51 protein-coding genes (2 of these 51 cut by a window edge) are annotated in these 56,306 nt (G+C 69.2%); 27 read left to right on the top strand and 24 right to left on the bottom strand.

The window, feature by feature from the left end; all coding sequences use genetic code 11:
• The 5 genes from AC1DXX_RS07410 to AC1DXX_RS07430 all read left to right on the top strand — a co-directional run.
• Positions 1-396 carry the end of an ABC transporter permease gene (locus AC1DXX_RS07410; RefSeq protein WP_478133528.1) on the top strand. Its footprint begins 447 nt before the window's first position, so 396 of the gene's 843 nt are visible here — the last part of the coding sequence; its start codon lies beyond the left edge, outside the window; the stop codon is at positions 394-396.
• A 324-nt stretch (positions 397-720) separates the two neighbouring features.
• Entirely contained in the window at positions 721-1,176 is a 456-nt protein-coding gene (locus AC1DXX_RS07415) for a MarR family winged helix-turn-helix transcriptional regulator (protein WP_478133529.1), read from the top strand.
• An 83-nt stretch (positions 1,177-1,259) separates the two neighbouring features.
• Positions 1,260-1,685 carry an organic hydroperoxide resistance protein gene (locus AC1DXX_RS07420; protein ID WP_478133530.1) on the top strand — a complete coding sequence of 142 codons (426 nt, stop codon included), beginning with the start codon at positions 1,260-1,262 and terminating at the stop codon, positions 1,683-1,685.
• Between the two features lie 173 nt (positions 1,686-1,858).
• Positions 1,859-2,977: a DUF2855 family protein gene (locus tag AC1DXX_RS07425; protein WP_478133531.1), complete on the top strand. Its 1,119-nt coding sequence runs from the start codon at positions 1,859-1,861 to the stop codon at positions 2,975-2,977.
• Positions 2,978-3,011: 34 nt separating this feature from the next.
• The gene (locus AC1DXX_RS07430) at positions 3,012-4,055 is read left to right on the top strand and encodes a serine/threonine protein kinase (protein WP_478133532.1); all 1,044 of its coding nucleotides are present in this window, start codon (positions 3,012-3,014) and stop codon (positions 4,053-4,055) included.
• Here AC1DXX_RS07430 and AC1DXX_RS07435 read toward each other — a convergent pair.
• Positions 4,046-4,948: a LysR family transcriptional regulator gene (locus AC1DXX_RS07435; RefSeq protein WP_478133533.1), complete on the bottom strand. Its 903-nt coding sequence runs from the start codon at positions 4,946-4,948 to the stop codon at positions 4,046-4,048. The genes AC1DXX_RS07430 and AC1DXX_RS07435 overlap by 10 nt on opposite strands.
• A gap of 90 nt (positions 4,949-5,038) precedes the next feature.
• Here AC1DXX_RS07435 and AC1DXX_RS07440 point away from each other — a divergent pair, with 90 nt between their 5' ends.
• Genes AC1DXX_RS07440 through AC1DXX_RS07450 form a run of 3 tightly spaced genes read left to right on the top strand, consistent with a single transcriptional unit; the run spans position 5,039 to position 8,940 of the window.
• The gene (locus AC1DXX_RS07440; protein ID WP_478133534.1) at positions 5,039-6,769 is read left to right on the top strand and encodes an acyl-CoA dehydrogenase family protein; all 1,731 of its coding nucleotides are present in this window, start codon (positions 5,039-5,041) and stop codon (positions 6,767-6,769) included.
• A gap of 25 nt (positions 6,770-6,794) precedes the next feature.
• Positions 6,795-7,778, top strand: a complete 984-nt coding sequence (locus AC1DXX_RS07445) for a Bug family tripartite tricarboxylate transporter substrate binding protein (RefSeq protein WP_478133535.1) — start codon at positions 6,795-6,797, stop codon at positions 7,776-7,778.
• A gap of 22 nt (positions 7,779-7,800) precedes the next feature.
• Positions 7,801-8,940, top strand: coding sequence for a CaiB/BaiF CoA transferase family protein (locus AC1DXX_RS07450; RefSeq protein WP_478133536.1), 1,140 nt, complete (start codon positions 7,801-7,803; stop codon positions 8,938-8,940).
• On the opposite strand, the gene AC1DXX_RS07455 is transcribed toward AC1DXX_RS07450, so the two are convergent.
• Positions 8,926-10,263, bottom strand: a complete 1,338-nt coding sequence (locus AC1DXX_RS07455; protein WP_478133537.1) for a UDP-glucose dehydrogenase family protein — start codon at positions 10,261-10,263, stop codon at positions 8,926-8,928. The genes AC1DXX_RS07450 and AC1DXX_RS07455 overlap by 15 nt on opposite strands.
• 96 nt (positions 10,264-10,359) lie before the next feature.
• On the opposite strand from AC1DXX_RS07455, the gene AC1DXX_RS07460 reads away from it, so the two are divergent.
• Genes AC1DXX_RS07460 through AC1DXX_RS07475 form a run of 4 tightly spaced genes read left to right on the top strand, consistent with a single transcriptional unit; the run spans position 10,360 to position 14,330 of the window.
• Positions 10,360-11,385, top strand: a complete 1,026-nt coding sequence (locus AC1DXX_RS07460) for a glycosyltransferase family 2 protein (RefSeq protein ID WP_478133538.1) — start codon at positions 10,360-10,362, stop codon at positions 11,383-11,385.
• A 33-nt stretch (positions 11,386-11,418) separates the two neighbouring features.
• Positions 11,419-12,423, top strand: a complete 1,005-nt coding sequence (locus AC1DXX_RS07465; protein ID WP_478133539.1) for a hypothetical protein — start codon at positions 11,419-11,421, stop codon at positions 12,421-12,423.
• A complete protein-coding gene (locus AC1DXX_RS07470) occupies positions 12,413-13,186 on the top strand; it encodes a hypothetical protein (RefSeq protein ID WP_478133540.1) in 774 nt (257 codons plus the stop codon). Before AC1DXX_RS07465 ends, AC1DXX_RS07470 begins: the two co-directional genes overlap by 11 nt.
• Positions 13,187-13,190: 4 nt before the next feature.
• The gene (locus AC1DXX_RS07475; protein ID WP_478133541.1) at positions 13,191-14,330 is read left to right on the top strand and encodes a glycosyltransferase family protein; all 1,140 of its coding nucleotides are present in this window, start codon (positions 13,191-13,193) and stop codon (positions 14,328-14,330) included.
• On the opposite strand, the gene AC1DXX_RS07480 is transcribed toward AC1DXX_RS07475, so the two are convergent.
• The 9 genes from AC1DXX_RS07480 to htpG form a co-directional block, all read right to left on the bottom strand.
• Positions 14,320-15,981: a hypothetical protein gene (locus AC1DXX_RS07480; RefSeq protein WP_478133542.1), complete on the bottom strand. Its 1,662-nt coding sequence runs from the start codon at positions 15,979-15,981 to the stop codon at positions 14,320-14,322. The genes AC1DXX_RS07475 and AC1DXX_RS07480 overlap by 11 nt on opposite strands.
• Before the next feature lie 169 nt (positions 15,982-16,150).
• Positions 16,151-17,128, bottom strand: a complete 978-nt coding sequence (locus tag AC1DXX_RS07485) for a Bug family tripartite tricarboxylate transporter substrate binding protein (RefSeq protein ID WP_478133543.1) — start codon at positions 17,126-17,128, stop codon at positions 16,151-16,153.
• 4 nt (positions 17,129-17,132) lie between these two features.
• Positions 17,133-18,347 carry a VWA domain-containing protein gene (locus AC1DXX_RS07490; RefSeq protein ID WP_478133544.1) on the bottom strand — a complete coding sequence of 405 codons (1,215 nt, stop codon included), beginning with the start codon at positions 18,345-18,347 and terminating at the stop codon, positions 17,133-17,135.
• On the bottom strand, positions 18,344-20,692 hold the full coding sequence (locus tag AC1DXX_RS07495; RefSeq protein ID WP_478133545.1) for a DUF5682 family protein: 2,349 nt from the start codon (positions 20,690-20,692) through the stop codon (positions 18,344-18,346). The genes AC1DXX_RS07490 and AC1DXX_RS07495 overlap by 4 nt, the downstream gene beginning before the upstream one ends.
• A 403-nt stretch (positions 20,693-21,095) precedes the next feature.
• Positions 21,096-22,175, bottom strand: a complete 1,080-nt coding sequence (locus tag AC1DXX_RS07500; protein ID WP_055802383.1) for an ATP-binding protein — start codon at positions 22,173-22,175, stop codon at positions 21,096-21,098.
• Positions 22,172-23,716, bottom strand: coding sequence for a DUF5691 domain-containing protein (locus AC1DXX_RS07505; RefSeq protein WP_478133546.1), 1,545 nt, complete (start codon positions 23,714-23,716; stop codon positions 22,172-22,174). Before AC1DXX_RS07505 ends, AC1DXX_RS07500 begins: the two co-directional genes overlap by 4 nt.
• Positions 23,717-23,771: 55 nt before the next feature.
• The gene (locus AC1DXX_RS07510; protein WP_478133547.1) at positions 23,772-25,124 is read right to left on the bottom strand and encodes an SWIM zinc finger family protein; all 1,353 of its coding nucleotides are present in this window, start codon (positions 25,122-25,124) and stop codon (positions 23,772-23,774) included.
• Between the two features lie 52 nt (positions 25,125-25,176).
• Complete coding sequence (locus AC1DXX_RS07515) at positions 25,177-25,788, bottom strand: hypothetical protein (protein WP_478133548.1); 612 nt, start codon at positions 25,786-25,788, stop codon at positions 25,177-25,179.
• Entirely contained in the window at positions 25,785-27,821 is a 2,037-nt protein-coding gene (htpG, locus tag AC1DXX_RS07520) for a molecular chaperone HtpG (protein ID WP_478133549.1), read from the bottom strand. Before htpG ends, AC1DXX_RS07515 begins: the two co-directional genes overlap by 4 nt.
• A 279-nt stretch (positions 27,822-28,100) precedes the next feature.
• Here htpG and AC1DXX_RS07525 point away from each other — a divergent pair, with 279 nt between their 5' ends.
• From AC1DXX_RS07525 to AC1DXX_RS07550, 6 genes are all read left to right on the top strand, one after another.
• The gene (locus tag AC1DXX_RS07525) at positions 28,101-30,404 is read left to right on the top strand and encodes an SdrD B-like domain-containing protein (protein ID WP_478133550.1); all 2,304 of its coding nucleotides are present in this window, start codon (positions 28,101-28,103) and stop codon (positions 30,402-30,404) included.
• A gap of 91 nt (positions 30,405-30,495) precedes the next feature.
• Entirely contained in the window at positions 30,496-31,095 is a 600-nt protein-coding gene (locus tag AC1DXX_RS07530; protein ID WP_478133551.1) for a hypothetical protein, read from the top strand.
• Positions 31,088-31,720, top strand: coding sequence for a hypothetical protein (locus AC1DXX_RS07535; protein WP_478133552.1), 633 nt, complete (start codon positions 31,088-31,090; stop codon positions 31,718-31,720). The genes AC1DXX_RS07530 and AC1DXX_RS07535 overlap by 8 nt, the downstream gene beginning before the upstream one ends.
• Entirely contained in the window at positions 31,720-32,244 is a 525-nt protein-coding gene (locus AC1DXX_RS07540) for a hypothetical protein (protein WP_478133553.1), read from the top strand. Before AC1DXX_RS07535 ends, AC1DXX_RS07540 begins: the two co-directional genes overlap by 1 nt.
• A complete protein-coding gene (locus AC1DXX_RS07545) occupies positions 32,241-33,071 on the top strand; it encodes a COG1470 family protein (RefSeq protein WP_478133554.1) in 831 nt (276 codons plus the stop codon). The genes AC1DXX_RS07540 and AC1DXX_RS07545 overlap by 4 nt, the downstream gene beginning before the upstream one ends.
• Positions 33,071-33,721 carry a hypothetical protein gene (locus AC1DXX_RS07550; protein WP_478133555.1) on the top strand — a complete coding sequence of 217 codons (651 nt, stop codon included), beginning with the start codon at positions 33,071-33,073 and terminating at the stop codon, positions 33,719-33,721. Before AC1DXX_RS07545 ends, AC1DXX_RS07550 begins: the two co-directional genes overlap by 1 nt.
• Before the next feature lie 14 nt (positions 33,722-33,735).
• Here the strand turns inward: AC1DXX_RS07550 and AC1DXX_RS07555 are convergent, their stop codons facing one another.
• Positions 33,736-34,785, bottom strand: coding sequence for an ABC transporter substrate-binding protein (locus tag AC1DXX_RS07555; RefSeq protein WP_478133556.1), 1,050 nt, complete (start codon positions 34,783-34,785; stop codon positions 33,736-33,738).
• A gap of 65 nt (positions 34,786-34,850) precedes the next feature.
• Positions 34,851-35,762 carry a LysR substrate-binding domain-containing protein gene (locus AC1DXX_RS07560; RefSeq protein WP_478133557.1) on the bottom strand — a complete coding sequence of 304 codons (912 nt, stop codon included), beginning with the start codon at positions 35,760-35,762 and terminating at the stop codon, positions 34,851-34,853.
• A gap of 100 nt (positions 35,763-35,862) precedes the next feature.
• Here AC1DXX_RS07560 and AC1DXX_RS07565 point away from each other — a divergent pair, with 100 nt between their 5' ends.
• Both AC1DXX_RS07565 and aqpZ read left to right on the top strand, forming a co-directional pair.
• Positions 35,863-36,873 carry a zinc-dependent alcohol dehydrogenase family protein gene (locus tag AC1DXX_RS07565; protein ID WP_478133558.1) on the top strand — a complete coding sequence of 337 codons (1,011 nt, stop codon included), beginning with the start codon at positions 35,863-35,865 and terminating at the stop codon, positions 36,871-36,873.
• A gap of 486 nt (positions 36,874-37,359) precedes the next feature.
• A complete protein-coding gene (gene aqpZ, locus AC1DXX_RS07570; protein WP_478133559.1) occupies positions 37,360-38,067 on the top strand; it encodes an aquaporin Z in 708 nt (235 codons plus the stop codon).
• A 28-nt stretch (positions 38,068-38,095) separates the two neighbouring features.
• On the opposite strand, the gene AC1DXX_RS07575 is transcribed toward aqpZ, so the two are convergent.
• From AC1DXX_RS07575 to AC1DXX_RS07595, 5 genes are all read right to left on the bottom strand, one after another.
• On the bottom strand, positions 38,096-38,434 hold the full coding sequence (locus AC1DXX_RS07575) for a hypothetical protein (protein WP_478133560.1): 339 nt from the start codon (positions 38,432-38,434) through the stop codon (positions 38,096-38,098).
• Positions 38,435-38,548: 114 nt separating this feature from the next.
• On the bottom strand, positions 38,549-39,925 hold the full coding sequence (locus tag AC1DXX_RS07580; RefSeq protein ID WP_478133561.1) for a sensor histidine kinase: 1,377 nt from the start codon (positions 39,923-39,925) through the stop codon (positions 38,549-38,551).
• Positions 39,922-40,578, bottom strand: coding sequence for a response regulator (locus AC1DXX_RS07585; protein WP_478133562.1), 657 nt, complete (start codon positions 40,576-40,578; stop codon positions 39,922-39,924). Before AC1DXX_RS07585 ends, AC1DXX_RS07580 begins: the two co-directional genes overlap by 4 nt.
• Positions 40,579-40,700: 122 nt before the next feature.
• Positions 40,701-41,804 (bottom strand): winged helix DNA-binding domain-containing protein, encoded by a 1,104-nt coding sequence (locus tag AC1DXX_RS07590; protein WP_478133563.1) that lies wholly within the window; start codon positions 41,802-41,804, stop codon positions 40,701-40,703.
• A gap of 13 nt (positions 41,805-41,817) precedes the next feature.
• Complete coding sequence (locus tag AC1DXX_RS07595) at positions 41,818-42,651, bottom strand: pseudouridine synthase (RefSeq protein ID WP_478133564.1); 834 nt, start codon at positions 42,649-42,651, stop codon at positions 41,818-41,820.
• An 81-nt stretch (positions 42,652-42,732) separates the two neighbouring features.
• On the opposite strand from AC1DXX_RS07595, the gene AC1DXX_RS07600 reads away from it, so the two are divergent.
• The 7 genes from AC1DXX_RS07600 (at position 42,733) to AC1DXX_RS07630 (ending at position 49,887) form a co-directional block, all read left to right on the top strand.
• Positions 42,733-43,803 (top strand): bifunctional nicotinamide-nucleotide adenylyltransferase/Nudix hydroxylase, encoded by a 1,071-nt coding sequence (locus AC1DXX_RS07600; RefSeq protein WP_478133565.1) that lies wholly within the window; start codon positions 42,733-42,735, stop codon positions 43,801-43,803.
• Positions 43,804-43,868: 65 nt separating this feature from the next.
• Positions 43,869-45,314, top strand: a complete 1,446-nt coding sequence (locus tag AC1DXX_RS07605; protein ID WP_478133566.1) for a nicotinate phosphoribosyltransferase — start codon at positions 43,869-43,871, stop codon at positions 45,312-45,314.
• Between the two features lie 336 nt (positions 45,315-45,650).
• Complete coding sequence (locus AC1DXX_RS07610) at positions 45,651-46,796, top strand: MGDG synthase family glycosyltransferase (RefSeq protein ID WP_478133567.1); 1,146 nt, start codon at positions 45,651-45,653, stop codon at positions 46,794-46,796.
• Positions 46,793-47,284 carry a hypothetical protein gene (locus AC1DXX_RS07615; protein WP_478133568.1) on the top strand — a complete coding sequence of 164 codons (492 nt, stop codon included), beginning with the start codon at positions 46,793-46,795 and terminating at the stop codon, positions 47,282-47,284. Before AC1DXX_RS07610 ends, AC1DXX_RS07615 begins: the two co-directional genes overlap by 4 nt.
• Positions 47,281-47,823 carry a tyrosine-protein phosphatase gene (locus tag AC1DXX_RS07620; RefSeq protein ID WP_478133569.1) on the top strand — a complete coding sequence of 181 codons (543 nt, stop codon included), beginning with the start codon at positions 47,281-47,283 and terminating at the stop codon, positions 47,821-47,823. Before AC1DXX_RS07615 ends, AC1DXX_RS07620 begins: the two co-directional genes overlap by 4 nt.
• Before the next feature lie 89 nt (positions 47,824-47,912).
• On the top strand, positions 47,913-49,043 hold the full coding sequence (locus AC1DXX_RS07625) for a zinc-binding dehydrogenase (protein WP_478133570.1): 1,131 nt from the start codon (positions 47,913-47,915) through the stop codon (positions 49,041-49,043).
• 403 nt (positions 49,044-49,446) lie between these two features.
• Positions 49,447-49,887 carry a hypothetical protein gene (locus AC1DXX_RS07630; RefSeq protein ID WP_478133571.1) on the top strand — a complete coding sequence of 147 codons (441 nt, stop codon included), beginning with the start codon at positions 49,447-49,449 and terminating at the stop codon, positions 49,885-49,887.
• A gap of 51 nt (positions 49,888-49,938) precedes the next feature.
• Here the strand turns inward: AC1DXX_RS07630 and kdpE are convergent, their stop codons facing one another.
• The 6 genes in view from kdpE to kdpB are tightly spaced (at most 17 nt apart) and all read right to left on the bottom strand, a layout consistent with a single transcriptional unit that may run on beyond the window.
• On the bottom strand, positions 49,939-50,637 hold the full coding sequence (gene kdpE / locus AC1DXX_RS07635) for a two-component system response regulator KdpE (RefSeq protein WP_478133572.1): 699 nt from the start codon (positions 50,635-50,637) through the stop codon (positions 49,939-49,941).
• Between the two features lie 4 nt (positions 50,638-50,641).
• A complete protein-coding gene (locus AC1DXX_RS07640) occupies positions 50,642-53,392 on the bottom strand; it encodes a DUF4118 domain-containing protein (RefSeq protein WP_478133573.1) in 2,751 nt (916 codons plus the stop codon).
• A gap of 17 nt (positions 53,393-53,409) precedes the next feature.
• Positions 53,410-53,541, bottom strand: a complete 132-nt coding sequence (locus AC1DXX_RS07645; RefSeq protein ID WP_478133574.1) for a hypothetical protein — start codon at positions 53,539-53,541, stop codon at positions 53,410-53,412.
• Positions 53,531-53,935, bottom strand: a complete 405-nt coding sequence (locus tag AC1DXX_RS07650) for a hypothetical protein (RefSeq protein ID WP_478133575.1) — start codon at positions 53,933-53,935, stop codon at positions 53,531-53,533. The genes AC1DXX_RS07645 and AC1DXX_RS07650 overlap by 11 nt, the downstream gene beginning before the upstream one ends.
• Before the next feature lie 13 nt (positions 53,936-53,948).
• Positions 53,949-54,545 (bottom strand): potassium-transporting ATPase subunit KdpC, encoded by a 597-nt coding sequence (kdpC, locus tag AC1DXX_RS07655; RefSeq protein WP_478133576.1) that lies wholly within the window; start codon positions 54,543-54,545, stop codon positions 53,949-53,951.
• 12 nt (positions 54,546-54,557) lie between these two features.
• Positions 54,558-56,306, bottom strand: partial view of a potassium-transporting ATPase subunit KdpB gene (kdpB, locus tag AC1DXX_RS07660; RefSeq protein WP_478133577.1) — the 3' portion only. Its footprint extends 351 nt past the window's final position; 1,749 of the gene's 2,100 nt are visible here — the last part of the coding sequence; the start codon falls outside the window, past its right edge — the gene reads right to left on this strand; its stop codon occupies positions 54,558-54,560.

Consider the following 56,306-nt stretch of genomic DNA (forward strand, 5'->3'; position numbering starts at 1 on the left):
ATCCTGTTCGTGATGCTCGGCCTGGGCATCAGCCACAGCCCGAAGCTGGTGGTCGCGTGGATGGTGCTCATCGGGGCCGGCATCACCTTCTCGTCGATCGCGCTGATCTTCAATGCGCTGGCGAAGGGCTACGACTTCTTCACCTACTACTTCACGCTGTTCATGACGCCGATGATGTTCCTGAGCGGCGTGTTCTTTCCGCTCGAGCAGCTGCCTTCGGCGGTGAGGGCCGTGGCGGCGTGGCTGCCTCTGACCAATGCGGTGGCGCTGGTGCGGCCGCTCTTCATGGACCAGTGGCCGGCCGACTGGTGGCTGCATGCGGCCGTGCTGGCCGTGTATGCGGTCGCAGCGTTCTGGATTGCGCTGGCACTGACCCGCAAGCGGTTTCGAGGCTGAAGCCTTGAGGAATGCGGGTCGCCGGAGCGGCGATCGCGTCGACGGTGTGATCGCTCAGAGCACTTGTTGATCGGCCGCAAACCAGCAGCGTGCCCTCGTGCGCAGGGCACCGGGTGCTCCCCGCAGCGAAATAAAGGAGGAGCGAAGCGGGGGACATTCGCGGAGGGGAGTACCCGGTGTCCTGTGCACGCACCCCGAACAACAACCCCAGCCTTCGTTCCAGTCTCATGCGATGCGGGTCAAGCGCCAGCGCGGTGGGAAACCAAAAATGGATGTTTTCAAATTACATTGCACGCAATTTAATTGTTCGCTACAATTCAGTCCATGCGCTCCCACACCGTATCCACCGACGACATGCTCAAGCTGGACAACCAGCTCTGCTTCGCGGTCTATTCCGCCTCGTTGGCCATGACCCGCCTCTACAAGCCGGTGCTGGAAAAGCTGCAGCTCACCTACCCCCAATACCTCGTGATGCTCGCCCTCTGGGAGCAGGACGGCCCCATGGTCTCCGAGCTCGGCGAACGCCTCTCGCTCGACTCCGGCACGCTCACCCCGTTGCTCAAGCGGCTCGAAGCCAACGGCTACGTCGCCAGAGTGCGTGACGTCGCCGACGAGCGCCGCGTGCACATCACCCTCACCGCCGCCGGCCGCAAGCTCAAGGCTCGTGCCGCCAACGTGCCCGAGTGCCTGATGGCCGCCGCCCAGTGCTCGGTGCCCGAACTGATTTCGCTCACCCAGCAGATCCAGGCCCTGCGCGACCGCATCAAGAAAGCGGCCTGACAGGCACCCCAGGTTTTCTCCCCGCTTCGATCGAAAAAGAGAGAAGCATTTCCAACCCTCCCTCCATCATCAAAGGAATCACCATGACCACCAAGCTCGACAAAGTGCTCTACACCGCAGAAGCCCACACCGTCGGCGGCCGTGACGGCGCCGGCAAGTCCAGCGACGGCGCCATCGACGTCAAGCTGAGCTCGCCCGGCTCGGGCAAGCCCGGCACCAACCCCGAGCAACTGTTCGCGGTCGGCTACGCCGCCTGCTTCATCGGTGCGATGAAGGCCGTCGGCCCGAAGATCGGCGTCAAGGTGCCCGAAGACGTGGCGATCGACTCGAAGGTTTCCCTCGGCCCGACGAACGGCGGCGCCGCCTACGGCATCTCGGTCCAGCTGGCGATCACGCTGCCCGGCCTCGACGCGGACCAGAAGCAGAAGCTGGTCGACGCGGCTCACCAGGTCTGCCCCTACTCGAACGCAACCCGCGGCAACATCGACGTCGAACTCACGATCGTCTGATTCCGCGCCCAGCGCAGCAAGGAGCGCCCCGGCCACAAGCCGGGGCGCTTTTTTCATGGCCGCCGTTGTCTCACGAGTGACGCGAAAAGGAACAACGCGATAGCGCCTTTCATCAAGCTTGGCTAATGTGCCGCAAGCCCCCCGAAACTCACACCACCGTGGAGATCGACACCATGAGCACCACCACCAGCTTCCTCATCCGCAAGGACCAGCTCCCCACCACGCGCCTGAGCACCACCACCGACCAGCCATTGACGGATGGCCAGGTGCGCGTGCGCATCGACAGCTTTGCGCTCACCTCCAACAACATCACCTACGCCGCCTTCGGCGATGCGATGAGCTACTGGCAGTTCTTCCCCTCCGGCGAGGAGGGCTGGGGCAGCATCCCGGTATGGGGCTTCGCGAGCGTGGTGCAGTCGCTGCACCCCGGCGTGGCGGTGGGCGAACGGCTCTACGGCTACTGGCCGATGTCGTCGAGCGCGGTGCTGAGCCCCGACCGCCTCTCGCCCGCGCGCTTCACCGACGCCGCCCCGCACCGCGCCGAACTGCCCGCGGTCTACAACCAGTACTTCCGCTGCAATGCCGATCCGCTCTACACCGCGGACACCGAAGACCTGCAGGCATTGCTGCGCCCGCTGTTCATCACCTCGTGGCTGATCGACGACTTCATGGCCGACAACGATTTCTTCGGCGCCAACACCCTGCTGCTGTCGAGCGCATCGAGCAAGACGGCCTACGGCACGGCGTTCCAGCTGCACCAGCGAAAAGGCATCGAAGTGATCGGCCTGACCTCGCCCGCCAATGTGGCCTTCTGCGAGAGCCTGGGCTGCTACGACCGCGTGGTGACCTACGACGCGCTCGGCACCATCGCGGCCGACACGCCCTGCGTCTACGTCGACTTCGCCGGCAACGGCGAGCTGCGCAATGCCATCCACGGGCGCTTCGCGAACCTCAAGTACAGCTGCTCGATCGGCGGCACGCACGTCGAGCAGCTCGCGTCCAAGGGCGCGGGCAAGGACCTGCCGGGCCCGCGCGCCACGCTGTTCTTTGCGCCGGCGCAGATCAAGAAGCGCACCGCCGAATGGGGCGCCGACGAATTCGGCCGGCGCATGGTGGCCGCCTGGCACGACTTCCTCGCCACGGTGACCGACGCGAAGAACCCCTGGCTGCGTGCCGAGCGCCACCACGGCGGCGAGGCCGTGCAGGCGGCCTACGCGCAGGTGCTGGCCGGCAAGGGCGACCCGCGCATCGGGCATATCCTTTCGCTTTACAAACAACCCGGCGGGCTGTAACAGCGAAAGGGGCGGGGGTAGCGACAATCGCTGCATGACCCTTTCCCCCGCAGCGCCCGCCAACACACATCCTTACGAGAGCCTCACGCCCGACGTGGTGCTCGACGCGCTCACGACGCTCGGCCTGCACGGCGACGGCCGGCTCACCGGCCTGAATTCCTATGAAAACCGGGTCTACCAGGTGTACCTGGAAGACCCGGCCCCGCATCCGGCGGTGGTGGTCAAGTTCTACCGCCCCGGGCGCTGGAGCGAGGCCGAGATCCTCGAAGAGCATGGCTTCTCGCTCGAACTGGCCGCAGCCGAGGTGCCGGCCGTGGCCCCGCTGGCCTTCGACGGCAAGACCCTGCACTACCACGCCGGCTTTGCCTTCAGCGTGAGCCCCTACCGCGGCGGCCGTGCGCCCGAGCTCGACAACTTCGAGGTGCTCGAATGGGTGGGCCGCTTTCTGGCGCGCATCCACACCGTGGGCAGCGCCAAGCCTTTCGAGGCCCGCCCCGCGCTCGATCTGCAGACCTTCGGCCTCGATTCGCGCGACTGGCTGCTGGAGAACGACAAGATCCCGCTCGACATGCAGCGCGACTGGGAAAAGATCTGCAACCAGGCGCTGGACATGGTCCGCGCGACCGCCCTCGCGCTGCAGCCGCCGGCCTCCGACTTCAAGCCGCGCAAGCTGCGCCTGCACGGCGACGTGCACCCCGGCAACATCCTGTGGACGCCCACCGACCGCCCCGGCGGCGGCCCGCACTTCGTCGACCTCGACGACGCCCGCACCGGCTTTGCGGTGCAAGACCTCTGGATGCTGCTGTCGGGCGACCGTGCGCAGCGCACCTCGCAGCTGTCGGGCCTGCTCGACGGCTACGAGCAGTTCCGCGAATTCGACCGGCGCGAATTGGCACTGATCGAGCCGCTGCGTACGCTGCGGCTCATCCACTACAGCGCGTGGCTGGCGCGCCGCTGGGAAGACCCCATCTTCCCGATCAACTTCCCGTGGTTCGGGTCGAGCGACTACTGGAAGGGGCAGATTCTCGTGCTGGAAGACCAGTGCGAGCAGATGGCGGAGGAGCCCCTCTACGCCTGAGGCTCGGCGGCAGCCGCGAGGCTCTCCGCCACGCCCTGCAGCAGCCGTTCGACCAGCACGTTCGGCGGCCCGGTGCGCCACACACCGTAGGCCTCCGACTGCACCACCGCCCGGTCGAGCGGCCGGAACACCGCTCCACGCAAGGCCGAATGCCGCATCGCCTGCGGCACGAGCGCCACGCCCATGCCCTGCGACACCAGCGAGACCACGGCCAGCCAGTGGCGCACCTCGTGCCGCACCTCGGGCAGGAAGCCCGCGTCGGCGCAGATCGACAGGATGCGCTCGTGGTAATCAGGCGAGGCTTCGCGCGAGAACAGCACGAAAGGCTGGTCGCGCAGGTCGGCCGGGGCCAGCACACGCTTGCGCGCCAGTGCGTGGCCCGCGGGCAGGCAGCAGACGAAGGGCTCCGACAGCAGCAGCCGGTGCTGCAATTCGGGCGGCACGCGGTGCGTGTGGGCAAAGCCGAGATCGAGACGGTCGTTCAGCAACTCGGCAATCTGCACGCCGGAGTTGAGCTCGCTCAAGGTGACACGCACCGCCGGGTGCTTCGCCTGAAAGGCGCGCAGCGCCTGCGGCAGCCCCCGGTAAAGCATCGCACCCACGAAGCCGATGCGCAGCCGGCCCGCCGAGCCCGCGGCCACATCGCGCGCCTCCAGCGCGGCCTCTTCCGCCTGCTGCAGCAGCCGCCGCGCCGAGATGCGCAGCGCCTCGCCCGCCTGCGTGAGCCGCACCTCCTTGCTGTTGCGCTCGAACAGCCGCGCGCCCACCGATTCCTCGAGTTGGCGGATGGCCACCGACAAGGGCGGCTGCGAGATCGACAGGCGCCGCGCGGCGCGTCCGAAGTGCAGCTCCTCGGCCAGCACGGAGAAGTAGCGCAGGTGTCGCAATTCCATGAATAGGCAAATCGAATCGAACAAGACCAATTCGATATTAGACACAGATCGTCGTGGCTTCAACAATGCGGCGAACCAGGAGACAAACGCATGGCCCAGAACGACGCCACCGCCGCAACCGCCGCGCCAGAAGCCGCGCACGCCCATCCGATTCCCGACCGCCACGGGCAGAACCTCTTCACGGCCGACCTCGAGCTGCACGCCCTGCTCGCGCTCTACCTGCCCGAAGACCTGCGGCGCCACATGCGGCCGCATTTCGAGCGCCTCGGCGGCCTCGCGGGCGGCCTGCTCGACGAACTGGCCGGCACCGCCGACCGCAACCCGCCCACGCTGAAGCAGCGCACCCGCACCGGGCTCGACGAGCAGAAAGTGATCAAGCACCCGGCCTACGTGGAGATGGAGCGCCTCGCGCTCAGCGAATTCGGCCTGGCCGCGATCTCGCACCGCGACGAGACGCTGGGCTGGAAGGGCAAGATGCCGCCGCTGGTCAAGTACGTGCTGACCTACCTGTTCGTGCAGGCCGAGTTCGGCCTGTGCTGCCCGGTCTCGATGACCGACTCGCTCACGCGCACGCTCAAGAAGTTCGGCAGCCCCGGGCTGGTCGCGCGCTTCCTGCCGCGCCTGACCTCGCTCGACTTCGACGAACTCGCGCAGGGCGCGATGTTCATGACCGAGCAGGCCGCGGGCTCCGACATCGCGGCCACCGCGACGATGGCGCGGCAGGAGGCCGACGGCCGCTGGCGCATCACCGGCGACAAGTGGTTCTGCTCCAACCCCGACGCCGACTTCGCGATGGTGCTCGCGCGCGCCGAGGGCGGCGCGACGGGCATGAAGGGCGTGTCGCTGTTCCTGCTGCCGCGCCGGCTCGAAGACGGCAGCCTCAACCACTACCGCATCATCCGCCTGAAGGACAAGCTGGGCACGCGCTCCATGGCCAGCGGCGAGATCCGGCTCGAAGGCGCGGTCGCCTGGCTCGTCGGCGAGGAAGGCCGCGGCTTCGTGCAGATGGCCGACATGGTGAACAACTCGCGCCTGTCGAACGGCGTGCGCGCCGCCGGCCTGATGCGCCGCGCGGTGGCCGAGGCCGAGTACATCGCCTCCGAGCGCCGCGCCTTCGGCCGCACGCTCGACCAGATGCCGCTGATGCAGCGCCAGCTCGACAAGCTGCGCCTGCCGTCCGAGCAGGCCCGCACCATGGTGTGCCAGACCGCACTGGCGCTGGCCCGCTCCGATGCCAACGAGGCCGACGCCTATGCGCTGCTGCGCATCCTCACGCCGCTCATCAAGTTCCGCGCCTGCCGCGATGCACGCAAGGTGACGGGCGACGCGATGGAAGTGCGCGGCGGCTGTGGCTACATCGAGGAATGGAGCGATCCGCGCCTCGTGCGCGATGCGCACCTGGGCTCGATCTGGGAAGGCACGAGCAACATCGTGGCGCTGGACGTGATCCGCGCCGTGAAGCGCGAGGGCTCGCTGCCGGTGCTGCGCGCGCACTGCGAAAAGCTGCTCGGCGACGCGGCGCTGCCACCCGCCTTCGCCAAGGCGCTGCGCGATGCGCTGGCCCGTGCCGCCGCATTGGCCGAGACCGCAGCACGCGAAGGCGGCGATGTGCTGGCGCGCCAGGCCGCCTCGGCGCTCTACCACTGCACCAGCGCCATCGCGATGGCGTGGGAGGCCGCAGGCACCGGTTCGGCCGCGCGCCTGCGCTGGGCCCAGCTGGTGCTGCTGCACCGCGTTCTGCCGCGCGACCCGCTCGCGCCCGACGCCATGCCCGCGGACTGGAACGACACCGCAACGCACGCCGCCGAAGCCAACGCCTGATTCACAGAACAACGGAGACATCACCTTGCGACACCTCACCCACTTCTTCGCCGCCGTCACGGCCTGCGCCGCGCTCTTGAGCGCACCCATTGCGCAGGCCCAGGCCCCCTTCCCCTCGAAGCCCCTGATGCTGGTCGTGCCCTTCCCGCCCGGCGGCCCGACCGACGCGATGGCGCGCACGCTGGCCGCCGAGATGAAGGACCGCCTCGGCCAGCCCATGATCGTGGAGAACCGCGCGGGCGCCGGCGGCAACATCGGCGCCGAGTACGTGGCGCGCGCCGAAGCCGACGGCCACACGCTGCTGTTCGGCACCTCGGGCCCGCTCGCCATCAACGCAAGCCTCTACCGCAAGGTCAACTACGACCCGGCGAAGAGCTTCGCGCCGGTGATCCAGGTCGGCTACCTGCCGAACATCCTGGTGGTGAACCCGGCGCTGCCGGTGAAAGACGTGCGCGAGCTGGTGGCATACGCCAAGGCCAACCCCGGCAAGCTCAGCTACGCCTCGTCGGGCAACGGCGCCTCGTCGCACCTCGCGGGCGTGCTGTTCAACTCGGTGGCCGGCACCGACCTGCAGCACATTCCCTACAAGGGCACCGGCCCCGCACTCAACGACCTGCTCGGCAACCAGGTCAGCATGACCTTCACCGACATCCTCACCGCCCTGCCCTACGTCAAGGCCGGCAAGCTGCGCGCATTGGGCGTGGCGACGGCCGCCCGCTCGCAGGCGCTGCCCGATGTGCCGACGATCTCGGAGCAGGGCTTCAAGGGCTACGACGTGAGCGTGTTCTTCGGCATCGTGGCACCGGCCGGCACGCCGGCAGACCGTGTGACGAAGCTCAACCATGCATTTGCCGAAGTGCTGAACTCGCCGAAGGTCAAGCAGATGTTCGCGGCACAGGGACTCGAAGCCTCGGCGGACACCTCGCCGCAGAAGCTCGGCCAGTTCATCGCGAGCGAATCGGCCAAGTGGAAGGACGTCGTGAAGAAGTCGGGCGCGCAGCTCGACTGATCGCGAAATACGGAAGATCGACATGACATCTGCCCAAGGCGCCCTCGCGGGCATCCGCGTCCTCGACATCTCGCGCATCCTCGGCGGCCCGTACTGCGGCCAGATCCTCGGCGACCACGGCGCCGACGTGCTCAAGGTGGAGCCGCCGCAGGGCGACGACACGCGCACCTGGGGCCCGCCCTTCAAGGACGGCGTGGCCTCCTACTACCACGGGCTCAACCGCAACAAGCGTGTGCAGCACCTGGATTTCTCCACCGGGGAAGGCCGCGAGGCGCTGCTCGCGCTGGTGGCCGAGGCCGACGTGCTGATCGAGAACTTCAAGACCGGCACGATGGAGCGCTGGGGCATCGGCTACGAGACGCTGTCGCAGCGCTTTCCGCGCCTCGTGTGGTGCCGCGTCTCGGGCTTCGGTGCCGACGGCCCGCTGGGTGCGCTGCCCGGCTACGACGCCGCGGTGCAGGCCATGACCGGCATCATGAGCATCAACGGCGAAGCCGATGGCGGACCGCTGCGCGTGGGCCTGCCGGTGGTCGACATGGTGACCGGGCTCAACGCGGTGATCGGCGTGCTGCTCGCGCTGCAGGAGCGCCAGCGCAGCGGGCGCGGCCAGTTCGTCGAAGCAGCGCTGTACGACAGCGGCCTCTCGCTGCTGCATCCGCATGCGGCCAACTGGTTCATGGATGGCACGGCGCCGCGCCGCACGGGCAACGCGCATCCCAACATCTACCCCTACGACGCGCTGGCCACCGGCACCGACCCGGTGTTCGTGGCGGTGGGCAACGACCGCCAGTTCGCGAGCCTGTGCCGCTGCATCGGCCTGCCCGAGCTGGCCGACGACCCGCTCTACCGCACGGCCGGTGCGCGCTCGGTGCATCGCGACGGACTCAAGCAGCGGCTCGAAGCGGCGATGGCCACCTTCGACGGGCGTGCGCTGGTCGACCAGCTGATGGCAGCCGGCGTGCCCGCCGCACCGGTGCTGCCGGTGGCCGATGCGCTGCAGCACCCGCACACGCTGCACCGCGAGATGGTGGTCGAGATGGAAGGCGGCTACCGCGGCATCGGCGCGCCGGTGAAGCTGAGCCGCACGCCCGCGAGCTACCGGCATGCGCCGCTGACGCCGGGCACGGCGTTCCTGCCCGCGGACGATTCAGCGAAGCACTGAACGGCCGCGGCCGATGCCGTAGTAGGCGATGCCGGCGGCTTCGACCTCGGCGGCGTCATAGATATTGCGGCCGTCGAAGAGCGCCGGCGTTTTCAGGGCGTTTGCGATGCGTGCGAAATCGGGCCGTCGGAACGCAGGCCATTCGGTCACCAGCGCCAGCACGTCGGCGCCTTCCAGCGTTGCCTCGGGCGTGTCGCACCACTGCACGTCGCCACGCCCGCCGACGATGGCGCGCGCATTCGGCATGGCCGCCGGATCGTGGACCCGCACGCGCGCACCGGCGGCCCACAGGCGCTCCAGCAGCACCAGGCTCGGCGCGTCGCGCATGTCGTCGGTGTCGGGCTTGAAGGCCAGGCCCCAGAGGGCGATGGTCTTGTGCGCGATGTTGCCCTCGAAATGGTGCGTCATCAGGTCGAACAGGCGGCCCTTCTGCTCGTGGTTCGTGGCCTCGACGGCCGAGAGGATGCGCAGCGCATGGCCCTCGCGGTCGGCCGCATGCCGCAGTGCCCGCACGTCCTTCGCAAGGCACGATCCGCCGTAGCCTGCGCCCGCCTGCAGAAAGTCGGGGCCGATGCGCCGGTCCGAGCCGATGCCGCGCCGCACCATCTCGATGTCGGCGCCCGCATGCTCGGCCACGCGCGCCATCTCGTTCATGAAGCTGATGCGGGTGGCGAGCATCGCGTTGGCGGCGTACTTGGTGAGTTCGGCGGAGCGGCGGTCCATCGCCAGCAATTGCCTCGGGTCGCGCACGAAGGGTCGGTAGAGCCGGGTCAGCAAGCCGATGGCTTCAGGGTCTGCAGCACCGAGCACGACACGGTCGGGCTGCCGGCAGTCGCGCACGGCCGAGCCTTCGCGCAGGAACTCGGGGTTCACGGCCACCGCGATGCGATGAGCCGCACCGCGTTGCGAGAGCACCTCCTGCAACAGGGCCTCGACCTGTTCCGCGGTGCCGACGGGGGCGGTGGACTTGCAGACGACCAGCCCATCGCGGTCGCGATGCCGCCCGATGCTCCGTGCGACGGCCATCACATGCTGGAGATCGACACGGCCCTCGGCATCGGCCGGCGTATGGACCACGATGAAGAGAACCTCCCCATGCAGGCTCGCGATACGCTCGTCGGCCGTGAACCGCAGCATCCCCGCGGCGAGGCCGGCCGCCACCAGCGCCTCCAGCCCCGGCTCGTGCAGCGGCATCCGGCCCTGCTGCAATCCTTCGATCCGGGTGGCGTCCGCGTCTGCGCAGAGCACCTCGTGCCCCGCCTCGGCCAGGCACGCCGCGAAGGTCAGACCGACATAGCCGGCGCCGAAGATGCTCACTTTCATGCGTGCCCCCGCCGCTCAAGGCACTGGCCGCGGCGGCGGTTGTGAGATAAAAGCAGGATGGAAGCCTTCAAAACAATGTCCGGACAGGAAAATTCGATGATGCCCGATCAAGTTGCCGCACGCACTGCGCTGGTCCTGGAGACCAACAACCTGCGCGGCGGAGCGGATGCCGAGGCCGCCGCCAGCACGAGCCTGCAGCGCCTGGTCGCCCTGCTGGCGAAGCAGCAACTGCCGCTCACGGCGCTGGCGCAGGTGGTCATCACGCACGACGGCCTGAGCGCCGCATCGTGCGAGGCCGTGACGGCGCTGGCGGGCCGCCCCGTCGACTTCGTGCGCATCGATGCCGCCACCGGCTACTACGACGCCAAGAACGTCGGCTTCGCGGCCACCGACGCCGCGCGCTGCGACCACGTGGTGTTCGCCGATGCCGACTGCCTGCCCGCCGACGACTGGCTGCTGCAGATGCTCCTGCCGTTCACGCGCACCGACCCGCCCGCCGTGGTGGCCGGCCGCACCAGCTATGCCGCCAACATCGTCGGCACCGCGCTGACGACCATCGACTTCATGTACTTCCCCAACGCCGGCCATGCGGGCGCCACGAGCAACTTCTACGCGAACAACGTGGCCTTTCGTCGCGATGTGTTCGAGCAGCACAGCTACCAGGCACTGGCCGGCGTGTACCGCGCGCACTGCCAGGTGCTGGGCATGCGGCTGAAGGCGGCGGGCGTTCCGGTCCATTACGCGGCGGCGGCCCACACCGAGCACCGCCTGCCCGACACGCGCGCCGAGGCGCTGAAGCTGCGGTGGATGCGCGGGCAGGACACGTATTCGCTCACGCCGCACCTGCTGCGCAGCTATGTGTCGGCGCGCTGGCAGTGGCTGGCCAAGAGCGGGCCGATCGGTCCGCTGTGCGTGCTGTTCACACGGCTTGGCTTCAGCGTGCGCGCGCTCAATCACCAGGACCTGCCGCCGCTGCGCGGCGTGCGCTGGGTGGCCGGCGTGGCGTTGATCGTGGGCTTTTCGGTCATCGACATGCTGGGTGCGTTCGCGCGCGGCATCGGCTTGCACACGACAGGCCGAGAGAACGCCGATGCACAGGCGCTCTCATACCACCGCCCCTGACAGCACTCGAACAGAACAACAACAAACAAAACCATGCGCATCCATCCATCGCTCTCCCTTCGCAGCATGACCTGGGGTCTTGCGCTCGCCGGCCTGTGCGCCACGGCCGCCGCAGCCGACTTCACCGGCCGCGGCGTCTTCAACTTCAAGTCCGACAGCGGCTGCCCGTTCGGCGCGCTCGCGGCGGCCGACGACTGCAACCGCCTGGCCCTCGACGACGCCGACACGCGCGCTTCGCTCGACAGCGCCGCGCACACCATCCGCTTTGCCAACCCGCGCAGCTACGGCGAGAAGACCATCGTGGGCGATGTGCTGCTGCAAGGCTCCGGCCAGTCGCGCAGCGGGCAGCGCGTGCCGCTGACCTTCCATGCGCTCCTGAGCCGCTCGGGCAACGCGTGGTCGGTGAGCAGCCATGCGCATTCACCCATCGGCGACGAGTTCAGCGACATCCGGATCGATCCGTACCAGGTCGTGGTGATCGAGGGGAGCGCCGAACGCGTGGTCTTCACGCCCGCGCAGATCAGCGAGACGCTCGCCAAGCCTTCGCTCGCCGCGCGGCTTGCGAACGAGTTCGTTCAGGTCCAGGACAACCGCACGGGCGGCGCGAAGGATGCGGACATCACCATCGGGCTCGGCCTGAGCAAGGCCTCGAAGTCGGTGGCGCGCGCGCGCTTCCATGCGCCTTCCGCCAAGGGACTCCAGCTCGCCGAGGCCATGCAGCAGGGCAACTGGACGCTCGAGCTCCAGGCCCTGAGCGGGCAGATCCCTCGCGAGGTGGTGCAGCGCGACCTGTTCCTGTTCGGCCTCGAATCGCAATCGGCGTTGCAGCCGCTCCTGCAGCGCGGCTTCAAGAAGAACGAGAAGCTCGTGCTCGGTGCCACGAACGGCAAGGGCTATGTGCGGTACGACGGACAGCAGCGCGAATTCGCCGGGGCCGATGCATCGGCGCGCGCCTTCCTGCAGGACAGCTTCATCGGCCTCGTGCTGGGCTGGCAGCAACAGCAGCAGCCCGTGAAAGCCAAGGCCGATGGCCGCTGACGCGTCCCTGCCAGCGGCCGGCTTCGAGTGCCTCGCGCCGCCGCAACTGAGCGGCTGGCCGGCGCTGCAGGCCCGGCTGGTGCACCACGTCAAGCGTGCCGCATTGCGCCAGATGCACGCGAGCCGCGCCGGCGAAGTGCTGCTGCTGCGCCTCTACCTGGTCGGCGAGGAATCGTCCGAGCAGGCCCTGCAGCGCGAACTGCGCACCAGCGCGCCCGGCTGGCTCACGCGCCAGCTCGACCAGCACCTGGCCGACGAGCAGCTGCATGCACGCCTCTTCGCCAACGCCATCGTCGAACGCGGCGGCAGCGCGCAGGCGGCCGCATCTCTCGAGGAAGCGCCCGGGGAAGCATCGCAGCCCGACTGGCTGAGCCGGCGCAAGCTCGCGCGCTGGCAGCGCCTGATCCGGCGCCATGCGCCGCACTTCTCGCACGGCGGGCTCGTGCCGGCCTATGCCATCGGCCTCTGTGCCGAGCAGATGGCCTCGCGCATCCTGCAGCGCCATTGCGCACTGATCGGCCCGCAGCACGCGCTGCACCCGCTGCTCACGCGCGTGCTCGCCGACGAAGACCGCCACGTCCGCCTGTGCAGCCACACGCTGCAGCGCTGCGTGGCGCCGCACGAGCAGGCACGGCTGGCGCAGCTGATGCGCGAGGTGCGCGACACCGAGCGCGGCTTCGGCATCACCGGTGCGCTGGGCATGTACGCCGCCGGCCTGGCCCTGCGCCTGCGCCCCGGCAGCGCGCGACCCGTGGCTGCCTGATTCGATGCCGCCGCGCATCGTCTACCTCGCGACCGCGGACGCGCGCGGCCACCTGATGCGCGCGCAGTTGCTCGCGCACGCGCTGCGGGCCGCGGGCGCCGACGTGCAGGTGCTCACCACCTCCGACGAGGGCGCACGCTTCCTCGCCGGCTTCGGCATCGAGGCGCCCGTGCTCTCGCGCCACTACGCGGTGCAGTTCGACAGCCAGCAGAACATGCTGCGCCGCGAGACCGACCGCAACGTCGCGCACTACGTGTTCCGCCCCGGGCGCATGCTGCGCGACATCGTGCGGCTGCGCGCCTGGTTCCGCGAGGCGGACCTGGTGGTGAACGACTCCTTCCACCCCGCACTGCTGTTCATGGGCTGGATGCCGGGCTGGCGGCACAAGGTGGTCCATGTCTACGGCGCCAGCCTGCGGCATGCGCTCGAAGGCAATTTCAGCGGACGGATGCCGGGCTGGATGGCGAACGTGTTCGGCCGCATCGTGGCGTGGCAGATCGACCGCAGCCGCGCGCGCATCGCGCACGACTTCGCCTACGGCGAGCCGCAGCACGACGGCCGCGGCGGACATCGGCTCGCCACGCCGGTGGCGGTGATGGGGGTCGACACGGAAGCGCACGACGACCTGGCGCCCCAGGCCGCGGTCTATCTCAATCCGCATTTCGAGGAGGCCGCGCTGGCCGACGGCCTGGAGCGGGGGCTGGCCGACGCCGGCGTGCCGGCGCACCTTGTCGGCGAAGGCTATGCGCACCGCGCGGGTTGGCACGCGCAGGACGAGCACTGGATCGAGATGGCCGCACGCAGCGCCTTCATCGTCTCGGCCCCGGGCATGGCGGCGCTGTCGATCGCGGCGGTCTACCGCAAGCCGATCCTTCTGCTGCTGACCGACCAGCCCGAGCAGGCGATCAATGCGGGGCGCGCCGCGCAACTGGGGCTGCTCCACCGCACCGTGACATGGCACGGCCGCACCGGGGATTTCGCGCGGGCCGTGACGGCGGCGGCTGGCGAACTGCTCGCGCTCGCCGGCAATGGCGACAGCAAGAGCCATGGCGCCGGTGCGGCGCAGGGGCGCGAGGCCGCCGTTGCCCGCCTGCAGCACTGGACGGCGCTGCTCTCCCGCCTCGCGGCGCCGGCTACCCGGTAACCCCGCGGGCCGAGTCGCGCAGCGCGCGAAACACCCGGGCCAGCGCGCGCACCGGCCGCATCTCCGACCACTGCATGGACGACTTCGGCGGTGGCATCGAGACCACGCCCCGGGCCGTGCGCAGCGACACCTGCAGCTTCCTGATGGTGAAGCCCGGCTTGGCGGCCGCCCTGCGCACGCCGCCGCTGCTCGCATCGGCAACGACGAACTGCAGCACCAGGCATTTCCGCCCTGCCGTGGGCTGCACTTCGAACACCAGGCTGCGCCGCCGGGCGCCGGTGGTGCAGGACTTGGCCAGGACCATGCCGTCGAACATCGCGTGGACGCTCGTGGCCTTGGTGCTGCTGCGGTAGTCGATGCGGACTTCGAGGCGGTGCGGCTGCCGGTGCGACAACGTGTTCGGCAGCGACGGCAGCGGAACCACGAGGCAGGCGAGTTCGCCGGCGCTCTTCGCGCCCTCCGCCTCGGGCGCCGACCAGCCGTGGCTGAGCCAGCCCGTGGCGGGGCTGCCCGGATGGAACAGGTAGGGGCGGCTCAGTTGCAGCTCGGGCACGTCGCGCAGGCCGCGGCTCTGGTCGTCGAAGCCCCAGCGGGTCATGAAGGCCCGGTCGATGGCGGCGGCGGGCCATGCCGCGAAATGGCGCCGAGCGGCATCGCCGCCCTCGCCGCCGCAGACGGTGGCCATGAAATCCATTGCGCCGATCCCGGCCCCGACGGGTATCCACGCCGAACACGCCACCGGCAGCTGCCCCGCCGCATTGCGGTCGGCCCGGATCAGGGCATGCGCGGGCTTGCGGAAATAGCGCGCCTCGGTCAGCACGCTCGACGACAGGCTGGCGGCGAAGTGCACGTTCGCCGCCGACAGCAGCGCATAGGTGTTCTCGTGGGTCCACGCCACATTGGGAATGGCCCGCGCGATCGGCGCCAGGTCGTGCAGCGCGGGCTCGTAGGGATGCGGCTTGACGACCAGCAGATCGACACCCTGCGCCAGTTCGCGCAGCGGCGCGATGACGCTCGCGGGGTGCATGGTGCGCCCGCCGCTGACCAGCGACAGGTCGACCAGGCTCTGCCCGAAGAAGAGCCCGACGCGCAGCCGCGGGTCGAACAGGGAAGGCGCGCCATGCCGCGCGAAAAATCCCTTGAGCGCAGCCGCATGGTTCCAGAACACTTCCTCCTCCACGCGGCGGGCCTGCAGCGCCGCCTCGATGACCGGATCGTTGGTCCGCGCGCAGAAGTGCAGGTGCTCGGTGAAACGCCGCGGATCGATCTCGATGTCGAGATAGCTCGCGCCGCTGCGGGCAATGCAGTGCTGCAGCGCCGGCGTGAGGCCCCAGCCGATCACCAGGCAGCCGGGGTCGAAGGCCGGCATGCCGTCGCGGCCGTGCACGGGCAGCAGATCGGCGATGCAGGCGCGGGCCCAGCCGGCCGGCGTGCAGGGCAGGTCCAGCCGGGCCATGAGGCGCGCCACGTCGATGCGGCCGCCTTCGGACAGCGGCGCCACCTCGCGCACCGGCAGGCCCAGCCGGCCGAGCGTGGAATCGAAGAAGCCTCGCAGGAATCGCCGGTTCGCGACGTGGTACTGAAGACCGTTGGCGGCGGACCGAAAGAAATCGTCCGCAAAGATGATGTGATTGAACCGGCGGGTTGTCATCGGCTGAGTGCGGCCCGGCCTGCCCCTTGCAAACCGTCCGCGCGACCTTCCATGTGCGACCTGCCAATCTAGGCAGTCACTCTTAGGCCGGAGTGAGCAAGGCGGCGCACCCGCGCAAAGTTGATGCAAAGGCCCGGTAAAGCGGACCGGAACATGGCCTCTTTCTCGGTCAGTCCAGCGACAGCCCGAGTTCGCGGATCAGCGCATGCCAGCGCGCCGATTCGCCCCCGATCAGCGCCTCGAACTGCGCCGGCGTGCTGCCCACCGGCTCGACGCCGAACTCGGCGAGCTTGCGCTGCACCGCCGGGTTGTGGATCGCGCTCGCCACCGATTGCTGCAGCCGGGCCACCACCTCGGACGGCGTGCCGGCGGGCGCCACCAGGCCCATGAGCGCCGCGGCCTCGACCTGCGGCATGCCGAGTTCCGCGAAGGTGGGCACCTCGGGCAGCTGCGGCAGGCGGGTGGCGTTGGCGACCGCGAGCGCGCGCACCTTGCCGCTGCGGATGAAGCGGCTGGCCGCGGCCAGGTCGCACATCATGGCGGGCAGCTGACCGCCCGCCAGGTCGGCCAGCGCGGGCGCCGCGCCGCGGTAGGGCACGTGCACCATGCGCAGCCCGGCCTGCCGTTCGAGCAGTTCCATCGCCAGGTGGTGAGGACTGCCGGTGCCGGCGGAGGCGAAGCTGATCTTGCCGGGAAAGGCCCGCGCATCCTCGATGAAGGCGCGGGCGTCCTTGACGCCGCTGGCAGGGCCGACCAGCAGCACCATCGGCAGCCGGCCCAGCAGCGTGACGGGCGCGAAGTCGCGCGCCGGGTTGTAGCTGAGGTTGCGGTAGAGGGCCGGGTTGAACACCAGCGTGCCGTTGTCGGCCGAAAGCACCGTGTAGCCATCGGCCGGCGCGCGGGCGGCCTCGACGGCGCCGAGCGCGGTGTTGCCGCCAGCCCGGTTGTCGATCTGCACCGGCTGCCCCGCGTCGACCGCGACCTGGGTGCCGATGGTGCGCGCCACGATGTCGGCGCCGGCACCGGCGGGGTACGGCACGATCCAGCGGATCGGCCTGGCGGGAAATTCGCGCTGCGCGTGCGCCGCCCTGACCGACACGACCGCGAGGGCCAGCGCCGCAAGCTTCCGTCGGGACAGGCCGGGCATCACGTCACGCGGCGCGGCTGGTTTTCAGGCCCTGTCCGGCGGCCCAGGCTGCGACGTCTTCGCGCTTGATCGCCGCGGCCATCAGGCCCGGAAACGCATCGGGCGTGCAGGCGAACGATGGCACGCCGAGCGCCGCCAGCTTGGCGGCCAGGTCGCGGTCGTAGGCGGGCGCGCCTTCGTCGCTGAGCGCCAGCAGCGCGATGAACTGCACGCCGGCCTCGACCAGTTCGTTGGCGCGCCGCAGCAGGTTGCCTTCGACCCCGCCTTCGTACAGGTCGGAGATCAGGATCAGGATGGTGTTGCGCGGCTCGCGCACCAGGCTCTGGCAGTAGCCCACTGCGCCGTTGATGTCGGTGCCGCCGCCGAGCTGCACGCCGAACAGCAGGTCCACCGGGTCCTGCAGCTGCTCGGTCATATCGACCACCTGGGTGTCGAACACCACGAGCTTGGTCGACACCGCGGGCAGGCTCGCCATCACAGCGCCGAAGATGCTCGAATAGACCACCGAGGCGGCCATCGAGCCGCTCTGGTCGATGCACAGGATCACCTCGCGCTGCGGCTGGCGGGCCTTGCGGCCATAGCCGACCAGCGTCTGCGGCACCACGGTGCGGTATTCGGGCTGCCAGTGGCGCAGGTTGGCGCGGATGGTGCGGTTCCAGTCGATCTCGGAATGGCGCGGCCGGCGGTTGCGCTGGCTGCGGTTGAGCGCGCCGCTCACGGCGCTGCGCATCGGCTCCTCGAGCCGCTTCATGAGTTCGTCGACCACCTTGCGCACGACGGCGCGCGCGGTGTCCTTGGTGCCGGCCGGGATCACGCTCGAAAGGGCCACGAGGTTCGCGACCAGGTGCACGTCGGGCTGGGCGTTCTCGAGCATCTCGGGCTGCAGCAGCATCTGGCGCAGGTTGAGCCGCTCCATCGCATCGCGCTGCATCACCTGCACCACCTGGCTCGGAAAGTACTTGCGGATGTCGCCGAGCCAGCGCGCCACGCTGGGCGCCGAATCGCCGCGGCCGCCGCGCTGCCCGCCCTGGCCGAGGCCGCGCCGGCCGTCGGCTTCGTAGAGCGCGGCGAGCGCCTGGTCGATCTCGCGCACGCGGCCCTCGACCGCGCCGCAGCTGGCATTGGCCTCGCTGCCGAGCACGAGGCGCCAGCGCTGCAGGCGGTCGGTGGGCGGCAGTGCCTCTTCCTCGATGTCGGCGGGGTCCGGATTCACGCTCATGCTTTCACTCCCAGCAGTTCCCGCAACAGCGGCAGCGCGAGCGCCGCGCGCGTTTCGTCCCAGTCGGCGGCGGCCATGGCAGCGGGCGTCGTGCCGCCGACCGCGCCGCGCTTGGCACGCTCGCCGAGCGCACGCCGATCGGCGCCCGAAAAGTCCGCGAAGCTGCGCCGCACGAGCGGCAGCACCTGCACGAAGTGTTCTTCGCCGAGCCCCGAGAGCCAGCCGTCGACCAGCGACCAGACCGCCTCGTCGTGCAGCAGCACCATGGCGTTGCGGTTGAGAAAACCTTCGAGCCACGCGGCGGCCTCGGTCGGCGGCGCGCCGGCCGAGAGGTTGCGCGCGAGCTGCTGCGAGGCCCCGTCGCTGTCGAGCTGCGCATCGTCGAGCAGCAGCCGGCAGCTTACGCCGCGCAGCAGCGAAGCGGCGCTTTCTCCGAAGGCGATGGCGCGCAGCGCATTGCGCCACGCGGTCGTGGTTGCTTCGCCGTCGCGCAGGCGCACGGCGTCGTGCGCGGCGATGAGCCGGGTGCGCAGCGCCTCGGCGGCTTCGGCATCGAGTGCGCCGCACGCGATCGGCAGGCCGATGGCGCCACGCACGATGAGGCTGTCGAGCACATGCGAGAGCAGCGCGCTGTCGGTCTGGCGCACGCTGCCGTAGCGGAACACATTGGCCAGCGGCGGCACGGCGCCGATGAGCTGCACCGCGTCGCCGGTGAGCGCGGCACGGTCTTCGAGCGCACGGGTCACGGCCTGCACGGCCACCGGCAGGTCGGCCAGCAGCACGGTGTCGACCTGCTCGGCCAGCACGGTCAGCGAGGTCTCTGCCGCCAGCCCTTCCATCACGCGCGCGCTCGCGGCGTGGGCCACGGTGGCGCCGAAGCGGCTGGCTTCGATGATGCGCAGCGCGAACTCGGGCTGCCACTGCAGCTGCCAGACCTCGTGGAAGGTGCCGCGGCTCGCGCGCTGGCCGGCGGTGATCTCGCCCCAGGGCAGGTCGAGCAGCCGCAGGCGGTGCAGCAGGTGGCTGCGCGCGAGGTCGTTGGGCTGGCGCAGGTCGAGGTCGAGCGTCTTCGCCGTCGCCTCCGGCTTGAGGCGCAGGCTCTTCTGCGCCTGCTCGATGTCGCGCTGCAGCGGCACGGTCGGCACTTCGGCCGGTACCTGGCCCATGCGGTCGCCGACGGTGAGGCGTTCGCGGATCAGCGCGAGGGGCGCCTGCTCGCCCATGCAGATCACGCTGCGCACGGCTTCGTCGAGTTCGGGCAGGCCAGGTGCGGGGCGCTCGCGCAGCGCGGCCAGCGTTTCGGCCAGGCGCGTGGCTTCGATCAGGTGGGCGGAGGAACAATCGAGGTCGTGCTCGCGCAGCAGGCGCGCCACGCGCGCGAGCCAGCCGGTGCTGCGGCCCGCGACCTGCTGGCCCTGCTGCCACAGGTGTTCGTACCAGCCCGGCGAATCGATGCCCGCGCCGTAGCCGCTGGCGCTCGTGAGGTGCCGGTAGGTCCATGGCACCCAGGTCGCGAGCACCTTGAGCTTGGGCAGGCCCTTGAGCAGCGCGGCATCGGCCTTGGCGGTGACCGTGCCTTGCAGCGCGGGCACGTGCCAGGCGCCGCAGACCACCGCGATACGCTGGTGGCCGGCCTTGACGGCCTCGCGGATCGACTGCCGCATGAAGGCTTCGCGCTGTTGCTCGCGCTCCATGGCACGCTGGCCGCGCCGGTCGTCGGGCGTTTCGGCGCGCACCGCGGTCATGGCTTCGGCGATCGCGCCGAACAGGTCTTCGCCGTCGCCGCGCTCCTCGACCATGTGGTTCCACCAGCTCTCGCCGTCGGCATAGCCTGCGGCGTGGGCGAGCCAGTCGAAGGGGTCGTCGGGCAGTGCGGTGGCGGCCGGCTCTTCCACCGTTTCGGACACCGGGATCGTGTCGGTCTCGTCGTCGTCGAGCGGTGTTTCGGCCGGTGCTTCCGCGGCGGCTTCAGCCGCAGTCTCGTCGGCCGCGCGCGCCGCCTGGTCGATGGCCATGCGGTGCGCTTGCGGCAGGTCGATGAAGCGCGTGGRCAGGCCGTGCTTCATGCCCCATTGCAGCGCCTGCCACTCGGGCGAGAACTCGGCGAACGGATAGAAGGCGGCCAGGCGCGTGTCGTCGTTCGCATGCACGAGCATCGCGACCGGCGGGCGCAGGTCGGCATGCGCCATGAAAGAGAGCAGGCCCTCGGCCTCGGGCGGCCCCTCGACCAGGATGCAGTCGGGCTGCAGCGACTCGAAGGCGCGCAGCAGGCTGCGCGCGCAGCCGGGGCCGTGGTGGCGGATGCCGAAGTAGTGCAGCGGTGAAGCCACTGGGCGCGAAGTCATCTCGGTTGCTCCACCTTGCTGGCGCGTGGTCTGCGACGTTCGAAATCCTCTGTGCGTTGGGGGTGCGTGTGTTCGGGGTGCGTGCACAGGACACCGGGTACTCCCCTCCGCGAATGTCCCCCGGGGGCTGCGCCCCCTCCTCCTTTATTTCGCTGCGGGGAGCACCCGGTGCCCTGTGCACGATGAGCGCTGCTCTCGTGCTGGCCGATCAACCGCTGCGCTGAGCGATCACGCCGATGGGGTGCCTTGCGCAGCGAAATAAAGGAGGAGGCCTGCGGCCCTAGGCCGCGCCGGGGGACATTCGCGGAGCAAGGTACCCCGTCGGCGGGATCGCACCCTGAACAGCAGCGCCCTGAACGGCAGTTCCCTGCCCCACGAAGTGAGCAAAGTCCGGCGGAGTTCATCAAAGCTGCTCGCGGCAGGCGCGGTACAGATCCTTCCAGTCGGTACGTTCCTTGACCACGGTCTCGAGGTATTCCTTCCACACCACGTGGTCCTGCACCGGGTCCTTGATGACGGCGCCGATCAGGCCCGAAGCCACGTCGGCCGAACGCAGCACGCCGTCGCCGAAGTGGCCGGCCAGCGCCATGCCGCTGTTGATGACGGAGATGGCCTCGGCGGTCGACAGCGTGGAGGTGGGTGATTTGATGCGGGTCTTGCCGTCCTCGGTCTGGCCGTTGCGCAGCTCGCGGAAGATCTGCACCACGCGGCGCACTTCCTGCAGCGCGGGCGGCTCGGCCGGCAGCGCGAGCGCGCGGCCCAGCTCGGACACCCGCTTGACGACGATCTGCACTTCCTCGGCCTCGCTGGCCGGCACGGGCAGCACCACGGTGTTGAAGCGGCGCTTGAGCGCGCTCGAGAGTTCGTTCACGCCCTTGTCGCGGTTGTTGGCGGTGGCGATGACCGAGAAGCCGCGCACGGCCTGCACCTCGCTGCCGAGTTCGGGAATGGGCAGCGTCTTTTCGGAGAGCACGGTGATCAGCGTGTCCTGCACGTCGGCCGGAATGCGCGTGAGTTCTTCGACGCGCGCGATCTTGCCGAGGCGCATCGCGTGCACCAGTGGACTCGGCACCAGCGCCTTTTCGGAAGGGCCGTTGGCCAGCAGCTCGGCGTAGTTCCAGCCGTAGCGCAGCTGCTCTTCGCTGGTGCCGGCCGTGCCCTGGATCAGCATGGTCGAGTCGCCGCTGACGGCCGCGGCCAGGTGCTCCGACACCCACGACTTGGCCGTGCCCGGCACACCGTAGAGCAGCAGCGCGCGGTCGGTCGCGAGCGTGGAGACGGCGATCTCCATGAGCCGGGGATTGCCGATGTACTTGGGGCTGACCTCGAAGCCATTGGCCAGCTTGCCGCCCATCAGGTAGGTGAGCACGGCCCAGGGCGAGAGCTTCCAGTTGGCCGGGCGCTGGCGGTCGTCGACCTTCTGGAGCGCATCGAGTTCTTCGGCGAATTGCTGTTCGGCATGCTGGCGCAGGACATTGCTCATGGACGGCCTTGGGATGAAGAGGTTGGCAGAGGAAGAAGAAGGGTGGAAAACAGCTGGCGCGCACGCACGATGCGCGCGGTGTCGCTCAATGCGTTGGCAAGGCCGGGGCTTTCCTCGGCGGCGCGCGGGAGGTCGGCCAGCAGGTGCAGCGCGTCGGCATGCAGCAGCGCGGCCGCATTGCCGAGCACCTGGCGCAGCACGTAGTCGTTGACCAGGTCGCCGCGTTCGACGCGCAAGCGCAGTGCGGCAGCGAGCTTCCGCGAGAGTTCGGCCGACGGGGTTTCGCCGGGCGCGCAGGCCTGGTCGGCGAAGGCGACCACTTCCTGCACGCCGTCGCCCGAGTCACCGAGCTCGCGGAGCCAATGGCGCTCGCGCCGCTCGCGGGGCAGCAGCGCCAGCAACTGGCCCACCCAGGCGCGCTGGCTGCGCGGGCGGTCGAGCATCGCGTCGCACCAGTCGAAATCGGGGGCCGCGAGGATCGCGTCGTTCCAGCCGCGCAGCAGCGCGTCTTTCCAGTCGCCTTTCGCGGCCCAGTCGAGCAGCGCGGCGGGTGTCATGCCGGTGCGCGCGGTCCACCACGAGACCGGCGCCTGCCGCACGAGCTGGTAGAGCCACCACGCGCGTTCGCCGAGGCTTTCGTGGGTGGGGCGCGCGGCATCGATGGCGTCGTCCTTCCAGCGCGGGTCGGCGGCCTCGGGGGCTTTCAGCTGCCAGCTGCCGCCTTCCTGCGACAGCAACGGCGCGAGGAAGGCTTCGATGCGCTGCACGTGGGCGCTCTCGGGCAACCGCTGCAGCAGCTCGACCACGGCCTGCCGCACGTCGCGGGCGCGATCCTTGAGCTGGGCATCGAGCAGGGCTTCGTCGTCGGGGCCGATGCTCTCGGCCAGTGCGCCGAGCAGCGCGGCGCGTTCCTTGGCGGGGAGTTGCGGCAGCTCCGCGGCGAGGCGTGCGCGTGCAGCCGCAGGGTCGTCGCGGCGTTGTTCGATCAGCACCGCGCGACGCTGTTCGAGGCTGCCCTCGTCCCAGCGTGTCTGCGCATCGGCCTGCTCGCTCGCGCCGACGGCGTAGCGCCAGTCGTCGTTGCGTGCGGCGAGCCAGAGTCCGCGCTCGCCGAGTGCTGGAATCACGGCGGGCCGCAGGTCGATGGCGCGGCGGCCGGCGTCGAGTGCGGTGGGCAAGAGGTTGTGCGGCAGGCGCAGGCCGGCAGCGGTCACCGCGGCGAGGCCTTCGTGCTGCAGGCGCAGCGGACCGCTCGCGAGTGCGTCGGCGATGGCGGCTTGCAGCGCGGGATCTTTCAGCACGGGGCGCTCGTCGGCGGCTGCAACCGGCGCGTCGGAAGGCGACAGGCCCGGCGCCACGAAGCCGGCACGGCGGCCGATGGCCACGGCGCCTGCGGCGCGCAGGAGCTGGCCCTGCGCTTCGCCGCTCTGTATCGCTTGCAACAGCGCTGCGAATTCGCCGGCCATCGCTTGGGCCGCCGGCGCAGGTTGTCGGGCGGTGCCGACCAGCGCGGTCTGCAGCAGGGTGTTCCAGTGGCTCATTCGATAACCTCCGCGCTACGCGCTGCGGTATTCGCCTTGGGAGCGGCCCGGCGGCTCATGCGCGCACTCCCGTCAGAGTCCAGACCGGCGCACTTCCGGCTGCGGCGCCCGAGGCCCAGGCAGTGAGCGGCGCGAACTGCTCGCCGTCCCATTCGCCGAAGACGCGCAGCGGCGCGCCGCCCGAGTGCGCCAGCAACTGCCAGGCTTCCTGCGCGGCCAGTTGCATCGGCAGGGCCTGCGGCGCGGCGTCGAGGCGCAGCCACCATCGGTCGCCGTGCCGCGCTGGAATGGCTTCGGTCCACACCATCGGCAGCAGCGGTTGCCAGGGGTTGGCGGCGATCTGCTGCGCCATGCGTTGCCACTCGTCGGATGCGTTCGGCACGGGCTCGGCCGGTGCGGCGGGCGCTTCGGCCAGCAGCTCGGCCACCAGCGCACGCTGCGAGGCATGGCCGGGGTAGAAGCACAGCACCGCCGAGCGCTCGCTGCCGCTGACCCAGGCCGTCTCGAACCCGCGGCCGCCGTGCGAATAGTCGAGCAGCAGCGCACGCCGCCCGCTCGCGCGGCCTTGCAGCCAGACATGGCGTTCGACCAGCTTGGTGTCGCGCTCGTCGGTGCACTGGCCGAGCACGAGCCAGTGGTCGCCGATGCGCTCGCCGTCGGCGAGCAGGGCTTCGCGGTCCTGCGGCCAGCCGAGCGCGGTGCGCAGGTCGGCCAGCGTGGCGGGCGAGAGCGATTCGCGGCGCGGCACCGCGTCGACGATCAGCTGCAGCCGGCCCAGCCGGTCCAGCAGCCGCGCCGGCCAGCCTTCGCCGGCACCGATGAGTTCGGCCGCCTGCGTGATGCGCTGGCCGAGACCCGGCGCCTGCGCATCGACCATGCGGGCGGCCATCGGGCCCCAGGCCTGCTGCTGCTCGCTGCCGAGCGATGCGAGGCCGCGCTGGGTCTGGTCGTCGAGCCAGCGCGCGAGCTCCTGCACACCGGCCTCGATGCGCTTCCAGCGCTGCGCGTCGCGCTTGCCGGCCGCGGCGGGATCGGGCGCGGCGGCGGGTTCGGCGGCGCGCGCCTCCTTCTTCTCGGCCTTCTCGCGGCGCGAGGCGATCCATTCGGCCACCCAGGCCGGCGGCGTGCCTGCGGTGAAGCTGGCGTCGCTCTGCGCGCGCAGCAGCAACAGTGCAAGACCGTGCTTGCAGGGGAACTTGCGGCTCGGGCACGAGCAGCGGAACACCGGTCCGGTCAGGTCGACCTGCGTCTGGTACGGCTTGCTGCCGCTGCCCTGGCATTCGCCCCAGACGGCATCGTCGGAATAGCCGAGCGTGGGCCATTTGGCCGGTGTGAGCAGGCCCTTGGCGGCTTTCGCGGACGCATCGTCGGGCGCGAGCGCCAGGACGGCTTCTGTGCTGAGACTCATCGGGGCACCCTCGCGCCGGTCCGCGGCGCGGATGAATGGAAAGACGCGACCATCAGGGCGCGACGGGATTGCCCGGTGTGCCGAGGCTGCCGGCCGGAGCGGCGACAACATCGGCGGGCGTGCGGTAGGAAACGCGCACCGCGGCAGGCTGCGGCGCTGCCTGCGGTGCGGAAGCGGTGACCGGCCTGGTCACGCCACCCGTGGTGACCGTGACCGGCGCAGCGGGTGGAATCGTCGCCACGGGAGCCACACCGGTGACACCGGACGTCCCGGAAATCGGGACCGTTGCCCCGACCGCCGCCGTGGTGACCGGTGCGGCGCCGCCCGCCGGTGCGTACCCGGCTTTGCCCGCGTTGGGATCGTGCAGTACCACGCTCTTGCCCACGCCGACGCCGGTGCCGACCGGCCCGATGCCGACGCCCACACCCACGCCCGCCGTGCCGGCCACCACGCCGGTGTTGTTGACCGACACGCCCGCGCCGAGCGGGCCCCAGCCGGTGTTGAGCCCGACCGAGAAACTGCCGTCCTTGGTGGCGCCGAGCCCGAGCGAGAGCCCGGGCACCAGCGGAATACCGATGTGATAGTGCGAACAGCCGCTCACCAGGAGGAGCAGCACCGCCGGAATGGCGGCGGCTGCACGAACGGTGCGCGGCCGGGCGCTCACACCAGCAGCGCGTTGACGCGCCTGACGTAGGCCGCGGGATCGGCCGGCAGGCCGCCTTCGGCGAGCAGCGCCTGGTCGAACAGGATGTTGGCAAGGTCGTCGAAATGCGCCGAGCCTTCGAGCTTCTTCACGAGCGCATGCCCGGTGTTGACTTCGAGCACCGGCTTCAGGTCGGGCGCCGGCTGGCCGGCCTGCTTGAGCATGCGCGCGAGCTGCGTGCTCATGCCGCCGTCCTGCACCACGAGGCAGGCGGGCGAGTCGACCAGGCGGGTGGTCACGCGCACGTCCTGGGCCTTGTCCTTGAGCGCTTCCTTGAGCCTCTCGAGCAGCGGCTTGAAGGATTCGGCGGCTTCCTCGGCGGCCTTCTTCTCGGCCTCGTCCTGCAGCTTGCCGAGATCGACCGCGCCCTTGGCCACGCTTTGCAGCGGCGTACCGTCGAACTCGGTGAGGTAGTTGAGCGCCCATTCGTCGACGCGGTCGGTCATGAGCAGCACCTCGATGCCCTTCTTCTTGAAGACCTCGAGCTGCGGGCTGTTCTTGGCGCCGGCCAGCGTGTCGGCCGTGATGTAGTAGATCGCGTCCTGGCCTTCCTTCATGCGCGCCTTGTAGTCGGCGAAGCTCACGCTCACGGTGTCGCTGGTGGTGGAGGCAAAGCGCAGCAGCTTGGCGATGCGGTCGCGGTTGCCGAAGTCTTCGCCCAGGCCTTCCTTGAGCACTGCGCCGAACTCGGCGTAGAACTTGGCGTACTTGCCCGATTCATCGGCGTACTCGGCGGCGGCTTCGGCGGCCGGGGTGGCATTCTTGTCGACCACGTCGGTCACCGCTTCGGTCGGCTCGGGGGCCGGCACCGATTCGCCCGAGCCCACGTCGATCTTGCCCTCGCCGCTCTCGGGCGCGGTCTTCTGCTTCTTCGCCAGGTCTTCGAGCATCGAGAGCACGCGCTTGGCGCTGCCCTCGCGGATGGCCTTCACGTCGCGGCTTTCCTGCAGCAGCTCGCGGCTCACGTTGAGCGGCAGGTCGGCCGAGTCGATCACGCCCTTCACGAAGCGCAGGTAGCCCGGCAGCAGCGCCTCGGCGTCGTCCATGATGAAGACGCGCTTCACGTAGAGCTTGACGCCCGCGCTCTTTTCGCGGTTCCAGAGGTCGAACGGCGCCTTGGCCGGGATGTAGAGCAGCTGCGTGTACTCGGTGCTGCCTTCGACGCGGTTGTGGCTCCAGGCGAGCGGCGCCTCGTGGTCGTGGCTGATGCTCTTGTAGAACTCCTCGTACTGCTCGGACGTGATGTCCTTCTTGGGGCGGCTCCAGAGGGCGTTGGCCTTGTTGACCGTTTCCCATTCGCCGGTCTTCACCATGTCGCCGGGCTGGTCGTTCTCGCCTTCCTTCCACTCTTCCTTTTCCATGAGGATCGGGAGCGAGATGTGGTCGGAGTACTTGCCGACGATCTGCTTGAGCTTCCAGGCGTTGAGGTATTCGTCGGCGTCGTCCCGCAGGTGCAGCGTGATGCTGGTGCCGCGCTCGGCGCGCGTGATGTCGGCCACCTCGAAGTCGCCGGCGCCGCCGCTGACCCAGCGTACGCCCTGGTCGGCCGGCAGGCCCGCGCGGCGCGATTCGACCGCGATGCTGTCGGCCACGATGAAGCCCGAATAGAAGCCCACGCCGAACTGGCCGATGAGCTGGGCGTCGGCCTTCTGGTCGCCGCTGAGCCTGCTCATGAAGTCCTTGGTACCGCTCTTGGCGATCGTGCCGAGGTTGTCGATGGCCTCCTGGCGCGACAGGCCGATGCCCTTGTCGGTGATGGTGAGGGTGCGCGCGGCCTTGTCGAACGTGAGGCGCACGTCGAGTTCGGGCTGGTCTTCGTACAGCGCGGGATGGTCGAGCGCCTCGAAGCGCAGCTTGTCGCAGGCGTCCGATGCGTTCGAGACCAGCTCGCGCAGGAAGATTTCCTTGTTGGAGTAGAGCGCGTGCGTGACGAGGTGCAGCAGTTGCGCGACTTCAGCCTGGAAGGGGAGTTTGGTTTTGGAGGAATCGGCCATGGGAAAGAAGGATATCGAAGCAAAAAAAATTCTAAGTCGGCAAGGCAGCCGCAAGGTGACGCAGCGCCAATTTCTTCACTGGAGGCACCGGCGTTTCAAAACAACGTTCCGGACCGAGAGAGCCCCACTTGTTCACATTCGAACCGGAACAACTTGGCAATTCCGTCCCATTTGAGTACTTTGGACCCAAAAATCTACTGTTATTAAATAAGTGTGAATTATTCTCGGACTTGATTTCAAAGGGGGCAGTGCTGCTCGGGGAAACAGGGATGTGGCTGGATGATGAGAGTGGCAGTGTCGACCGTCGCCGGCAGGACCGGAGCGCCCCGGTGTCCGGCTGCCGTCCGGTGGTGGCTCGGCTGCGCAGCGGCATTGGCCTTCCTCCCGTCGGCGCAGCCGCAGACGCAAACCGGGTCGAAGAAGGCGCCGCTCTCGCCCTCTGCGGCGACCGCGGCCCCCTCGGTCGTGATTGATGCCCGCATCGAACCGATGGACCGCGCCCAGGCAGAGCAGGCGCGCCTGAAGGCGCTCGTCGAGGCCGCCCCCAAGACGTACCAGGACAATTTCATGAGCGGCCCGGAAGCCGGCGCCGCCGACGACGACACCGCACCGCCGGCCGAGGAGCCGCAGGGTTTTCGCGCCTGGCTGGTCGAAAGCCGCATCGGCTTCGGCGACGCGGCGAGCACCGGATTCGGCCGCCAGCGCGCGACCGAGTTCGGCCAGCGCCTCGAGTACCGCCGCGAGACGCTCAACTACGGCGAGTTCGTGCTGCAAGCCGATGGCCGCCGCCTGAGCGGCGACAGCTTCGTCAGCGGCGGCGCCATCGGTTCGCTGGGCTACGCCCGGCAGCCGTCCAGCGGCCGCTTCACGCTGCGCAATTTCGGCCTCCCACTCACCACGCAGACCTTTGCCGACAGCGCCGTGGGAGACATCTATAGCGAACTGACCGACGGCCTGAGTCGCAACTACCGCCTCTCGCTGGGCTCGACGACGGTCCGCGGCGCCTCGACGCGCATCTTCAACACCGACACCGACCTGCGCGCGGGCTTCGGTGAGCGCGGCAACCTCGCAGGCGGCCCGTACCCCGGCTTCGAGAAGAGCCAGGGCACGCTCGGCTGGTTGGGCCTGACGCGGCGCCTGGACGAGCAGTGGGTCGCCTCGGCGCAGCTGAACCAGGCGCGCGACATTCCGGCCTACTACTTCGACCCGGTCACCGCGCAGGGCACCGGCTCGAAGAACGTTTCGAGTTGGGCCGCGTCGCTCGGATACGGCCGCGAGGTGGTGCGCGACGGCGACTTCAAGGCGCGCGCCACGCTGGTGGGCAGCCGTGCGAGCTCGCAGACCTCCGGCGTCGCCATCGGCAGTTCGCAGGGGCTCTTCCTCGAGGCCAGCACCCTCGCCGGCACCTATCGCCACGAGTTCGGCGCGTATGCGGCACAGCCGAACCTGTACTTCGGCGACTACGCGCTGACCACCGGCACCCGTGGCATGTACTGGCGCGTCGACCGCAGCGCCAGCCGCATGAACTGGGGGGCCTCCGTCGACCACGAGCGGGCTGCGCCGAACGACAGCTTCAACCTGACCGGATACACCCGCACAGGCGCGAGCGGCAACTTCCAGTACCTGCTGGACCGCCACACCTCATTCGGTGGCAGCCTGAGCGTTTTCCAGACACGCTACGAAAGAGCGGCGACGGGCAGTCCCTCGGACGCCGCCAGCGGTACGCGCGGCCTGTACGGCAACGCGTTCTATCAGACCCGTTTCTTCGACTGGCCTCGCAGCCGCTTCAACCTGTCGGTGCGGCGCAACGAAGCCATCGTGCTCGGTGCCGGCACGGCGACCGGGCAGGAGTTGCAATGGGAACAGGACTGGATCGGCGGCCGCTACGAAACGATGCGCCCCGAGCTGACCACGACGCTCGGCTTCGCCCGCGACGAAAGCAGTGGCACGCTGCAGCACTATCCCACCGCCGGCCTGCAGTTCCGCTACTGGATCGCCAGCGGCTTCAGCGTCCTGGGCAACCTGCGCTACACCTCGCAGCACGGCGGCCTCTCCACAAGCCGGGGGCTGTCCGGCACGCTCAGCGCCGAGAAGGAGATCGCCCCAGGATGGCGCGCGGGCATCGCCGCCAACCTGAACCAGGCACGCGCCACCACGGTGCCGACCTCGCTGAACACCCCGCAGCTCTTTCGCACGAACGACAAGACGGTCTACATCTTCCTGCGCTGGGAGGGCAGCGCCGGCTCGGCCTACCAGACGGCAGGCGCCCGCGGCAACAGTGCCGGCGGCGGCAGCGTGGCGGGCCGGGTGTTCCTCGACGCCAGCCGCGACGGCGAGGCACAGATCGATGAAGGCGGCGCCGCCAGTGTCGAGGTGGTGCTCGACGGCCGCTACCGCACCCTGACCGACCGCGACGGTCGCTTCGAATTTCCGCTGGTGACGACCGGTCGCCACCAGCTCACCCTCACGCCCGAGACCGTGCCGCTGCCCTGGGGCGCGGCACGGGACGCCGGGGTGAGCGTCGATGTTCCGCTGCGTGGCCAGGCCACCGCCGCGATCGCTGTGGTCAAGGTGGGGCAATGACCCCGCCCTGCCCGCTGTCCCATGAAGGCATTCCCGCCTCGTATTTTTTGAACCCCTGAGAAACCTAGGAAACTGGAAGATGAAATCACGCATGAAACTGCTCTCCGCCATTGCCGGCATGGCACTGACGCTGGGCGGCGGCACGGCCCTGGCCGAAAGCCAGTACGGCTACGGCACCGGCGCTCCGGCAGTGACCGCGCAGGCCCACCTCAATCTGAGCGTGACGGTGCCCAAGTTGATCCTGCTGCGCGTCGGCACCCAGACCGGCACCGGCGACACGCTGGCCTGGACCGCCCCGCTGACATGGGCCACGGCGCCCGCCATCACCGCAGCCAACAACCAGGCCGCCAACTGGAACGGCGCGGCGCCGACCGTCGGCACAGTGACCAACCCGGCGGCTGTCCCCGTGTTCGCCTGGACCAACAGCAGTGGCGGTGGATCGCTGAGCTACACCGCTGCTGCGTTTGCAGCCGGAGGCCCGACCCTGGCAAACATCTCGGTGGCGTCCGGCGCGGGTCTGGTACACCCCGGCGCAGCGACGCTGGCCACCACCAGCGGCGCCACACCAAGCACCTTCCGCGCCGCCACCCTCGCAACCGGCACCTGGACGTTCTCGCTGACCGGCTCGGCGGTGACCTGGGTGCCGGGCGCCTACACGACCACCATCACGTACACCGCCACCAGTGTCTGAACGATTCCGCCCTGCGTTTCCATTGCCGCACGGGTTGCGCGCCATGGCGCGTCGGGCGGTCGTGCCTGCGCTCCTTGCCTGCACGGCGCTGGACGCAGGCGCAGTCTTCACCTTTGCCAGCACCAGTTCGCCCTACGGCATCACGCTGCAGGTCGGCTCCGCGGTGGCCACCGACGAGGTGGCCTTCAATGTGACCGGTGCCAACGCCGGCCTCACGCCGGTACCGGTCGCCGGTTCGCAGTCGATCACCATCCGCGTCAGCCCCAGCCGGCCCGCGATGCTGTTTGCCGAAACACGGCCCGTCACCCTCACCGTCGATGTGCCGGCCGGACTGAACTGCACGACCTTCAGCAGTTGCGGCAACACCATCATTCCGTTCAGCACGATCAGTTGGGTCTCGACCAATGCGACCAGCCCCAATCAGGGCGACATCCAGAGCGGAACCTTCGCCAACAGCACGACGCAGCCGCTCGCCAGCTTCAATGCAGCCACGGCCGCCCTTCTGGTTTTCAACGGCGACACCCGCTTCATGGCCAACACCCTGACCTTCCGCTACGCCAACACCACGGTGTACCCAGCCGGGACTTACCGTGGCACGGTGCGGTTCACGGCCACGATGGTCTGATGAAGACCACAGCGGCTTCACCGATGCGCAGGCGCATGGCCGCCGGCGCGCTCGCGTGCCTGGCAGGTCTGCCAGGCCTGGCCTGGGCCGCGGTCGAACGGCTCGACGACTCGACCTCGCCGAGCGCGCAGGTGCATGCAACCCTGGACGACGGTGCGCCGCTCACGGCGCCCAATGCGCCCTTCTCTCCCGTGCTGCGGGTCCCGTTCGGACGCGTCCACTACCGCCTGGCCACCGCGCGCTACATCGGCCGCCATGCCCGCATCTACTATGTCTTGCCGATGGCCGTCGCCGGCTTGCGCTCGCCCGCCGGCCTGCAGGTGAGTTGGCGCACCAACGGCCTGTTTGCCGCCGGCACCGGCCGGCCGGGCGACCGGATCCCGGTGTGGAGCGGCGTGGTGCGCGATGCCTGGACGAGCGAGTCGCTCGATCTGACCTGGCAACTGGACGCGCGCGAGCTGCGGCTGACCCGCGGCATGCCCCTCGGCTTCGAGGCTTATTTCGAGATAGAGACATTGCCATGAAACTGCTTTCAATTTCCCCGCGGCGACTGCTGCGTGCCATTGCGCCGCTGATGCTGGCCGCTGCGGCATCGGCCGCGTGGGCCACCCCGTTCGAGGTCGCGGTCATGCCCTCGCGCTTCGAGCTGGCCGCCAAGAGCGGCGTCCGCCTTGGCCAGTCGCTCGACATCCACAACGTGGGCAACGCCGCCACCGAGGTGTCGGTGCGAACACTCGACTGGCGTTATTCGCCCGAAGGCGATATTGCCTACCTGGACCCTCTGCAACCCGGCAGTTGCCGGCCGTGGGTGACGCTGGAACGCAAGACGGTCAAGGTGGCCGCGCGCGGCAAGGCCACCTTCCGCTTCCAGATCGACCCGCCAGCCGATGCGCCGCGCGGCGAGTGCCGCTTCATGCTGGCGATCGAAGGGGTCGAGCCCGCCTACCAGGCGGCCATCGCCCAGGGCGGTGCCAGCCTCAGCCTTCCCGTCAGCGGACGCATCGCCGTGGCGGTGTATGTGCAGATGAACGGCGCGGAGCCGAAGCTCGTGCTGAGCGAAGTCGGCATGAAAGACATCCACGGCAAACGCTCGCCCTATGTCACGGTCAGCAACACCGGCGACGCACATGGCCGGCTCGAAGGCAGCCTCGACGCGACCGACGCGGCCGGAACCACTTTCGAATTGGCGCCGGAAGGCACTCCCATCATGCCGGGCCAGACCCGAGCGATGCCGCTGCAGCCCAAGGGCGATGCCCAGGGCAAGGCGCCGGTGCCGGTCTATCCCCTGAAGGCCAGCGGCGCCCTCGAATGGGAAAAAGGCGGTTTCAAGGTGAACGCCGAGTTCCGCTGATGCGCCCCGGCAGCCGGCCACTCCTGCACCTCCTGCGCGCGGGCCTCGGCTGCATCGCGGCCGTGGCGTGGTCTTGCGCGGCGCAGGCCGGCACGGCCACCACCACCGGCCTCGGCAACCCCGCGTCGGCCGACCTGAACTTTGCGATCAACATCGACAAGTTCGTGTTCTTCCGGCTGGGCAACAGCGCCTGGCCCGTGGAGGACCCGGGCGTCAGCGGCATTGCCTTCAACCTCACGCCTTCGATCCCGGGCGGACCGACAACCCCGGTAGCCGTCAACAACGCACCAGCCAACTGGAGCGGCGGGGCACCCAATTTCGCCGTCACGCCCAACGGCAGCACGCTGCCCGTCGAAGTGCGCAGCAACGCCGGGCAGATCAGCCTGCGCGCCTCCGTGGTGCTGCCCCTGGCCAGCGGCGTCAACACGATTCCGTTCTCGGAAATCACGATCACCACCAACAACCCGGCGCTGCCCGCTCCGGCCATTCCCAACGCGGGCCTCGGCAACACCGCGAACGTCACGCCCACGAGTCCCGACAACTTCGTGACCGTGCGCAGCGCGACCTGGACCTTCTTCTACGCCAACCTGACCAACCGTCCCGCCGGTGCCTATACCGGCCAGGTCGTGTTCACGGCCACCTCGCCCTGAACGCGCGTGCGCCGTCAGCGCGGCTGCGACTCCACCTCGCGCGTCCAGCGGTCGATCAGCCGCTTGCGCTCGGCCGCCTGCCCGTACTTCTGGAAGTCGTACTTGATGAGCTTCACGTCGGCCATCGACGGAATGCGCGGGTCGGGCTTGAAGGTCTTGTTGGCCGGCGACTGCAGGCTGCCCGACTGCCCGCCGATGGCCTGGCCCTTCGGGCTCATGAGCCAGTCGTAGTAGCGCTTCGCGTTGTCCTTGTTGCGCGCGCCCTTCACGAGCGCGATGCCGCCGATCTCGTAGCCCGTGCCTTCGCAGGGCGCCGCGGTCTTGACGGGAAATTTGTCGTAGCGCCAGCGCTCGAAGCCGAAGATGAAGCTCACGCCGATGGCCACCTCGCCCTTGGCCACGTTGGGCGCCTGCGCCTGGCCGCTGCGGGTGTAGCTGGTGACGTTCCTGTGCAGCTTCTTCAGGTACTCGAAGGCCGCGTCCTCGCCCATCTGCTGAACGAGGCCGGCGATGATGGTGTAGGCCGTGCCGCTCGACGCCGGGTGCGAGATCTCGATCTCGCCCTTGTATTCGGGCTTGACCAGGTCGGCCCAGCACCTGGGCTCGGCCAGCTTCTTCTTCCTGAGCACGTCGGTGTTGAAGCCGAAGCCGATGGCGCTGGTGTAGAAGCCGCCCACCATGTTCTGCGACAGCGCGTACTGCCGCACCGCCCAGTCGTGCAGGTCGTTGATGTAGGCCGGGCGGTAGGGCTCGAGCAGGCCCTGTTCGGCGGCCTGCAGGAACGGATCGCCGGTGCCGCCCCACCAGATGTCGGTCTTGGGGTTGGCCGCTTCGGCGCGCAGCTGCGCGCCGATCTCGCCGGTGCCCTTGTGCGCCTGCTGCACCTTGATGCCGGTCTCGCGCGTGAAGGCCGTGGCGGCCGCCTCGCACCAGCCCGCGTCGGTGCTGCACAGCGCGTTGACCGTGCCCTGCGCGGCGGCGTTCTGCGAGGACAGGAGCAGGGCAGCGGCAGCGCCCACGCATGCGGCGGTGGCCGCGATGTTCCGGATGGCAAAGGGGTGCATGCTGTCTTCTCCTGCGGACTGTTTGTTCGTTGTTCGAAGGTGCAGGATAGCGCCCGCGCGGCGATTCACGGTGCGATCAGCAGCGGCGGCAAGTGTTCGGCCAGCCAGTCGATCACCACCCGCGTCTTGAGCGGCAGGTAGCGGCTGCGCGAGCGGATCACGTTGAGTTCGAAACCGAAGGGCTTCGGCTCCTCGAACACACGCACCAGCGTGCCCGCGGCCAGCGCATCGGCCGCCAGCCAGGCCGGCAGTCGCGCCAGGCCCATGCCGCCGACGGCGGCTTCGAGCAGCACCTCGGCGCTGTCGCAGCGCAGCCGCGAAGGTGGCGTCACGTCGACGAGGCGGCCTTCGGCATCATGGAAGCGCCACGCCGAGATCTGGCCGTCGCGCGCATAGAGCACGGCTTCGTGCGGGGCGTCGAGTGCATCGATGCTTCGCGGATGCCCGCGTTCGGCGAGGTAGGCGGGGGCGGCGCACAGCGCCATCCATTGCACGCCGACCGGCCGCGCGATCAAGCCGGGCGTGTCGGCCAGATCGCCGCTGCGGATCGCGAGATCGAGCCCCTCTTCGACCAGGTCCACCCGCCGGTCGTTGAATGCGAGTTCGAGCGACAGCTGCGGGTGCCGCCGCGCCAGCGCCAGCAGCAACGGCCCCACCTTGAGCCGGCCGAGCATCGCCGGCATGCTGAGGCGCACGAGGCCCGCCGCGGTGCTGCGCGCCACGTCGGTCACGGCCTCCGCTGCATCGAGCTCGTCCAGCACGCGGCGGCAGCGCTCGTAGTAGCCGTGGCCTTCCTGGGTGAGGCTCCGGCTGCGCGTGGTGCGCAGGAACAGCCGCGTGTTCAGGCGCGCCTCGAGACGCGCGATGCTCTTGGCAACCGCGGAGCGGGTGACATGCAGGCGCTGCGCCGCGAGCGCAAAACTGCCCGCTTCCACCGCCGCGACAAATTCCTCGATGCCTTGCAAACGTTGGCTCATTGGATACTTTCAAGCACCAGTAAAGAGAAAATTATCCGCCACCGGATAGTTTTAATCCTCAATAGCATGAAGGCTTCCCTGCTTTTTTTGGAGTCTTTCAATGCAAGAACCCGGCACGCTGCGCCGCTGGCAGCTTTCCCAACTCGGCCGCGCCCATCTCGAACAGACCGAGGCGCCGCTGCCCACGCCGGGCACGGGCCAGATCCTCGTGCGGGTGGGCGCGGTGTCGCTCAACTACCGCGACCTGCTGATGATTCGCGATGGCATGGGCATGCAACTCGACCTGCCCTTCACGCCCGGCTCCGACATGGCCGGCACCGTGGTGGCCACCGGCCCGGGCGTGAACCGCTTCGCCGTGGGCGACCGTGTCGTCAACACCTTCTGGGGCGGGTGGATCGACAGCCACTGGCACAACGAAGCCGTGCTCGTCGGCGGCCCCGGTCCGGGCATGCTGGCATCGCATGTGCTGATCGACGCGGCCTGGGCGGTGGCCGCACCCGCCATGCTGAGCCTGGCCGAAGCCAGCACGCTGCCGTGCGCAGGCCTCACCGCCTGGTTCGCGCTCGCCGAGACCGGCGCACTGCGCGCGGGCGAGACGGTGCTGATCCACGGCACCGGCGGTGTCGCGCTGTTCGGCCTGCAGCTCGCGCGCCTGCATGGCGCGCAGGCCATCGTGGTGACGGGCAGCGAAGACAAGCGCGAACGGACGCTCGCGCTCGGTGCCTCGCACGCGCTGCTGCGCGGCAGCGACTGGCCGGCCGAGGTGCGCCGCCTGACGCACGGGCGCGGCGCCGACCATGTGCTCGAACTCGCGAGCGGCCCCAACCTCGACCGCTCTCTGCAAGCCGTGAAGCAGGGCGGCCGCGTGTCGGTCATCGGCATGCTCGGCGGCGAGACCCTGAGCGCGTCGTTCTACGCGATGGTGCTGGGCCGCGTGACGGTGCAGGGCATCGGCGTCGGCCATCGCCGCGCGCTCGAGGATCTGGTGCGCGCCGTCGATGTCAATGCGCTCAAGCCGGTGATCGAAGGGCAGTACGGTTTCGACGAACTTCCCGCTGCGCTCGATCACCTCGAACGCGGCGCCTTCGGAAAGATCGTCGTGACGCTTTGAGAGCCTGTTTACGATCTATCTGTGGGCCACTTTGGGACGCCGCTGTTCAGGGCGCGATCCCGCCGACGGGGTGCCTTGCTCCGCGAATGTCCCCCGGCGCGGCCTAGGGCCGCAGGCCTCCTCCTTTATTTCGCTGCGCAAGGCACCCCATCGGCGTGATCGCTCAGAGCACTTGTTGATCGGCCAGCACCACAGCCGCGCTTCTCGTGCACAGGGCACCGGGTGCTCCCCGTAGCGAAATAAAGGAGGAGCGAAGCGGGGGACATTCGCGGAGGGGAGTACCCGGTGTCCTGTACACGCGCCCCGAGCTCTGAGGCCTTTGGTGTACATGCAACACGGTTGCGACATTGCACAAAATCGCACGATCCGTGAACAGATTCCGTTCGCGGCAACGACATGCTCGACGCCCCCCTCCTGCCGTTCCTAGAATGCGCCCGCGCCAGGCCCCAGGCCTTGCGCGCTTTCTCAACTTCAGGATGCAGCGTTATGGAACACAGTACCTACAAAAAGTGGTCTGCCGAATTCATTGGTACTTTCTGGCTCACGCTCGGAGGCTGCGGAAGCGCAGTTCTGGCCGCGGCCTTCCCGGGTGTCGGCATCGGCTTGCTGGGGGTCTCGCTGGCCTTCGGCCTCACGGTGGTGACGGGGGCCTATGCACTGGGTCCGATCTCGGGCGGGCACTTCAACCCGGCCGTGTCGATCGGCCTCGCCGCCGCAGGGCGTTTCAAGGCCTCGCAGCTCGCGGGCTACATCGTGTCGCAGGTGCTCGGTGCCGTTGCAGCGGCCGGCGTGCTCTACCTGATCGCCACCGGCAAGCCGGGCGCCGACATCGGCGGCTTCGCCACCAACGGCTTCGGCGAACACTCGCCCGGCAAGTACGGCATGACGGCCGCCCTGCTGTGCGAGGTCGTGATGACGGCCGTGTTCCTGATCGTGATCCTCGGGTCCACCGCCAAGCGCGCGGCCGGCGGCTTTGCGGGCCTGGCCATCGGCCTGTGCCTGACGCTGATCCACCTGATCTCGATCCCGGTGACCAACACCTCGGTCAACCCGGCGCGCAGCACCGGCCCGGCCCTGTTCGGTCCGTCCTATGCGGTGTCCGAGCTGTGGCTCTTCTGGGCGGCGCCCATCGCGGGCGCGATCATCGGCGCGGTGATCTACCGCGCCCTGCTCAGCAACGGCAACGACGACTGAGCGCCGAGCGGCGCAGCCGGCCGGTTGGTCAGCTGCCGCTGGCCGACCTCACCAGCGGCAGCGAGGTCGACTGCCCGATCGATTCGGTGCCGCTCGGGTGCGAAGCCGCATAGGCGCCGGCCTGGATGTCGGACACCGGGGTCGTCGAATCCATCGCGGGCGCGCTGGTCGACTGTCCGATGGATTCGGTGCCGCTCGGATGCGCTGCGGCCACGGCGCCGGCCTGCACATCGGGATTTTCGGGCGAGTTCATCTGCAACGGATGGAAGTCGGAGCCATCGGTCGTTTCGGCCGACGCATTGACGGCGCCCAGCGCTGCGAGCGCAGCGAAGGAACCAACGGCAAGAAGCTTGAGGGAAGTGCGCATGGTGTGTGCTCCTGAGGGCAGGTTGTCTCCGGTCTCGTGCCATCGCGCGAACTGCGCGCGGCAGGACCTGGATGCACTCTAGGCAGCCAGACTGAGCGGGCGGTGAGCGAAAAATTAGCTTGCCGTGAGCGGCAGATGCACGCGCGCCATGAGCCCCGGGCCGTCACGGCGGTTGTGCAGTTCGATGCGCAGGCCATTCCGCTCGGCGGCGGTGCGCGCAATCGCCAGGCCCAGACCGCTGCCTCCCGCGGCGGCGCCCGGCACGCGAAAGAAGCGGTCGAACACCCGGCCCATCGCGGTCTCCGGGATGCCGGGCCCGTTGTCGAGCACGTCGACCACCGCATGGCCGTCGGCTTCGTGCAGCCTGACGTCGACCACGCCGCCCTCGGGGGCATAGCGCAGCGCGTTGTCGATCAGGTTGTCGAACACGCTGCGCAGCTCGGCGGCCGGCGCGGACACCACGGGCGTGATGCGGCCCTCGAAGCCCACGTCCACGCGCCGCGCATCGGCCAGCACCATCAGCTGGCTCACGCTCTCGCGCAGCAGCACCTCGATGTCGACCGCCTCGCGCGCCACGGCACGCTGCGGCGCGTCCTGCCGCGAGAGGCTCAGCAGTTGCTCGATCAGGTGCTGCGCACGCGTGACGCCGGCTTCGAGCTGGTTGAAGCGGTCGGTGGCTTCGCCGGCCGGCACGTGCGCGCGCAGGTTCTCGATCTGCAGGCCGATCGCGGCCATCGGCGTGCGCAGCTCGTGCGCCGCGTCCTGCACGAAGCGCCGCTGGGTGGCGAAGGCGCTGCGCACGCGCGCGAGCAGGTTGTTGAAGGCGCCCACCAGCGGCGCGATCTCCTCGGGCACGCGTGCAAGCGAGAGCTCGGTGGGACTGCGCTCGTCCTGTGAGGCCACGTCGCGCGCCACGGCGCGCAGCGAGCGCGAGGCCGCAGAGACGATGAGCCACAGGATCAGCAGCGCCGCCGGCAGCAGCAGCGCGATCGGCAGGCCTTCGAGCAAGGCGCGCCGCAGCGCGCGGCGCCGGCGGTAGTCTTCGTTCTGCAGGACCTGCACGCGCGGCTGGTCGGCGCGCGGACCGGGCTCCGCGGTGAAGACGCGCCAATTCGAATGCGCGTGGGCACCCGTGCTCACATCGCTGAAACCCGCCCGCCGCTGCAGGGGCACCGACAGCACAGGCCACGACGTCGCGCGCAGCGTGGCGCCGTCGGCGCTCCAGATCTGCACGATGAAGGCGCCGCGCGAGAAGGCCGCCTCGCCGTTCATCGGGCGCGGCGTCTTGGGCTGGTCGCTGCCCGCATAGGACTCGGCGACCAGCCGCATCTGGTCGTCCAGCGCGTTGTGCACCAGGTGCCCATACGCCTCGAACGAGAACCACGCGGTCAGCACCGTGGCAACCAAGTGCAGCGTGATCAGCCACAGCAGCAGCTGCGTGCGCAGCGAGCGCGGTCGCCACCAGCGGCCGGCCTGCGCACCGTCCGTCATGCCATCACGCGCCAGCCGAGTCCGCGGACATTGCGGATGGACTCGGCGCCGAGCTTGCGGCGCATGCCGTGGATCAGCACGTCGATCGCGTTGCTCGTCACTTCCTCGCCCCAGCCGTAGATGCGGTTCTCGAGCTGCTCGCGCGAGAGGATGGCACCGGGCCGCTCCAGCAGCGCATGCAGCAGCGCGAACTCGCGCGCGGTGAGCGCTTCGCGCGCGCCGTTCACCAGCACTTCGCGTGTCGTGAGGTCGAGCTGCAGCGCGTTGCTGCCCACCAGCGAATGCGCGGCGCCGTCGCGGCGGCGCACGATGGCCCGCATGCGCGCGAGCAGTTCGCGGAACTCGAAAGGCTTGAGCAGGTAGTCGTCGGCGCCGAGGTCGAGGCTGTTGATGCGGTCGTCGAGCCCGTCGCGCGCGGTGAGCACCAGCACCGGCGTGGCATCGCCGCGTTCGCGCGCGCGCCGCAGCACCTCGGTGCCGTCCTGCTTCGGCAGGCCGAGGTCGAGCAGCACGCAGGTGTAGCCGCCATCGCCCAAGGCGCTTTGCGCGAGTTCGCCGTCGCGCACCCAGTCGGCGGACCAGCCCGCGCCCTCGAGCGCCTGTTTCAGGCTGCGCCCGATCATTTCGTCGTCTTCCACCAAAAGCACGCGCATCGCGGCGACTCCTTGGGCCGCAAGGTAGCACGCGATCGGGATGACCGGTAGTGGCCCTGCGCCGCGGCGCAGGCTAGCGGCGCAGACTTAGGCAGGCCTTAGCCACCGGGCGCACGCAAGGGTCACAGCACACGGACGGCGTGCCGCTCGCCCTCGGCGTCCGAGGCGAAGGCCAGCAAGCGCATCGCTTCCTCCTGCACGCCGAGCCGGTCGGCCCTGGACCAGCGCGCGAAGGGCTCCAGCACCACCGTGGCGGCGTGCTTCGCCCGCTCGATCTTCCAGACACCCGCCACGAAGCCGTCGAGCAGCACCGTGCCGCGCACGATGCCGTTGACGGTGAACACGCGGGCGCGGTGTGCCTCGCTCATCACGCGGCTGCGGTCGACGTGCGAGAGCAGCAGGTTGTCCCATTCGGCCACGAGGCGCGGCGGCGCGGGCGTGTCGGGGTCGGGGCGCGGCGCGCGCGGCAGGTCGAACAGTTCCTGCCCCTGCGCGCCGGTGAACACGCGCAGCTGCGGCCGCAGGCGCTCGGCCACGGCCTTCCAGCCCGTCAGGCCCGACCACGCGCCGGCATCGGCCAGCGTGGCGGGGCCGAAGGCGGCCAGGTAGCGCAGCAGCAGGTCGTCTTGCGTGGCGGCTGCGACATCGGCGGCAGATTCTCCGAGCCAGTGCCCGATGGGCTGCAGCTGCGCGCTCTGGTGCGAGTTCCAGTTGCCTGCGGGCGGCAGGTGCACCAGCGGCAGGTTGTTGCGGATGAGCGCGGCCAGCGAGGCGGGCTCGCGGTCTTTCCAGCGCGCCGCGAGCGCCTGTCCGAGTTCCGAACTGGTGAGGGGGCTTTCGTCCAGCAACGCCCGCCCCGCCCCCACCACGGCCGCACGGTCGATGCCTTCGAGTGCCCGCGTGTGGTTGCCCAGCAGCCCGCGCCGATGCACGGGTTCGAGCAGCGGACGCCATGCCAGCGCATCCTGCGCGGCCATCAGGTGCAGGGTCGCGCGCATCGTCGACATCCGCACGATGCGGCGCTTCTTCAGGGCTTCGGTGAGCTGCTCGCGCCGGAAGCCTTCGAGCCGGCTCCAGAGGCCGATGTAAGGCGGGTTCGGTGCCTGCGCCTGCAGCCCGCCCAAGCGCTCGACGGCCTGTACGACCGACAGCTTGCGGCGCTCCAGCAGCATCTGCCGCGCCAGCGTGGCCCGGTTCAGCGCACGCAGGCTCAACACGTCGGGCATGCGCGCCTCAGGCTCAGAATTTTTCCTGGGGTCCGAGGTAGCGCCACTGCCCCACCGGCAGGTTGCCGAGCATCACCTTGCCGATGCGCACGCGCTTCAGGCCCACCACTTTCAGGCCCACCAGCTCGCACATGCGGCGGATCTGGCGCTTCTTGCCCTCGGTGAGCACGAAGCGCAGTTGCTCGGGGTTCTGCCATTCGACCCGCGCCGGCTTGAGCGGCTGGCCGTCGAGGCTCAGGCCGTGGCGCAATCTGGCGAGCATCGCCGGCGGAAAGACCGCCTGCACATTGGTCGTGACGGGGTCGTCGTCGTCCAGGCGCACCAGCTGCCCGGAGGGCGCGGGCTGGCCGAAGCCGTGGTAAGCCACGCGCACCAGGTACTCCTTCTCCATCACCGAGTCCTCGCCGATCAGCTGGCGTGCGATGCGGCCGTCCTGCGTCATCACCAGCAGGCCGGTGGAATCGATGTCGAGCCGGCCGCACGGCGCCAGGCCGCGCAACTGGTGGGGGTGGAAGAAGAAACGCGCGTTGTCTTCCGTCCAGCGGTTCTGCGGCGTGAACAGCGAGACGGCGGGCTCGTGGCCGTCTTCGGCCTGCGCACTCACGTAGCCGATGGGCTTGTGGATCAGGATGGTGACCTGGTTCGCCTGCTGGCCCTTGGCCGCCTTGTCGATCTCGATGCGGTCGGCCGGCGTGACCTTGACACCCATCTCGGCCGGCTTGCCGTTCACCTTCACCCAGCCGTTGGCGATCCACTCGTCGGCCTCGCGGCGCGAGCACATCTTGAGTTCGGCCATGCGCTTGTTCAGGCGCACGGGAGCATTGGGGGAGGTGGAGGGCTCGGTCATCAGGGGTTGATCAATGTGCGGCACCGATGCTATCCTGAACCCAAGCGCAAGTTGATTGCGCCCTTTTTGGGGGATTCCCAAGTGAGCACACGCAAGTACCAGTACGCCATCGTCATCGGGCGTTTCCAGCCCGTCCATTTCGGTCACCAGCGACTCATCGAAGAAGGCCTGCGCGCCGCCGATCGGGTCATCGTGGTGGTCGGCTCCGACCGCAAGCCCCGGAGCGTCAAGAACCCCTTCACCTTCGACGAACGCGAACGCATGGTGCGCGCCTGCCTGCGCGGCACCGAGCAGATGCGCGTCAGCGTCGTCGGCGTGGGCGACTCGCCTTACAACGACCAGATCTGGATCGCATCGATCCAGTCGGCGGTCGAGCGGCTGATCCAGYAGGACGGCCAGGCCCCGGCACAGGCCAGGGTCGCGCTGGTGGGGCACCTGAAGGACGCCTCGAGCTATTACCTCAAGCTCTTCCCGCACTGGGAGTTCGTCGGCCAGCACAGCGTGGAGAGCCTCAACGCCACCGACGTGCGCGGCCTCTACTTCGATCCCGAGAACCGCGGCCAGCTCGCACCGGCCGACCTGCCCGACGGCACCGCCGCCTTTCTCGACAGGTTCACCACCACCGCCGACTACGCCGAGCTCTGCGAAGAGCGCGCCTTCCTCGTCGACTACCGCGACAAGTACCGCTATGCGGGCAGCGACTTTCCGCCGATCTACACCACGGTCGATGCCATCGTGGTCGAGGCCGGCCACATCCTGCTGGTGCAGCGCAAGTTCCATCCCGGCAAGGGCACCTGGGCGCTGCCCGGCGGCTTCGTCGGCCAGCACGAGCGGCTGCAGGACGCAGCCATCCGCGAGCTGAAGGAAGAAACCCGGCTCAAGGTGCCCGTGCCCGTGCTCAACGGCAGCATGAAGGCGAGCCACGTGTTCGACGCGCCCGACCGCTCGCAGCGCGGCCGCACGATCACGCACGGCTTCTTCTTCGAGCTGGCGCACAACCAGTGGACGGGTCTTTCCGACGTGCGCGCCGACGACGACGCGGCCGAGGTGCGCTGGGTGCCGATTGCAGAATTCCTCGACATGCAGGACCGCATCTACGAAGACCACTTCTTCATCGCGAATCATTTTTTGGGTGGCCTGGGCAAGAACTGAACGACCAGGCTTTGTCAGCAAGAACGGCCCCGGTTGACGGGGCCAACGTGAAAGGAGCTTTCACAATGAACCGCAACCTCACCTCCTCGCCCCTGGGCAACAACCTGCTGCTTCGCACCGACTCCTACAAGGTGTCGCACTGGATGCAGTACCCGCCCGGCACGCAGACGGTGTTCAGCTACATCGAGTCGCGCGGCGGGCTCTTCAGCCATTCCCTCTTCTTCGGCCTGCAGGCGTACCTGCGCGAATACCTGCAGACGCCGGTGACGCGCGACGATGTCGACGAAGCCGCCGCGCTCATGGCCGTGCACGGCGAGCCCTTCAACCGCGAAGGCTGGCTGCGCCTGATCGAGAAGCACGGCGGGCTGATGCCGGTGCGCATCCGCGCCGTGCCCGAGGGCAGCGTGCTGCCGGTGCACAACGTGCTCGCCACCATCGAGAACACCGACCCCGAGTTCTTCTGGGTCACGAGCTTTCTCGAAACCGAGCTGCTGCGCGCCATCTGGTACCCGACCACGGTGGCCACGCTCTCGGCCGCTGCGCGCACCACGCTGCTGCGGTACCTCGAAGCGACCTGCGACGACCCGCAAGGCCAGATCGCCTTCAGGCTGCACGACTTCGGCGCGCGCGGCGTGTCGAGCCTCGAATCGGCGGCGCTCGGCGGCATGGCTCACCTCGTCAACTTCATGGGCACCGACACGCTGGCGGCATTGGTCGCAGCACGGCGGTATTACGACTGCGACGTGGCGGGCTTCTCGATTCCCGCAGCCGAGCACAGCACCATCACCGGCTGGGGCCGCGACCACGAGTCGGACGCGTACAGCAACATGGTCGACCAGTTCGGCAAGCCCGGCGCGACCTTCGCGGTGGTGAGCGACAGCTACGACATCTTCAATGCCTGCGCGCGCATCTGGGGCGACGAGCTCAAGGCCAAGGTGGTAGCGTCGGGCGCGACGCTGGTGGTGCGGCCCGACTCGGGCGACCCGGCCGAAACCACGCTCAAGGTGGCGCAGATCCTGGCCGAGCGCTTCGGCACCACGACCAACGCCAAGGGCTTTCGCGTGCTGAACAACGTGCGCATCATCCAGGGCGACGGCGTGAACCTCGACTCGCTGCGGCTGTGCCTCTCGAACTTCTTCCACAACGGCTTCTCGACGGAGAACATCTCCTTCGGCATGGGCGGCGGGCTCTTGCAGCAGGTCAACCGCGACACCATGCAGTGGGCGATGAAGTGCTCGGCGATGCAGGTGAACGGCGAGTGGCGCGATGTCTACAAGTCGCCGGTGGGCGATGCGGGCAAGGCGTCGAAGAAGGGGAGGCTCGCACTGGTGCGCGACGCGCGCGGCGAGGTTCGCACGCTGCGTGAAGAAGCGCTCGAAGCGGGACAGGTCGACCTGCTGCAAACGGTGTTCGAGAACGGGCGCATCGTCGAGAGCACCACCTTCGATGCCGTTCGCGAGCGCGCCGCCATTGGCGTGAATCAGTTCGTCACCTCGCGGGCGCCGCTCTGAGAGGTGTCTGCGATCCTTCGGGGCGCGTGCACAGGACACCGGGTACTCCCCTCCGCGAATGTCCCCCGCTTCGCTCCTCCTTTATTTCGCTGCGGGGAGCACCCGGTGCCCTGTGCACGAGAGGCGCTGTCGTTGTGCTGGCCGATCAACCGCTGCGTTGAGCGCTCACGCCGGCGGTGTGCTCTGCGCAGCGAAATAAAGGAGGAGGCATGCGGCCCTAGGCCGCGCCGGGGGACATTCGCTTCGCTGCGCACACCGTCGGCGTGAGCGCGCCCTGAACAACAGGCGGGGGAGTGCCACATGGCATGTCCATAATCCGCCCAGACAGCCGAATCCATGACCAAACTCCTGATCCTCAGCGTGAGCGCCGGCAACGGCCACGTGCGTGCAGCACAGGCACTCGCCGCCGCCGCCACCCAAAACCTCGCCCCGCCCTGCACAGCGGTCCACATCGACGCCATGGCCCACGTGGCCGGCGGCTTCCGCAAGGTCTACACCGACTGGTACATCCAGCTCGTGAACCGCGCGCCCGAGTTGTGGTCGTACCTGCACCAGCGCACCGACACCACGCCGCACCACGCGCCCTCGCAGCGGCTGCGCCGCGGCATCGAGCGCCTGAGCACCGGCGCGCTGGTGCGCGAGATCCGCCGCGAGAAGCCCGATGCCGTGATCTGCACCCACTTCCTTCCGGCCGAACTGCTGATGCGCGAACGCAATCGCGGTCGCATCGACTACCCGGTGTGGCTGCAGATCACCGACTACGACCTTCACAACATGTGGCTGATCCCCGGTATGGCGGGTTATCTCGCGGCCACGGAAGAGGTGGCCTTCCGCCTGCGCGCACGCGGTATTCCCGCGGACCGCATCCATGTGACGGGCATTCCCGTGATGCCGGCTTTCTCGGCGCCCGATGTGCCCGCGCTCGCACGCAATGCCTGCGTTGCGGAACTCGGCCTCGACCCGTCGCGTCCCGTGCTGCTGATGGCGTCGGGCGGCGCCGGCGTCGGCGACCTGGCGAGCATGGTCGAGCGCGTGCTCGGCCTGGGCGGCGAAGGCAACTTCCAGGTGATTGCCGTCGCCGGCCGCAACGCCGAGGCGCACGGCAAGCTCCAGGCGCTGGCGGCGCGCCACCCGGGGCGCGTGGTGGCCATAGGCTTCACCAACGAGATGCACAAGCTCATGGCCGCGGCCGACCTCGTGGTGACCAAGCCCGGCGGCCTCACGGTCTCCGAATGCCTGGCGCTCGGCAAGCCGATGCTGCTGATCTCGCCGATTCCCGGGCAGGAAGAACACAACGCCGGCTTCCTGATGGAAGAAGGCGCCGCCTGGCTCGCCTACGACGCCATCGGCCTCGACTTCAAGGTGGCGCGCCTGATGGCCGATCCGCCCAAGCTCGCGAACATGGCCGCACGCAGCCGCGCCCTGGGCAAGCCGCAGGCCGCGCGGGCCGTGCTGCAACACGTGCTGGGTGCCGCAGCGTGAGCGGCGAGGCCGAAAAAACCGGCGTGGGCCGCACGCTGGGCTACCTCGTCTGGGTGGTCGTGATGGCTTCCTTCTTCGCCAACGCCGAGATCCAGATCGAAGGCGGCGCGGGCTGGGCCACGTCGCTGCCCACCTGGCGCATCGAGAACAGCATCTGGCTCGACCTGTTCTGGGGCGGCCGCGCGATGACCGGCTATCACGCCTGGGTGTTCACCTTCATGGCGCTGGTGTTCTTCTCGCCGCTGGCTTTCAACGGCCGCTGGAAGCTGCGCGACTGGGGACTGGCGGTCGCAGGCCTGATCGTGTTCTGGGTCTGCGAAGACTTTCTGTGGTTCATGATCAACCCGGCCTTCGGCTGGTCCCGCTTCAACCCGGCGGATGCCTTCTGGCACAAGCACTGGCTCTGGGGCGCGCCGGTCGACTACTGGGGCGGGCTCGCGGTGGCGTCGCTGATCCTGGCGACCCGGCACTGGCGCCGTACGCGATGACGGCAGCGAAGATCGCCGACCTGCGCCCCGGCCACTGGGCCGATCCGCTGGACGAACTGCAGGTCGAGAACCTGCACCGCATCACGCCCACGCTGTACCGCAGCGCGCAGCCCCGGCGCGCCAATGTGGCTGCGCTGCAGTCGCTGGGCATCCGCACCATCGTCAGCCTGCGTTCCTTCAACGACGACAAGAAGGTATTCGCCGGCACCGACACGCGCCTCGTGCGCGTGCCGATCAACACCTGGTCCATCGACGATGCCAAGGTGCTGCGTGCACTGGTGGCCATTCGGGAAGCCGAGAAGCGGGGCCCGGTGCTGATCCACTGCATGCACGGCGCCGACCGCACCGGCGTGGTGGCGGCGGTCTACCGCATGGCGGTGCAGGACTGGGACAAGGAGAGCGCGCGCCACGAGATGCTGCGCGGCGGCTATGGTTATCACACGCTGTGGCGCAATATTCCGCGCTACATCGAGCGGCTCGACCCGGTCAGGATGCGTCACGCACTGGCCCATGCCCCGGTGATTCTCGCGGTGTCCTGAAGGCGCCAGCAGTTTCCCCACCCCGCTCCTATACTGGCCGCCCCGTGGCCGATGGCCATCCCCGAACGAACTCCCGAAGGGCTTCTTCCATGGCACTCCAACTCCGCACCCTCGTCCGCTCGAACGGCGAACTCGAACTCTCGCTGCACGACGAACCGACTCCCGAACCCCAGGCCCATGAAGTGGTGGTGCGCGTCGAGGCCTCGCCGATGAACCCGTCGGACCTGGGCCTGCTGTTCGGCGCCGCCGACATGAGCACGGCCAAGGCTTCGGGCACCCCGGATCGCCCGGTCGTCACCGCCACCGTTCCGGAACGCGGCATGCCGTCGATGGCTGCGCGGCTCGACCAGTCGATGCCGGTCGGCAACGAAGGCGCGGGCGTGGTGGTCAAGGCCGGCGCCTCGCCGGCCGCGCAGGCGCTGCTCGGCAAGACGGTAGCCGCGATCGGCGGCGCGATGTACTCGCAGTACCGCTGCCTCGCCGCTGCACAGTGCCTGGAACTGCCTGCGGGCGCCACCCCGGCCGATGGCGCCTCCTGCTTCGTCAACCCGCTCACCTCGCTGAGCATGGTCGAGACCATGCGGATGGAAGGCCACAAGGCGCTGGTGCACACGGCCGCCGCCTCCAACCTGGGCCAGATGCTCAACAAGATCTGCCAGAAGGACGGCATCGACCTCGTCAACATCGTGCGCAAGCCCGAGCAGGAGGCGCTGCTGCGCGGCATCGGCGCGAAGTACGTCTGCAACGCGACCTCGCCCAGCTTTCTCGAAGACCTGACGCAGGCCCTGGTCGACACCGGCGCCACGCTGGCCTTCGACGCCACCGGCGGCGGCAAGCTCGCAGGCCAGATCCTCGGCTGCATGGAAGCGGCGCTGAACCGCACCGCCAAGGAATACAGCCGTTACGGCTCCACCACCCACAAGCAGGTCTACATCTACGGCGGCCTCGACCGCAGCCCGACCGAGTTCGTGCGCAACTTCGGCATGGCGTGGGGCATGGGCGGGTGGCTGCTGTTTCCTTTCCTGCAGAAGCTGGGCGACGAGGGAACGCAGCGTTTGCGGGCGCGCGTCGTTGCGGAATTGAAGACGACGTTTGCGAGCCACTACACGCGGGAGGTGTCGCTGCTCGAAGCCTTGCAGCTCGATGCGATCGGGGTGTATGGCAAGCAGGCGACGGGCGAGAAGTTCCTGCTGAATCCGAACAAGGGCATCGTGGCCTGAAAAAAGCCTGGCTTTTCGATTCTTCGCGTTGGACGTTTGGTGTTTTGTTCGGGGCGCGATCACGCCGACGGTGTGCGCAGCGAAGCGAATGTCCCCCGGCGCGGCCTAGGGCCGCATGCCTCCTCCTTTATTTCGCTGCGCAGAGCACACCATCGGCGTGATCGCTCAGCGCAGTGGTTGATCGGCCGCAAACCAGCAGCGTGCCCTCGTGCACGCACTCCAAACGCATTCCCCACAACACAACACGGAGCGTTTCGGCCCACCTCGGCGGTCGTCATCAATCCGTCAAACTGGCGACGCAGCAGAAGGGTGTAATCGCAATCAGGACATGCATCTTTGCAATTCACATCACTGCAAGGCGAAAGTTCAGCAGCGCACTATTTAGCTTCTTGAGGAACAAAAGATGGGAATACTTTCGGATTTCTTCGTCGCAAATCCCACAGAGGCATTGCGTTACGCCAACCGGATCGAAGAGCCCGACGAGGGCGACGAGATCGAGGAACTGTTGGACCCTGCTCAGTACAAGCGGTTCACAGACCTCGAGATCACCATGCTCTGGGCCATCCTGGAAGGCAAGGAATGGGATGTCGATAGACACACCCTCGAGTACGTCGAGATCGGCGAAGACAGTGATGCGTGGCTCGATCGATTTCCCGATGAGCTGACGATGCTGTTGACCCGTTTGGATTCCGGATCGCTCGGCCCCATGCTGGAAAAATGGGCGAACACGGAGGAGCTTGCGTGCGATCCCGCCGAACTGCATCCCGTCATGGAAGATCTCCGCAGACTCGCAAACGAGGCAATCGCCAAGAAGAAGTCCGTGTATCTGTGGGGATGCCTCTGAGGTAGGGGCAAGCAGAGTCCGAGGCGGCGACGCCAACACGCCTCTCGGCAGCTAGACAACCAACCGATACCCCACCGCCGTCTCGGTCAGCAGATGCCGGGGCTGCGCAGGGTCGGCCTCGAGCTTCTGCCGCAGATGCCCCATGTAGATGCGCAGGTAGTGGCTCTGGTCGGTGTGCGACGGGCCCCACACCTCGCGCAGCAGCTGGCGCTGCGTGAGCACGCGGCCTGCGTTGGCGACCAGCACCGAGAGCAGGCGGTACTCGGTCGGCGTCAGGTGCACTTCGGCACCGGCGCGGCGCACGATGCGCGCGGCGCGGTCGAGTTCGATCTCTCCGAAACGGAACAGCGCTTCCGCAGGCTCGTCGCTGCCGCCACCGGCGGCGCGCGGACGGCGCAGGTTGGCGCGCACGCGTGCTAGCAGTTCACCGGTACCGAAAGGCTTGGTGAGGTAATCGTCGGCCCCCGCATCGAGYGCGGCGATCTTGTCGGCTTCATCGCTGCGCGCCGACAGCACGATGATCGGCACGGCCGACCAGCCGCGCACATCGCGGATCAGCGAAACACCGTCGCCATCGGGCAAGCCGAGGTCGAGCACGAGCAGGTCGGGCTGCCGCGTGCCGGCTGCCGCCAGCCCGTCGCGCAGCGTGCCGGCCTCATGCACCAGCCAGCCCTCGGCCTCGAGCGCGCCGCGCACGAAACGGCGGATCTGCGGCTCGTCTTCGATCACGATGGCGGTGGGGGACGGCATGGGGTCAGAGTTGGGCTTCGGCCGGTTCGGGCGGCTCGCGGCGTGGCAGGGTGACCGTGAATTCTGCACCGCCGTCGCGCGCATTGGCCGCCGAAATCTCCCCTCCATGCGCGCTCACCACCGCCCGGCAGATCGCCAGGCCCAGCCCCACGCCCGGCGTGGCCGACTCGGATTCGCCGCGGGTGAACTTGTCGAACAGCTTCTGTTCGCGGCCGAGCAACGCGGCGGGCAGGCCCGGGCCGTGATCGCGCACCGTGAGCACCAGCGAGCCGGGCTCGGCCCGCGCGCCCACCACGATGGGCGGGGCACCGTACTTGGTGGCGTTCTCCAGCAGGTTGACCAGCACGCGCTCGATCAGCACCGCATCGAATTCGACCAGGGGAAGCTCGGGGTCCAGCGCGGTCTGCACCACGGCTTCGCCGAGCGCCGTGCGCGCCGCGCGAATGGCCGAACCCACCACCTCCTCGACCGACTGCCAGTCGCGCCGCAGATTCACCGCGCCGCCTGCAATACCGCTCTCGAGCCGCGCCATGTCGAGCAGGTTGTTGACCAGCGCATGCAGCTCGTGCGCCTGCGCGACGATGGCACGGGCCGCGCTGGCGTGCTCTTCGGGCGGCAGCGTCTGGAGCGACTCGGCCAGCGCGATCAACGCCGTGAGCGGCGTGCGCACGTCGTGCGAGATCGCGCCGAGCAAGGCGTTGCGCAGGCGCTCCGACTCCATCTCGACCACGGCCTGCTGCGCCACTTCGACGTAATGCACGCGCTCCAGCGCAATCGCGATCTGCCGCGCCAGCGTGTCGAGCTGCTGCGCCTGCTCGGGAATCAGCAACCAGCGCGGCTGTGAAGGCGACAGCGCCAGCACGCCGCGAATGCGCATCGGCGCCTGCAGCGGCACGTAGTGCCAGGGCTGCGCCGCCAGCGTGGCGGTGGCAAGGCCGGCCGGCTGGCCATGGCGGAAGGCCCAGTCGGCCACCTGCGCGTCGAAGCCCTCCGGCGGCTCCTTGGGCAGCACGAGCTGGTCGGCCGCATCGGTCACCAGCACCAGCGCATGACCGCCGAAGTGGCCTTTCACCGCGGCGGCGCCCAGGGTGACGACCTGCGTGCTCTCCAGCGCCGCGGAGAGTTCGCGCGTGAGTTCGAACAGCGAGCGCGCGCGGCGCTCGCGGCTGGTCGACACGCCGGCCGCGAAGCGCAGCCCCGCCGTCAATTGGCCCACCAGCAGGCCGACGCCGAGCATGATCGCGAAGGTCAGCACGTACTGCACGTCGCTCACCGCGAACGACAGCCGCGGCGGCACGAAGAAATAGTCGAAGGCCGCCACGTTGAGCAAGGCCGCCAGCGCCGAGGGCCCGCGGCCGAAACGCAGCGCCACGCCGACCACGCCGAGCAGGAACAGCATGACGATGTTCGCGAGCTCGAGCACGCTGGCCAGGGGCGTGCAAAGCACGGTGAGCGCCACGCTGGTGGCCGTTGCCCAGGCATAGCCGGGCCAGTGGATGGGCGCCTTCTCGTGATCGTCGTGGTCGGCAGGTGCGCCATGGATGGATGCACGCGACAGCCGGCGCGAACTTTCGGCGTGGCCGACCTCCATGATGTCGAGTGCCGGCGCGCGTTGCGCCAGCGCGCGCGGCAACGGCGTCGCCCCTGCGAGCCGCCAGCGACGCCAGCCGGCGACCGGCTCCGATCGCCCCAGCACCAGCGTCGCGCAGTTGAGCCGGCGCGCCTGTTCGGCCAGCTGCTCCGCCACGTCGGAGCCGGTGAGCACCGCGGTGGCGGCGCCCAGCTCCTCGGCCAGCTTCAGCACCGCGAGGATGCGGTCGCGCTCTTCTGCGGCGAGCCTTTGCAGCCGCGGCGTTTCGACGTACGCCGCATGCCAGCGCACGTTGAGCTGGCCCGCGAGCCGCGCCGCGGTGCGCACCGTCTGCGCCGCGCCCTCGTGCGGCCCGACGCAGGCGAGGATCGCGCCCGAGGTGTTCCAGGCCTGCAGCGCGCCGCCCTGCCCGTTGCCACCGGCCGCACCCGACTGCTCGACCCGCCAGCCGCGCACGTCGTCTTCCACGTGCTCGGCGGTGCGGCGCAATGCAATCTCGCGCAGCGCGATCAGGTTGCCCTTGCGGAAGAAGTTCTGCGCCGCGCGCTCCGCCTGCTGCGGCAGGTAGACCTTGCCGGCCGAGAGCCGCGCGGTGAGCTCGTCGGGCGTGACGTCGACCAGCACCACCTCGTCGGCCTCGTCGAGCACGGTGTCGGGCACCGTCTCGTGCACGCGCACGCCGGTGATGGCGCCGACCGTGCCGTTGAGGCTCTCGAGGTGCTGCACGTTGAGCGCCGACCAGACGTCGATGCCCGCCGCCAGCAGTTCCTGCACGTCCTGCCAGCGCTTGGTGTGGCGCGAACCGGGGGCGTTGGTGTGGGCCAGTTCGTCGACCAGCAGCACGGCGGGCTTGCGCGCGAGTGCGGCGTCGAGGTCGAACTCGGCGAGCGTGCGGCCACGGTAGTCCAGCGCGCGCAGCGGCAGCGTTTCCAGTCCGACGAGCAGCGCGGCGGTCTCGCTGCGGCCGTGGGTTTCGACCACGCCGATGAGCACGTCGCGGCCCTCAGCCCGTTCGCGCTGCGCGGCGCTCAGCATGGCCCAGGTCTTGCCGACGCCGGCGCTGGCGCCGAAATAGATGCGCAGCTTGCCGCGCAGCGCGCGCGCCTCGTCGTTGCGCAATTGCGCAAGCAGGGCATCGGGGTCCGGGCGGGTGTCGGGAGGCATGGCGGTGGCTGCGCAGGTTATCGCATCGGGCCATCCTTGCGGCGCCTGGCGTGCCGCCGCGCGGTGCGCGAAAGCACCCACCAGGCAAAGCCGAGCGGCACGAACAGCGCCGCGAGCGCCAGCAGGGCGTGGAGCAGGTCAGTGGCCATGGCGCAGGCCGCAGCGCACCAGATGCTCGCGCCAGCTGACGAGCCGGCCGATTTCGCCCGAGGGCACGCATTCGACGAGACGGTGCAGCACCTCGGCGTAGCGCGCCAGGGGCAGGCGGATCATCAGGCGCACGCAGGGCGCGTCGCTTTCGTGCGAACCGCCGGCGTGCAGCAGCGGCTCGCAGCGCACCACCCCGGCCTCGGCGCAACCGGCGATGCTGCGGCGCACGCGCAGGGCGTCGGCACAGCAGACGGTGACGTCGAGCACGTGGAATGACGGCGCCATGGCGGCGTGCGTTCGATCGGCCTCGGTGGGTGACGAAGCACGCGAAGCGGCGAGCCGGGGGGCCGGCAACGCGACGCCGGGGTGTTCACGGTAGGCGGCATAGGCCATGGTCGTTTTCTCCTCAACGCGCTGCCAACGACGTGGAACCATCGAGCGCGAGATTCAGTGCCAGCACATTGACGCGCGGTTCGCCCAGCAAGCCCCAGAGCGGCGCCTGGGTGCTCCTGCCGATCAGCGCGTTCACCTGTTCGACCGGCATGCCCCGCGCGCGCGCCACGCGTGCCGCCTGGTACAGCGCGGCGGAAGGGCTGATGTCGGGGTCGAGTCCGCTGGCCGAAGCCGTGACGAGATCGACCGGCACCGGTGCGGTGTTGCCCGGGTCCGCGGCGCGCAGCGCCTCGACGCGGCCCTTGACCGCCTCGGTCAGCGCCGGATTGAGCGGCCCCTGGTTCGAGCCGCCCGAGGCGCTCGCGTTGTAAGGCTGCGGCGCGGTGGCCGACGGTCGGCCCCAGAAGTGCTTCGGATCGCTGAAGCTCTGGCCGATGAGCTTCGAGCCCACCGTCGTGCCGTCACGCACGACCAGGCTGCCGGCCGCCTGCGACGGAAACACCGCCTTGGCGGCGCCGGTGACGGCCGCCGGATAGATCAGGCCGGTGAGCGCGCTCAGCAGTGCGAAGAGCACGAGCGCGGGACGGATGATGTTGCCGTTGTTGTTCACGAGAAATGCTCCTCAGACCAGATGGACTGCGACCAGCAGCCAATCGATCAACTTGATGCCGATGAAGGGAACGAGCAGGCCGCCCAGGCCATAGATGGCGAGGTTGCGGCGCAGCAGCGCGGCCGCGCCCACCGGCCGGTAGCGCACGCCCTTGAGCGCCAGCGGGATCAGGAACACGATCACCAGCGCATTGAAGATCACCGCCGACAGGATTGCCGACGACGGGCTGGCGAGCCGCATCACGTTGAGCGCACCGAGCTGCGGATAGGTCGAGATGAAGATCGCCGGAATGATCGCGAAGTACTTCGCCACGTCGTTCGCGATCGAGAAGGTGGTGAGCGAGCCGCGCGTCATGAGCAGCGCCTTGCCGGTTTCCACAACCTCGAGCAGCTTGGTCGGGTTCGAATCGAGGTCGACCATGTTGCCGGCCTCCTTCGCGGCCTGCGTGCCGCTGCCCATGGCCACGGCCACGTCGGCCTGCGCGAGCGCGGGGGCGTCGTTGGTGCCGTCGCCGGTCATCGCGACCAGGCGGCCTTCGGACTGGTACTTGCGGATCAGCGCCAGCTTGTCCTCGGGCGTGGCTTCGGCCAGGAAGTCGTCGACACCGGCCTCGGCCGCGATGGCCGCGGCGGTGAGCTTGTTGTCGCCGGTGATCATCACCGTCTTGATGCCCATGCGGCGCAGCTCGGCAAAACGCTCCTTGATGCCGGTCTTGACGATGTCCTTGAGCTCGACCACGCCGAGCACGCGATTGCCTTCGGACACGGCCAGCGGGGTGCTGCCGCGGCGTGCCGTTTCCTCGGACGCGCGCAGCATCTCGGCGGGCATCGCACCGCCGAGCGACTCGACGTGCCGGCGTATGGCATCGACCGCGCCCTTGCGCAGCAGGATGGCGTCGGTATCGAGGCTGCCGGGTGCGGCCGGCAGGTCGACACCGCTCATGCGGGTCTGCGCGGTGAAGGGCACGAACCGGGCGCCTTCGACAGATGCGGCCTCCAGGCCGTCGCGGCGTGCAAGTTCGACGATGCTGCGCCCTTCGGGCGTTTCGTCGGCCAGCGATGCCAGCATCGCGGCGCGGGCGAGGCGGCCCTTGGGCACGCCAGGTGCGGGCAGGAAGGCGCTGGCCTGGCGGTTGCCGTGCGTGATGGTGCCGGTCTTGTCGAGCAGCAGCACGTCGACGTCGCCGGCCGCTTCCACGGCGCGGCCCGAGGTGGCGATGACGTTGGCCTGCATCATCCGGCTCATGCCGGCCACGCCCACGGCCGAGAGCAGGCCGCCGATGGTGGTCGGGATCAGGCACACCAGCAGCGCCACCAGCGCGGTGAGCGACACCACCGTGCCCGCACCCGCAGCCTCCACGCTGAACACCGAGAACGGCAGCAGCGTGACGGTGACCATCAGGAACACGATGGTGAGCGCAACCAGCAGGATGGTGAGCGCGATTTCGTTGGGCGTCTTCTGGCGCTTGGCGGCTTCGACCATGCCGATCATGCGGTCGAGGAACGACTCGCCCGGGTTGACCGAGATGCGCACCACCAACCAGTCGGACAGCACGCGGGTGCCGCCGGTCACGGCCGAGAAGTCACCGCCCGATTCGCGCACCACGGGTGCCGATTCGCCGGTGATGGCGCTCTCGTCGACCGAGGCCACGCCTTCGATCACTTCGCCGTCAAGCGGGATGACGTCGCCGGTCTCGACCAGCACGACGTCGCCCTTGCGCAAGTTGGGCGCCTGCTCCGGAAGCCACTGCGCACCATGGTG

Source organism: Variovorax sp. P4_B10 (assembly GCF_056402375.1).

What these genes read in the sequence shown, in the direction of transcription:
- AC1DXX_RS07415 (WP_478133529.1), top strand. Translation starts at nt 721, where the DNA reads ATGCGCTCCCACACCGTATCCACCGACGACATGCTCAAGCTGGACAAC.
- AC1DXX_RS07420 (WP_478133530.1), top strand. Translation starts at nt 1,260, where the DNA reads ATGACCACCAAGCTCGACAAAGTGCTCTACACCGCAGAAGCCCACACC.
- AC1DXX_RS07425 (WP_478133531.1), top strand. Translation starts at nt 1,859, where the DNA reads ATGAGCACCACCACCAGCTTCCTCATCCGCAAGGACCAGCTCCCCACC.
- AC1DXX_RS07430 (WP_478133532.1), top strand. Translation starts at nt 3,012, where the DNA reads ATGACCCTTTCCCCCGCAGCGCCCGCCAACACACATCCTTACGAGAGC.
- AC1DXX_RS07435 (WP_478133533.1), bottom strand. Translation starts at nt 4,948, where the DNA reads ATGGAATTGCGACACCTGCGCTACTTCTCCGTGCTGGCCGAGGAGCTG.
- AC1DXX_RS07440 (WP_478133534.1), top strand. Translation starts at nt 5,039, where the DNA reads ATGGCCCAGAACGACGCCACCGCCGCAACCGCCGCGCCAGAAGCCGCG.
- AC1DXX_RS07450 (WP_478133536.1), top strand. Translation starts at nt 7,801, where the DNA reads ATGACATCTGCCCAAGGCGCCCTCGCGGGCATCCGCGTCCTCGACATC.
- AC1DXX_RS07455 (WP_478133537.1), bottom strand. Translation starts at nt 10,263, where the DNA reads ATGAAAGTGAGCATCTTCGGCGCCGGCTATGTCGGTCTGACCTTCGCG.
- AC1DXX_RS07460 (WP_478133538.1), top strand. Translation starts at nt 10,360, where the DNA reads ATGATGCCCGATCAAGTTGCCGCACGCACTGCGCTGGTCCTGGAGACC.
- AC1DXX_RS07465 (WP_478133539.1), top strand. Translation starts at nt 11,419, where the DNA reads ATGCGCATCCATCCATCGCTCTCCCTTCGCAGCATGACCTGGGGTCTT.
- AC1DXX_RS07470 (WP_478133540.1), top strand. Translation starts at nt 12,413, where the DNA reads ATGGCCGCTGACGCGTCCCTGCCAGCGGCCGGCTTCGAGTGCCTCGCG.
- AC1DXX_RS07475 (WP_478133541.1), top strand. Translation starts at nt 13,191, where the DNA reads ATGCCGCCGCGCATCGTCTACCTCGCGACCGCGGACGCGCGCGGCCAC.
- AC1DXX_RS07480 (WP_478133542.1), bottom strand. Translation starts at nt 15,981, where the DNA reads ATGACAACCCGCCGGTTCAATCACATCATCTTTGCGGACGATTTCTTT.
- AC1DXX_RS07485 (WP_478133543.1), bottom strand. Translation starts at nt 17,128, where the DNA reads ATGCCCGGCCTGTCCCGACGGAAGCTTGCGGCGCTGGCCCTCGCGGTC.
- AC1DXX_RS07490 (WP_478133544.1), bottom strand. Translation starts at nt 18,347, where the DNA reads ATGAGCGTGAATCCGGACCCCGCCGACATCGAGGAAGAGGCACTGCCG.
- AC1DXX_RS07500 (WP_055802383.1), bottom strand. Translation starts at nt 22,175, where the DNA reads ATGAGCAATGTCCTGCGCCAGCATGCCGAACAGCAATTCGCCGAAGAA.
- AC1DXX_RS07505 (WP_478133546.1), bottom strand. Translation starts at nt 23,716, where the DNA reads ATGAGCCACTGGAACACCCTGCTGCAGACCGCGCTGGTCGGCACCGCC.
- AC1DXX_RS07510 (WP_478133547.1), bottom strand. Translation starts at nt 25,124, where the DNA reads ATGAGTCTCAGCACAGAAGCCGTCCTGGCGCTCGCGCCCGACGATGCG.
- htpG (WP_478133549.1), bottom strand. Translation starts at nt 27,821, where the DNA reads ATGGCCGATTCCTCCAAAACCAAACTCCCCTTCCAGGCTGAAGTCGCG.
- AC1DXX_RS07525 (WP_478133550.1), top strand. Translation starts at nt 28,101, where the DNA reads ATGATGAGAGTGGCAGTGTCGACCGTCGCCGGCAGGACCGGAGCGCCC.
- AC1DXX_RS07530 (WP_478133551.1), top strand. Translation starts at nt 30,496, where the DNA reads ATGAAACTGCTCTCCGCCATTGCCGGCATGGCACTGACGCTGGGCGGC.
- AC1DXX_RS07540 (WP_478133553.1), top strand. Translation starts at nt 31,720, where the DNA reads ATGAAGACCACAGCGGCTTCACCGATGCGCAGGCGCATGGCCGCCGGC.
- AC1DXX_RS07545 (WP_478133554.1), top strand. Translation starts at nt 32,241, where the DNA reads ATGAAACTGCTTTCAATTTCCCCGCGGCGACTGCTGCGTGCCATTGCG.
- AC1DXX_RS07550 (WP_478133555.1), top strand. Translation starts at nt 33,071, where the DNA reads ATGCGCCCCGGCAGCCGGCCACTCCTGCACCTCCTGCGCGCGGGCCTC.
- AC1DXX_RS07555 (WP_478133556.1), bottom strand. Translation starts at nt 34,785, where the DNA reads ATGCACCCCTTTGCCATCCGGAACATCGCGGCCACCGCCGCATGCGTG.
- AC1DXX_RS07560 (WP_478133557.1), bottom strand. Translation starts at nt 35,762, where the DNA reads ATGAGCCAACGTTTGCAAGGCATCGAGGAATTTGTCGCGGCGGTGGAA.
- AC1DXX_RS07565 (WP_478133558.1), top strand. Translation starts at nt 35,863, where the DNA reads ATGCAAGAACCCGGCACGCTGCGCCGCTGGCAGCTTTCCCAACTCGGC.
- aqpZ (WP_478133559.1), top strand. Translation starts at nt 37,360, where the DNA reads ATGGAACACAGTACCTACAAAAAGTGGTCTGCCGAATTCATTGGTACT.
- AC1DXX_RS07575 (WP_478133560.1), bottom strand. Translation starts at nt 38,434, where the DNA reads ATGCGCACTTCCCTCAAGCTTCTTGCCGTTGGTTCCTTCGCTGCGCTC.
- AC1DXX_RS07580 (WP_478133561.1), bottom strand. Translation starts at nt 39,925, where the DNA reads ATGACGGACGGTGCGCAGGCCGGCCGCTGGTGGCGACCGCGCTCGCTG.
- AC1DXX_RS07585 (WP_478133562.1), bottom strand. Translation starts at nt 40,578, where the DNA reads ATGCGCGTGCTTTTGGTGGAAGACGACGAAATGATCGGGCGCAGCCTG.
- AC1DXX_RS07590 (WP_478133563.1), bottom strand. Translation starts at nt 41,804, where the DNA reads ATGCCCGACGTGTTGAGCCTGCGTGCGCTGAACCGGGCCACGCTGGCG.
- AC1DXX_RS07595 (WP_478133564.1), bottom strand. Translation starts at nt 42,651, where the DNA reads ATGACCGAGCCCTCCACCTCCCCCAATGCTCCCGTGCGCCTGAACAAG.
- AC1DXX_RS07605 (WP_478133566.1), top strand. Translation starts at nt 43,869, where the DNA reads ATGAACCGCAACCTCACCTCCTCGCCCCTGGGCAACAACCTGCTGCTT.
- AC1DXX_RS07610 (WP_478133567.1), top strand. Translation starts at nt 45,651, where the DNA reads ATGACCAAACTCCTGATCCTCAGCGTGAGCGCCGGCAACGGCCACGTG.
- AC1DXX_RS07620 (WP_478133569.1), top strand. Translation starts at nt 47,281, where the DNA reads ATGACGGCAGCGAAGATCGCCGACCTGCGCCCCGGCCACTGGGCCGAT.
- AC1DXX_RS07625 (WP_478133570.1), top strand. Translation starts at nt 47,913, where the DNA reads ATGGCACTCCAACTCCGCACCCTCGTCCGCTCGAACGGCGAACTCGAA.
- AC1DXX_RS07630 (WP_478133571.1), top strand. Translation starts at nt 49,447, where the DNA reads ATGGGAATACTTTCGGATTTCTTCGTCGCAAATCCCACAGAGGCATTG.
- AC1DXX_RS07640 (WP_478133573.1), bottom strand. Translation starts at nt 53,392, where the DNA reads ATGCCTCCCGACACCCGCCCGGACCCCGATGCCCTGCTTGCGCAATTG.
- AC1DXX_RS07645 (WP_478133574.1), bottom strand. Translation starts at nt 53,541, where the DNA reads ATGGCCACTGACCTGCTCCACGCCCTGCTGGCGCTCGCGGCGCTGTTC.
- AC1DXX_RS07650 (WP_478133575.1), bottom strand. Translation starts at nt 53,935, where the DNA reads ATGGCCTATGCCGCCTACCGTGAACACCCCGGCGTCGCGTTGCCGGCC.